Source organism: Streptomyces sp. NPDC014891 (assembly GCF_043081085.1).
Classification (GTDB): Bacteria; Actinomycetota; Actinomycetes; order Streptomycetales; family Streptomycetaceae; genus Streptomyces.
Genome location: NZ_JBIBWF010000003.1, coordinates 728,348 through 783,444, shown reverse-complemented (window position 1 = coordinate 783,444; position 55,097 = coordinate 728,348). Strand labels below are relative to the sequence as shown.

Here is a 55,097-nt window from a genome sequence, read left to right as displayed (position 1 = left end):
AGACGCTCCGCCGCGCCGAGGAGCCGTTCTTTCGCGTTGGTGGCCATACCAGACGGTACCACTCGGTGCCGTATTGACGATCCCGAGGGGAAGGGGAGTGGCCGCCTCCCGTTGCGCCAGACGGAACCGATCGGTACCGTCTCGATGGTACCGATCAGTTCCGTCTTGGTCCGGCTCAAGGAGAGCTCCATGCCCCGCCTGCCCCAACTGACCGTAGAGACCGCCGACGAGGAGCAGCGCGAGCTGCTCGAAGGCACCCTCAAGCAGCTCGGCAAGCTGCCCAACCTGTACGCCGCCCTGGCCAACGGCCCCGCCGCCCTGCGCGGTTACCTCGCCATGCGTGAGGCCCTCGTCGGCGGCAGCTTCAGCGCCCGCCAGCGCGAGCAGCTCGCGCTCTTCATCGCCCAGCACAACGACTGCACCTACTGCGTCTCCGCGCACACCCTGCGCGGCGGCAAGGTCGGGCTGAGCGAGCAGGAACTGCTCGACACCCGCCACGGCACCGACGCCGGCGACCCGCACATGGACCAGGTGCTCCGCTTCGCCGGGGCCGTCATGGCCACCGGCGGCCGCGTCACCGACGCCGCGCTGGTCGACGCCCGCGCCGCCGGCGTGACCGACGCCGAGATCGCGGAGATCGTCGGCCACGTCGCGCTCAACGTGCTGTCGAACTTCTTCAATCACGTTGCGCAGCCGGACTTGGACTTTCCGTTGGTCCCGGCCCAGCTCGCCGAGTAGAGTCTTCGCGGCCGAGCAGGGGTGCCGGGCGCGAAGGGGCGTCCGGCACCCCTGCGGCTTGTGCGACAACCGACTGGGGCGATCGAAGCGGGTGGACGACCAACCACCTGGTGCGAGGAACTGCCGCCTGCGCGGCAGGGGGGAATTTCACGTGGACATCGACGCAAGAACCCTTCGGACCTTCCGCGAGGTGACCCTGACCGGGTCCTTCACCCAGGCGGCACGACGCCTCGGGTACTCGCAGTCCAGCGTCACGGCACAGATGCGTGCCCTGGAGCGGCAGGTCGGCGAGCCCGTCTTCGAGCGGCTCCCCAACGGCGTCCGGCTCACCCGCGCCGGCACCGTCCTGTGCGAATACGCCCGTCAGATCCTCACCCTCGTCGGTGAGATGGAGACGGCCCTGCGCCGTCCCGCGGCCAATCCGCCGCGGCTGACCGTGGGCATCGTCCCCGCCCTCGCGTACGGACAGCAGCTCGCCCGGGTCACCCACATCGGGCGGCGGCTCCTCTCCGGAGTCCAGCTCGCCCTGCGCGTCATGGGAACCGCCGAGGTCCACGACGCCTTCCGGGCCGGCGCCATCGACGGCGCACTGGTCCTGACCGTCGTCGACGCGGAGGATCCGACTGCCCAGCTCGCCGACCCGGCGCACGCCGAGCGCTCCGACGAGCTGACCGAAGTACGGCTCCAGGAGGTCGAGTTCATCCCCGTCACCAGCGTCGGCCACCGCCGCGCCGGCCTCGGCCGCCAGGTCGTCATCGCCGACCCCGACTGTCCGTCCCAGCGCTGGCTCCCCGAGTTCCTCCGGCTGCGCTGCGACAGCCCGCCCGAGATCCATGAACTCGGCTCCATGGCCGGGGTCCGGGCCGCCACCCAGTCCGGCCTCGGCTGCGCCATGCTCCCGATGGCTCTCGCAGCCTCCCACCAGGAGGCCGGGGGGCTGCGTCCGCTCCCCGGCGTGCCCCGGATGCGCTGGAACGCCTCCCTGGTCCTCGGCCGCTCCGAAGCCCGGCCGGCCCTCGACTGGCAGAACCTCACGGAGACGCTCCGCCAGGCCACCGCCCTCTCCTGCGCGGTCCACCCCGGCGAGCCCGGCCCGGCGAGCCCGGTCGACGTGCTCGGCGACGCGGCCCCGGCCCTCGACCCGGACCCCAGCATCGCGTCCTGACACCCCGCCCGAAGACCGGTGCCACGGCGCACCGCCGCCTCCCCCCGGCCCCACCCCCGACCGGGTCCTCAAGGGAGCGACGGCGCGCCGTGGCACCTTTCCCCTCCCTCCTCGTCCGAACGCGAGGAGGGAACGAGGCCGCTACAGGCCGGGCCCGTTGTAGGCGCCCCGGTGCGGCTTGGCGGTCGTGGACACCGGGTTGCCCCAGTAGTCGAGGCCCCCGCTGCCGCTGATCACGGAGCCGTTGCCCAGCGCCGGCGAGGTCGCGCGGAGCCGGTAGCCGTCGGCGGACGCGAGCGAGTCGCCGCCCGTCCCCGGGTTCACGAAGCGCGGGTCGCCCACGATGCCGTTGGCGGTCGGCCGGGGCACGCCCTGGAAGACGTTCCAGAGCCAGGAGATCCCCGCGGCGGTCGGCAGGCGCGAATCGGCGGTGCCGACCCAGATGTTGTTCTCGACGACGCTCTCGTCGGGCAGGGTGATGCTGAATTTCCGGTCCGTGCAGTAGAGGACGTTGTTGTACAGGTGCAGGGCCGACCGGCCCGCGCTGACGCTGCTCATCCGGCAGTCGTTCTCGGAGACGTTGTAGCGGACGACCTGCCGGGCGCCGCCGATGGTGCCGCAGCCGTCGCAGTCGAGGAAGAAGCCGCCGATGTTGTCGCGGCTGAAGTTGTACTGGATCAGGCAGGTGCCCGTGTTGCCCCAGTCGCAGTCGAAGGCCTGGCTGTCGGCCACGGACATCCGGGTGATGCCGTACACGGCGTTCTTCTGGATGGTCGGGTTGTGGTCGCCGAGCACCCAGATCCCGGCGAAGTTGCCGCCGGAGAAGGGGTAGACGCCGTTCCCCACGCCGGAGGCGGTGTTGTACTGGATCATCGGGGAGTCGGCGTAGCTGGCGATGATGCCGTCGCCCCCGACGTCCTTGACGACGTTGTGCTCGATCAGGACCCCCGAACCCTTGACCGCCATGGCGCCGACCCGGATCTTGAGGCCGCCCCCGCCGGTGTCGGTGATCCGGTTGTCGTGGACGTGCACGTCGTGGAGGGTCGAGCCGCCGCCGCTCGCCCCCGTGACGATGCCGGCGGACTGGACGTAGTCCTCGGTCGTCGGACTGTTCTTGTTCGTCTGCCCGGCGACGCGGTCGACGAGCACGTGGCCGATGTCGAAGCCGCGGTGCGCCCGGCCGTCGGTCGCGGAGATCCGGATCCCCGTGCGGCGCGCGAGGGAGGCGGCCGGGTTGGTGATGTGGAGGTCGCTGATCCGCCAGTGGTCCTGGTCGGTCAGGGAGACGGCGTCCGGAGCGCCGCCGCCGTCGATGACGGGGAGGGCGCCGGTGCCGTACCGCGTGAGCGTGATGGGAGCGCCCGCGGTGCCGCTGCCCTTGGGCGCGAGGGACCCGGTGCAGGTGGTGCCGGACGCGAAGGCGAGGGTGTCGCCGGCCGTGTACGTCCTCCCGTTGGCCTGGGCGATGCTGTTCAGCGGCGCGGCCTGGCTGCCGTCGCCCGCTGCCGTGCGCGAGCAGTCCACGTACGTGGTGCCCCCGGCGGCCGAGGCGGGCGCGGTGGGGAGGGCGACGCTGCCGGTGAGGGCGAGGACGACGGCGAGCAGCGCGCCGACGGCCGCACGCCGCCCCGGAATTGCCTCCATGGTCATGACGCGACACCTTTCTCGAGGTCTGGTGCCGCCAGAAGCTAGGTGCGGCCGATGACCGAGTCAATGAAGAAGTGTCGAATGATCGAATATCGATCGGGGAGCGGTTGATTGGTCGACTTCTGTCGACGACCTCCCCGCGATCGGCCTGGAACCGGCCCTCGGTGCAGCAACGGCAACGGCAACGGCAACGGTGATGGTGGCGGGGGCCGTCTGCCCGGGCGGCGGGGCCTGGCGGGGGACGGAGTGAGGCCCGGTGCCGGACACGGGGGATCGCCGGCACCGGGCCTCTGTTGAATATTCTACGAGACGTGGAGGAGTGGTCTGCACCACCTGTCCTCTGCCCGGGCCGGCGTCCGGACCCGCCACCGACCGGCCCGCCACCACGGGCGAACGTCGGGCGTACGGGGTAGAAGTCGTCTGAGGCGCGGATGCGGCCGGGCGGGGCCCCCGCCCCTCGCCCGCCTCCGCCGTGGCGACGAGGAGGTGGCCGTGGAAGGCAGGAGCAAAGGGTTCGTGCATTCCTTCAACCGTGCCGGCGGGTACGGTTTCGTCGTCCCGCTGAACTCCGAGGAGCAGGTCTGGTTCAGTGCCGAGGACATCGAGGGCGAGGTCCGCACCCTCTCCGAGGGCCAGCAGGTCTCCTTCGTCCTGGTCCTCGGAGACGGCCGCTTCGAGGCGAAGGAGCTGCGGATCTGACGGCGGCGCCCTTGACGTCGGTCCGGACGGCTGCCCACGACGACGGCGCTCGCGGGGGCCGCGCGCACATCGCCGCGCACGCCCCCGTCCGGCCCCCGCGCGCCGCTACTCGCCCGGAGCCGGAGGCAGCGCGTCCATGAACGAGCTCACCGAGAACACCGCGCGCCCCGGCCCGGCCGGGCCGTACCCGGGCGGAGCGGTCAGGCCGTACTCCTCCAGCGTCGCCGTGTACGCCTCCAGGAGCCGCAGGTGGTACTCCAGCGGCGCCCCGTCCGGGTTCTCGCGGCCCAGCGGGGTCGTGGGCTCCGGGCACCAGGTGGTGAACCGGGGGGTGATCCCGCGCGACATGAAGAACCGCAGGCCCTCCCGGGTGGAGGCGATCGCCTCGTCCACCGTGAGGAAACCGGAGGGGCGGGCCATCTCGACGCCGGCGACGAAGTTGGGGATGACGTTGCGCGGCCCGAAGACCTCGGCGGAGTCCAGGATCCGGCGGTGCCACTCGTCCCGGCCGATGTAGCGCTCCTTGCCGGGGCAGTACAGCTCGAACAGCCGGCGGTCCCACACCTCGTAGTTCGGGTGGTAGATCCGGATGCCGTAGTCGTGGAAGCGCTGCACGTCCTCCTTCGGCAGGGCCTGCGCGACGACCTTGCCGATCCAGCGACCGGGGAAGCGCTCCTCGATCGCCCGCGCGTACTGCCCGTAGAAGTCCGCCTCGTCCTTCCCGCCCACCTGGGACGTGACGGCGCCGCCGGTGAGGGTGTAGGCGGTCGAGGTGCGGGCCGTGTCGTGGCGGTCGATGATCTCCAGGGCCTCCAGGACCTCGTCGACCGGCTTCACCCCGGTGTACGGGCGGCCCGCCGCCTTGTGCTGCCGCCAGTTGTGGTTGATGTCGCAGTACTGGCACTCCTCCTTGGCGCCGAAGTACTGGCAGACGCGGAAGACCGTCAGGTAGATCAGGTAGCCCCACTGGATGGTGGGCGCGACCTCCATCACCGACTTCCCGTTCGTCAGCGGGTGCCGGTAGTACTCCGGCATCGGCGGCAGCCCGACGTCGGCGATCCTGACCCCGTCGAGGAACAGCGCGAGCGCCCCGTCGGCGTCCGGCGCCACCCGGTAGGGCGACGACGGGTTGACCCGTACGGACACGACCGTGCGGCGGAGCCCGTACGGTCCGCCCGTGAGCACGATCTCCTCCGGCGGCCGGTTCAGCGCCGCCTCCCCGAGCTCCGGCAGCGTCCGGTGGTCGAAGGAGAAGATGAAGTACGACTTCGGCTTCACCTCGCCCCCTTCGTTCCCGGACAGCGCGGACGGGTCGAAGGCGAGCCCGCCGCGCAGCAGGTCCTCCTTGAACACGGCCTCCGCCGGAACTCCGGGGAAGCGCTCCATCAGGGACTCGACGACGGCGGTACGGGTCGGGGCGGCGCTGGACAAGGCGGATCTCCAGGTGAGAGACGACGGAGCCGACACACCTCACGCTACGCGCGCCCGCCCCGGCCGTGTCGACCGGGACCCGCCGGGCCCCCGGTTCCCTTCCGGAAGGCGTCGCGCCCGTCCCGGTGCGGGAGGAGGGTCGACGACCCGGTCGGGGGAACGCCGACGGGCGGCGTCCTCCGGCCGGACCGGAGGACGCCGCCCGCGGGGCGGACCGCATCAGAGGCTTCGGGCGGTGATGTCGCCGTACGAGGTGGTGGCGTGGACGGTCAGTCCGGCCGGACCGGCGTTCTGGAGCGCGTTGTGCACGCGGCCGTAGCTCGTACCGGCGTCCAGGACGGCGGAGACGCCGCGGGCGGCGCCGACCGTGATGTCACCGGCGGCCGTGCGCAGGACGACCGTGCCGCCCTTCGCCTCGGCGATCCGGAGGTCGCCCTTCTGGGTGCTGATCTCGGCCGAGCCGCCGAGACGGCCGACCGTGATGTCGCCGGCGAGCAGGCTGAGCCGGGCGCTCGCGGCCTCGTCGAGCTTGACCGGGCCCTGCGCACCCTCGAAGACCACGTCGCCGAGTCGCCCGACGCCCCGGAGCTCGGCGGCGGCCGTCCTGGCCTCGACGCGGGAGCCGGCCGGGAGCTGGACGGTGACCTCGACGGAGCCGGAGTCGCCCAGGATCCGGTTCCTGGCGGGGGCGGCGGCGATCCGCAGGACGCCGTCGGCGAACTCGACCGAGACCTGGTCGACCGCCTTCACGTCGGCGCCCTTGGCGGGGTTCGCGGGGCGGACGTCGACGGTGGCGTCGGCGCGGTCGGCGGCGATCAGCTGGATGCGGCCTGCGGGGATGTCGAGGACGGCGGTGACGGCGGCGGTGGTGGCGAACGTCTGCATGGTGCTTCTCCTTCGGTCCGGTGCGCCGCCCTGGTGGCGACTCGTTGTTTCCGATGAGTGAAAAGCTACGTTGCGTTCACGATGCTGGCAACAGGCTCGTTGCGTATGAGTAGGAAAGAGGCAGGTCATGGTGAGTATTTCATTGCAATGGAGCCGTGCTTAACGCAACATGGGTGGCTCTGCTCGTTGCAATGGACTGCGAGTGAACGCTAGGGTGGGGCTCCCAGATCCATCGAAGGAGGCCCGATGCCGGGAGGCAGGCTCACCCAGCAGGAACGTCAGCAGATCGCGCTGGGACTGGCCGACGGCCTCGCCTACGCCGAGATCGCCCGGCGCCTCGACCGCCCCACGTCGACGGTCACCCGAGAGGTCATGCGGAACGGCGGCCCCACCGGCTACCGCTCCGACCTCGCCCACCGGGCCACCGGGCACCGGGCGCGGCGCAAGCAGGCCGTCCCGCGCGATCCGCGGGCACCCGTCACGGCGCACGGCCGCGACGCCGAGGCCGTGCACGCGTACGAGGAGGTCTTCACGACCGTCCTCATACAGTCGGGGACGCCCAGGATGATGGCCCGGGTGATGGCCTGCCTCTGCCTCACCGACTCCGGCAGCCTCACCGCCGCCGAGCTCGCTCAGCACCTCCAGGTCAGCCCGGCGTCCGTTTCCAAGGCGATCGCCTTCCTCGACGGCCAGGGGCTCGTCCGCCGTGAGCGCGACGAGCGGCGCCGCGAGCGCTACGTCGTCGACGACGACGTCTGGTACCGGTCGATGATGGCGAGCGCCCGCGCCACCCTCCACATCGTCGAGACCGCACGTCAGGGCGTCGGCGTCCTCGGCTCCGGCACACCGGCCGGCGACCGCCTCGAAGGGATCGCCCGCTTCCTCGAGTTCGTCTCCGAGAGCACCGCACGCGCCGCGGAGCAGGCCCGCGCGATCCTCTCGACGAGATCCGAGGGCGCGACCACCGCGGACGCGAGCGCCGAGGGCGCGACCGTCCCTGAGGCGACCACCTCGGGTGCGGCCACCTCGGGTACGGCCGTCCCGGAGGCGGCCGCCCCGGGCGTGACCGATTCGGATGCGACCGCCCCGGATGCCGACCCGCCCGCGGCGACGGGCGCCGGGGCGGTCTGAGCACGGCGGAAGCGGCGACGGCGGAAGCGGCGGACGGCGGCCCGCGCCGTCCGCCGCTCCCGGCCGGAGGCCGCCCGGGGTGCCGCGGGTCCCCTCCGGCGGCCGCCCGACGTGCCGCGGGCCCCCGGTCTGGCTACGCTGCGCAAGGAGGGCGCGAAGCGGTTCCGCCCGGGCGACCGGGGGAGCCCCGCCCGCTCGCCGCAGAGGCCGCACGAAGCGAGGAGCCCGATGACGATCCCCGCGACCCCCATGGACACCGTCACCCTGGAGCGGCACATCGCCGCCGGCCCCGAGACCGTCTTCGGCCTCTTCGTCGACCGGGCGAAGTGGCTGTCGTGGATGGGGGTCGACGGGACGTTCGACTTCGGGCCGGGAGGGTCCTACCGCACCCGGGTCACCGGGGAGGACGTCGCCGCCGGCCGCTTCATCACCGTCGACCCGCCCCGGCGGATCGTGTTCAGCTGGGGCTGGGAGACGGGTGCCATGCCTGCCCCGCCGAGCTCCGAACCCGTCCCGCCGGGCACCAGCACCGTCGAGATCACCCTCGAACCCGCCCCGGAGGGCACCCTCCTCCACCTCATCCACAGCGGCCTGCCCTCCTCGGAGGCCTGCGAGGCCCACGCGGAGGGCTGGCAGCACTACGTCGACCGGCTCGCGATCCGGGCCGAGGGCGGTGACCCGGGCCCGGACGCCTGGGCGCGGGGTGAGCCGGGGAACGGCCCCCGCGCCCCACAGGACTGCTGAACCTCCGCCCCCCGGCGAGACCACCGCCGGTCCGGCGCGTGCCGTGCCGGTCAGGCGCTCACCGGCAGCGCGGCCCGGCCCTGGGCCGCGGCGCCGAGCTCGCGGACCTCGTGGAGACCGAGTCGCAGATACGCGGCGAGGTCCGCCCGCGGCGCCTTGCGGACGAGCTGGCGGATCGCCTGCATGGCCTCCCAGGCCGAGGTGTGCGCCAGGGAAGCGCCCCAGGCGTCGCCGAGAGCGTCCGACAGATATGCGCTGAAACCGAGCTGAAGGGCCCCGGCCCTGCGCCGCTCCTCCTCGTCCGCGTCCAGAGCCCGTACGAAGAATCGTTCCGCCTCCTCATGGGGAAGAGCGGCGCGGATGATGCGCAGATACGGCGCCACCAGCGACGCGACCTCGGGGCACTCCCCGCCGGGAACGACCTGGTCGTCGGGAACGGGAGCGGCGACGTGTGAACGAGTCTCAGTCATGCACCTATCGATACGTCATCTCATCTCAGGAACGTCCGTGGCGCGCCCACGCGCGACACCGGTTCGCCCCACGGAGGCAGGCCCGCCACGGAGGCAGACCCGCCACGGCGCGGCGCCTGCCGGGGTCCGGCATCCGCCCCGGCACGGCGCCTTCCCGCCCCGGCACCAGCCCCGCCCCGGTGCCCGACCGGGCCGGGCCGGGCAGGACCGGGCCCGGCCGACCGTCGGCGCGCCCGCCGTCAGGCGCTCGTCAGCACCACGAGCTGCCGGGTCGCGCGGGTCATCGCCACATAGCGGTCGACCGCCCCCGCGATCCCCGTGCCGTACGCCTCCGGGTCGACGAGGACCACCAGGTCGAACTCCAGGCCCTTCGACAGGCTCGGCGTGAGCGACCGGACGCGCGGCCTCGGCCGGAACCGGGGAGCGCCGATGACGCACGCGGTCCCGTCATCGTGGGCGTCGAGCCACTCGTCGACGACCGACTCCAGCTCCGCCACCGTGCCGTGGACGACGGGGACGCCGCTGCTGCGGACCGAGGTCGGCACGTTCGCGTCCGGCAGGGCCGCCCTGATCGCCGGCTCGGCCTCCGCCATGACCTCCTCCGGCGTCCGGTAGTTGATGCTCAGCGACGCCACGGTGATCCGGTCGAGCCCGACCCGCTCGAGACGCTCCTGCCACGACTCCGTGAAGCCCTCCCGCGCCTGGGCGCGGTCCCCGACGACGGTGAAGCTGCGGGACGGGCAGCGGAGCAGCAGCATCTGCCACTCGGCGTCCGTCAGTTCCTGCGCCTCGTCCACCACGATGTGCGCGAACGGACCGGCGAGCAGGTCCGGTTCCGTGCCGGGCAGCGCGGCCTCGTCGACCAGGCTGTCCTTCAGGTCCTGCCCGCGCAGCATCGTCACCGCGCCCTCCCCGTCGACGTCCGCCGCGAGGACGTCGGCGATGACGTCGGCCATCCGCGCGCGCTCCGCCTCCACGGTGGCCCGGCGGCGCCGCTCGCGCCGTGCCGCCTGCGGGTCGCCGAGCCGGTGCCGCGCCGCGTCCAGGAGGGGCAGGTCGGACACCGTCCAGGCCTGCGCGTCCGCCCGGCGCAGCGCCCGGACCTCCTCGGCGTCGAGCCACGGCGCGCACTTCCGCAGATAGGCGGGGACCGACCACAGGTCGCCGACCAGATCGGCCGCCTCGATCAGCGGCCACGCGCCGTGCAGCGCCCCGGCCACCTCCTCGTCCTGCCGCAGAGCCCGCCGGAACGCGTCCTCCGGCACGTCGTCGCCGAGCTTGCCCAGGAGGATCGAGCCGAGCTCCTCCCAGATCTGCTCGCGCGCCTCGTTGTGCGGGGTCCCCGCCTCCGGCGCGTCGAACGCCTCGGCCCAGTCGCCCGCGGTCAGCCGGACGTCGGCCCAGTCGGTCGAGACCGTCATCCCGTGGGCGGGCGGCTCCTCGTAGAAGCGCACGGCCGCCTCGATCGCCCGCACCATGCCGACGGACGACTTCAGCCGGGCCGCCTCGGGATCGCGCTCGGCCGCGGCCGTGGCGCCCTCGGCGACGAGGTCCCGCACGGTGCAGGTCTGCACGCCCTCCTCGCCGAGGCTGGGGAGCACATCGGAGACGTACGCCAGGTACGGCTGGTGGGGGCCCACGAAGAGAACGCCGCCGCGGCGGTGCCCGAGGCGCGGGTCGGCGTACAGCAGGTGCGCGGAACGGTGCAGCGCGACGACGGTCTTCCCCGTGCCCGGGCCGCCGTCGACGACCAGGGTGCCGCGCGACCCCGCGCGGATGACGGCGTCCTGGTCGGCCTGGATGGTGGAGAGCACGTCGCGCATGCGGGGCGAACGGCTGCCGCCCAGACCGGCGATGAACGCCGACTGGTCGTCGAGCGCCGCGTGCCCCTCCAGACCGTCGGCGGTGAACACCTCGTCCCAGTAGTCGCCGATCCGGCCGTCGTGCCAGCGGTACCTGCGGCGGCTCGCCAGCCCCATCGGTGCGGCGTGGGTGGCCGCGAAGAACGGCTCGGCCGCGGGCGAGCGCCAGTCGACGAGGAGACGCCGGCCGGAGCCGTCGGTGAGGCCGAGACGCCCGATGTACACGGGCTCCGCCGCACCGGCGCCGTCCGCGCCCGAGGGGCCGGCGGGGTCCGCCGCGCCGACGATCCGCCCGAGGCACAGGTCGAGACCGAAGCGGCGCAGGGTGCGCAGGCGGCCCGTCAGCCGGTGGACCTCCGCGTCGCGGTCCATCGCCTCCCGGCCCACCCCGCCCGGCGCCCTGCGTACGGCGTCGAGCCGGTCGGAGAGTTCGGCGACGGTCTCGTCGAGGCACCGCGCCACGGCAGCGAAGTGCGCCTCGTCGCCGGCGATGAGCGCCGGGTCGGTCTTGGCGGAGAGGCGGTCGGGAAGGCCGAAGGCACTGGCGCCGCGGGACTGGTCCACCGACGAAAGCACACGCACGAGGTGAGTCTCATTTCTGCAGGTCCGTGACTGAGGAGTGCGATTGTGCGGTACGGCGGGGGCCTTGCCGCAAGCCCCCCTCTGCGCTATAAGTTGTAAGTGGCGAGAGGTGGGTTCCCCCTCTTGCCCTTCTTCTTTCGCCCCTCCGCCGGTGGAATGGGGCCATGGCAGACACGGTTTCCCGCACCCGCCCCGCCGCGCGTCCCCGTCCTCCCGGCGCCGAGGAGGCCGCGACCGACCTGATCGTCGTCGGCGGCGGTCCGGCCGGCTGCGCCGCCGTCCGCACGGCGGCGGGCGTGGGCCTGCGCACGATCCTGATCGAGCCCGACGCGCTCTGCGGCACCCTGCACCGGATCCCCGCCCTGGACAACGTCCTCGGCGGCTGGACCGGCGGACCGGAGTTCGCCGCCTCCGTCGCCGCGGAGATCGCGGGGACGCGGCTCTGCCGCCTCGAACTGGGCAGCCGCGTCACGGAGGTCGACGCCGACGACGACCGCGTCACCGTGACCGTCGCTCCCGCGTCCGCGGCACCCGAACCGCCCGGAGCGCCGGCCCCGCGCCGGGAGCCCGGCGGGCGGACGTTCACGGCTCCGTACGCCGTCATCGCGACCGGTGTCGTCCCTCTCGGGCCCGGTGACGTCCCCTGGATCACCACCTCGGCCGGCCCGCCGCCGCCCCCGCTGCGGGGGGCCGACGCGACGGCCCGCACGATCCTCGTCCTGGGCGGCGACCGGCCCGTCGGCACCTTCCTCCGCGCCCACCCGGCCACCCGGACCCGCCTCCTCGTCGCGTACCCGCCGCCGGACGCGTACAAGACCGACGAGGTCCGCGACGATCCGCGCGTCACGCTCCTCCCCGTCGAGCACGTCACGCTGACCCGGAACGGCCCGGACGGGGTGACGGCGGAGCTGACGTGCCGCGGCGGGGAACGCCGCACGGTCACGGCGGACGCCGTCCGCACCAGCATCGGGAGCGCGCCCCGGCCCCCCGCCGGAGCGCTCCTCCGGGCCGCGGACGGATACTGCCCGCCGGCCGACCAGCACCCCCGCGTGCTCGTGGCCGGAGACCTGCGCGCCGCCCGCTACCAGCGGATCATGACCGCCATGGGATCCGGCGGCGAGGCGGCGCTGCAGGCGTACTACGCCTCGCTCGCCCCGCCCTCCCGGTGACGCCCCGCTCGCCCCGCCTCACCCGCGGCGCGGGGCGGGCGGGCCGTTCCTAGCGCGGGGAGACCGAGCCGTCGTAGACGTGGTCCGGCGTGATCACCGAGGTGATCGCGCGGGCGAGCAGGGTGGACGGCTCCTGGCCCCCCACCTGGGAGTCGGTGGTGAGCATCAGCACCATGGTCGCCTTCTCCGAGGGCAGGTACACCGTCACGGTCTCGTAGCCGGGAATGGATCCGTTGTGCCCGATCCAGCCGTTGGCGTCGAAGATCCCGAGGCCGTAGCTCAGGCCGGGGAAGCCGGTGGGCCGCATCGTGAGGCGCTGCGCCTGCGTGCCGGGGCTCAGCAGTTCGCCGGTGGCCAGGACCGGGGCCCAGCGCCGCAGGTCGTGCAGGTCGGAGATCATCGCGCCGGCCGCCCACGCCCAGCTGGGGTTCCAGTCGGTGGCGTCCGCGGTCTCGCCGTCGAGCGTCTGGTCGGTGTAGCCGCGGGCGTGCGGCTCGGGGAACTCGGCGCCCTCGGGGAGGAGCGTGTGCCGCAGGCGCGCCGGGCGGAGCACCCGCCGCTCGATGACGTCGGCGAGCCGCTGACCGGTCACCTTCTCGATCACGAGGCCGAGGAGGACCAGGTTGGTGTTGGAGTACTGGAACTGCGCGCCGGGCTCGAAGGTGTTCTTGTGCTTGAAGCCGTACGCGAGCGACTCCTGCGGAGTGAACGAGCGCTGCGGGTCGCTCAGCAGGTCGTGGGCGAAGTCCGCGTCCGCGGTGTACGGGAAGAGACCGCTGCGCATCCCCGCCAGCTGGCGCAGCGTGATCCGGCGGCCGTCGGGAACGCCCCGGACGTACCGGGCGATGGGGTCGTCGAGACCGACGCGGCCCTCGTCGACGAGCTGGAGCAGCGCGGTGACCGTGAAGGTCTTCGTCTCGCTGCCGATCCGCACGAAGGAGTCGGCGAACATCGGCCGGCCGGTGGCCTTGTCGGCGACCCCCGCGGCGTGGACGTAACTCCCCTTGCCCGGCATCCAGACGCCGACCACGACACCGGGGATGCCGGCCTGCTCGCGGACCTCCGCGATCGTCCGGTCCAGCCGGGCGGTCAGCTCGGGCCCCAGCCCGCCGGGCGGGCAGTCCTCGCCGTGCCGGTCGGCGACGGCCGCGGCGGCGACGGTCGTGGCGGGAGCCGCCGCCACCGGGGCGAGCACGGAGGCCACGAGGACCGTCGCGGCGAACAATCGGCGAAAGGGGGGACGGGCCATCTCGGCGGACCTCTTCCAGGGGCGTGGTCAGGGACGGCCACATCACCACCGCCGCCCCGGCACGGCGGGCGCCCGCCCGCCCGCCGCCCGCCGAGTCCACTCGTTCGGCGCCACAGGGGTCACCGGGGCGGCCCTGGGGCGCCCGGGACCACGCCGACCGGGCACCGGCCCGGGCGCCCCGCGCACCCGTCCGCGCCCGCGCGCCCCGGGGGATCCGCGCCCGTGTCACCCCGCCCGCACCGCCCCGGGGAGACGCGGGTGCGGCCCGGCGCGGACGCCCCGGCCCGCCCGGCACCGGGCGAACTCCCCGACAGGCCCGGATTCTCGGGGAATTCCGCCCCGGGGACGGGCCCGGGCCTGGCACGCTTGCCGACGTGAGTTACGTCGTAACAGTGGAAGCGCGCCTGCCCGACGACGCCGACGAGTTGGACGCGCTGCAGCAGGTCGGCGCTTCCGCGCTCCTGGAACAGGGCTTCGACGCGGTGGAGGGGATCGAGGGCCCCGACGGGATCGAGGTCGACGTCCTGGAGGCCCTCGTCGCCGTCCACCCGCGAGGGGCGGTCGTCAAGGTGTTCGTCCACGCCCCGACGCTGGAGACCGCGGAGGACGCGGTGGGCTCCGTCGCCGCGGAGGTCCTCGAACGCTCCGAACTCCTCGCCGACTGGCTGGTGGAGAGCAGCGAGGTGCGGCTCCCTCTCGACCTGACCCGGGAGAGCCTGGAGGCCGCCGACGGCCCGGACGCACCGCCCAGCGACCTGCGGGTCCGCCGCGCCCGGCACACGGCCGGGGCGGACCCCGCCGGCTCCGCCCCCTCCCTCGACCTCACGGGCCCGGGCACCGACCCCGCCACGGGGGCGGACGGCGACGACGACGACCGGGACCGGGCCGATCTGGACGCCCAGCTCCGCGCCCTGGCGCCGCGCCTGGCGTCCTTCGGGGCCCGCTCCTTCGGCGAACCCGGCTCCGCGGAACGGGAGATCCCGGCACCCGGTTCCGGTGAGCGGGAGGTCCCGGCCCCCGGCTCCGCGGATCGGGCCGGGCTCCCGGCCGGCGGGCGGAGGGCCGGATTCGGCTCGCCGGCCGCCGAACTGGCGGCCGGAGCACTGGTGTACGCCTCCGAGGTCCTCATAGACGAGCTCTACGACGACGTCCGGACCCTCGCCGACGAGGAGACCACCGTCGCGGAGTGCCGGGCCGAACTGTGGCACCTCGCCCGCCTGCCGTCGCGCTTCGGCCTGGCGTACGACGAACTCTTCGCGCGCCGCTTCCTCGTCACCGCCATAGCCCTCACCACCCGCTTCACCGACGGGAGTTTCCGCCGGCTCGGCTGCCTCGCGGAGGAGCTCGCCCTGAACCTCCTCCTCCAGCAGGCGCGTTCCACCCTCGACCTCTACGGGCTCCTCGGAGAGGAGGTGGCGGAGTCCCTGGACCGCTTCGCCCACGAGGTCTCCGAGGACATGGACCTCGCGTCCCTCTACGACGAGGAGGAGGACGGTGCCGACGGGTACCCCGCCGCCACCGCGTCGGTGATCGGCACGTGGTTCACCCCGTTCGACGCCGAGCGGTACGTACACCCGTACGCCGTCGACGAGGAGGCCGGCCGGGCGGACTCCCACGACTGACACCCTCCTCGGCGCCTGGCTCCGGATCCAGCTCCTGTTCGTCGCGTCCGTCGCCGCCCTCGTGGGTTTCAGCCTGCTCCTGGTCTTCGTCCTGGACCGCCCCTTCGCCGGGGAGCTCAGCGTGAGCCCGGCGTCGTACAAGGAGGGGGCCCTGGAGCGCTACTGGTAGCCGCCGGCGTGGCCGCCAGCGGCTCCACCGGTCTCCTCGGCTCCGTCGGTTCCTCCGGTGTGCAGGACGCGGAAGCGTCCGGGCGCCGCCGGGTCCCGGTCGACGACCTGGACGGGCGGCCACGCCCACTGCCGGACGCCGATGCCCGGGACGCGGGAGAAGCGGATCCGTCCGCGGGTGCCCTCGGTGTCGACGGACGGCCAGGAGCGTGCGACGGCGTCCCGGTCCGTGCCGTGCGCGCGCAGCACGTCGGCGAGGACGGCGACGCTGTCGTAGCCCTCGAAGGAGACGAAGGAGGGATCCTCGCCCAGCCGTTCGCGCAGGTCCGCCGCAACGCGGGTGCCGAGTGGGCCGAGTCGCCCGGGCAGGTAGCGGAGGAAGGGGACGGCGGCGCCGTCGTCCCCGAGGAGAGCCGCCCAGCCCGCGAACTCCGGCTGGCCGGCGGGCGCGCCGACCAGCACTCCGGCGAGGCGCCGGTCGCGGCGGACGGCCCGGACGAGCGGCACGGCCGGCTCCGGGTGCCCGACCAGCAGGAGCAGCGCGGTGGCGCCGTCGTCCGCGAGGGCGTCGCAGACCGCCGCGGGCGGGAGCGCCCCCGCGTCGAGCCGGACGACGGTGCCGCCGCGCGCGGCGAGGTGGTCCCGCAGGATGCCCGTCCCGGCCGCCCAGTAGACGCTGTCCTGGGCGGCGACGGCGACCCGGCGGTGCCCGGCGGCCAGCAGGAAGTCCCCGTAGATCCGCCAGCCGTGGGACTGCGCCGGGGCGAGACGGGCGACCGCGTCCGTCGGCCCGTCGGTCAGCGCGTCGAGGACGGCCGACGAGCAGAGGAACGGCAGGCCGAGCGCGTCGGCCCGCGCGGCGGCGGAGCGGGCGACGACGCTGTGGTACTCCCCGGTCAGGGCGGCCACCCCGAGGGCGGACAGCTCCTCCACGGCGGCCTCGGCCCGCCGCGGATCGGCGGCCGTGTCCCGGACGACGAGTTCGAGCGGCCGGCCGACGCCCGACCCGGACGTGTCTGTCCCTCCGGGCCCGTCGGTGCGGATCCCGCCGGTGTCGTTGACGTCGCGTACCGCCAGTTCGAGACCGGCGAGCAGGTGCCGCCCCGCCTCGACCCAGCCGGGCAGGGACAGCGGGACGAGAGCGCCGATCCGTACGGGCGGGGGGCCGTTCTGCGCCGCACCGGGCGCCGGGGATGCCGTCATGGCGGCCATTGCACCCAGCCGCGCGGCGGGGGAGCAAGCGAATATGCGAGCCGGGGCGGATCAGGGCGCGAGGCCTGCGGGTGTCGCCCGTCGGCGTCGAGAGGGGCCCGCGGGGGTCGCCGGTAGGGTGACCGATCATGACCGTCGCTCGTTCCCTCGCCCTGTTCGTGGTCGCCGCCCTCTTCGAGATCGGCGGTGCGTGGCTCGTCTGGCAGGGCATCCGCGAGCACAAGGGGTGGATCTGGATCGGCGCCGGTGTCGTGGCCCTCGGCCTGTACGGCGTGGTGGCGACGCTCCAGTCCGACGCCGACTTCGGGCGGGTGCTCGCCGCGTACGGCGGGATCTTCGTGGCCGGGTCGATCGCCTGGGCGATGGTCGCGGACGGCTACCGACCGGACCGCTACGACGTCGTCGGCGCCCTGGTCTGCCTCGCCGGGATGGCCGTCATCATGTACGCGCCGCGCGGCAACTGACCGCCCACCGGCGCCCGTAGGACGAGAGGCGGGCCGCCCCGGTCGCGGCGGCGGGCGGAGGGTCGCCCCCGGTCGCCGCCGCCCCGGTCACAGCGGCACGATCGTCGCCTCGGTCGCCTTCACGCTCGTCCAGACGGACACTCCCTCGGCGAGGCCGAGTTCGGCGGCCGCCTGCGGCGTGATCTCGGCGACGAGGTCGGGGGCCCGGTCGGACGCCACCAGGACCCGGAGCCGGCTGCCGCTCGCGACGATCTCGCGCACGGAGCCCGGCCAGACGTTGCGGGGGCTGCCCGCCGGCTTCTCGCGGTGCACGGACACCGCCTCGGGCGCGACGATCGCCAGCGCGGGGGTGCCCGGCGGCGGCGGGTCGGTCGCGACCAGGGCGCCGCCGCCCTCCAGCGCGAGTCCCTCCGGGGTGGCCGTGCCGGGCCACGCGTTGCGGCCGAGCATGCGGGCGACCCACGGGGACCGGGGATGCCGGGTGACCTCGGCGGGCGCCGCGTCCTGGAGGGCCCTGCCCTCGTCCAGGACCAGGACGCGGTCGGCGAGCGAGACCGCCTCGACCGGGTCGTGGGTGACGATCAGGCAGACGCCGCCGAACTCGCCGAGATGGGTGCGCAGGGTGTGCCGTACATGGGCGCGGGTGGTCTGGTCGAGCGCGGCGAGCGGCTCGTCGAGCACGAGCAGCCGGGGCCTGGCGGCTAGCGCCCGGGCCAGGGCGACGCGCTGGGCCTGCCCGCCGGAGAGCTGGGTGGGGCGGCGGTGGGCGAGGGGACCGACCCCGAGCCGATCGAGCCAGATCCGGGCCGAGCGCCGGGCCTCGGCCCGCGGGACGCCCTGGGCGCGGAGCCCGTACGCCGTGTTGGCGAGGGCGCTCAGGTGCGGGAACAGCGCGCCGTCCTGCGGGACCCAGGCCACGTGCCGGCGGTGCGGGGGCAGGGCGGTGACGTCCTCGTCGCCGAGCCGCAGGTCGGCGTGGGCCCGGGGGGTGAGGCCGAGGAGGGCGCGGAGCAGGGTGGTCTTGCCGGCGCCGTTCGGGCCGACGACCGCGATGGTGGTGCCCGGGTCGGCGTCCAGCGTGAGCCGGGTGAAGCCGGTGACCTCGGCGTGCAGCGCCCAGCGTTCGGCCTCCGCGGCGGCGGGCGCCGGCGGGTCCTGCGGTACCGGCACCGCGGCCGGTTCCTCGGGGCCGGCCTCCGGGGCGGGGCGGGGGCGGCGGTCCGAGGGGGTCCCGGTCCAGCGGCCGCGGAGCGCGATCAGCACCCCCATGGCGATGGCGAGGAGCAGGAGCGAGACGGAGGTGGCCGCCTCGGGCTCCTCCTGGAGCAGGAGGTAGACCTGGAGCGGCAGCGTCTGCGTCGTCCCGGGCAGGTTCCCGGCGAAGGTGATCGTGGCGCCGAACTCGCCCAGCGCCCGCGCCCAGGTGAGGGCAGCGCCGGCGACCAGGCCGGGCGCGACCATCGGCAGCGTCACGGTGAAGAAGACCCGTACGGGGGAGGCGCCGAGGGAGGCCGCGGTCTCCTCGTACCGCGGCCGCAGTCCGCCGAGGGCGCCCTCCAGGCTGATGACGAGGAACGGCATCGCGACGAAGGTGGCCGCGACGACGGCCCCCGAGGTGTGGAACGGGAGGGTGATCCCGAAGGTGCGGTCGAGCCACGGCCCGAGGAGCCCGCGCCGGCCGAAGGCGAGCAGCAGGGCCACACCGCCGACCGTCGGCGGCAGGACCATCGGCAGCAGGACGAGGGAGCGCACGAGGGCCTTGCCGGGGAACGGCACGCGGGCCAGCAGCCAGGCGAGCGGCACCCCGAGGAGCAGGGAGAGCCCCAGCGCCCAGAACGACACGAGCAGGGAGAGCTTGAGCGCCTGCACGGTGCCGGGGGAGCGCAGGTGGTCGACGAGCTCGCTCCACTCCGTCCGGACGAGGATGCCGAGCAGCGGCAGGGTCAGGAACGCCACGGCCAGGAGCGCGGGCACCGCCAGCGCGAGGGGCGGCCGGGTGCCGGACGCTCGTGCGGCTCGTTTCATCGATGACACCCCGCGGAGAAGAGGAAGAAGGGGCCGCCCGTCCCCCCGGATCGGGCGGCCCCGGTGATCTGTGGGACCGGCAGCGGTGGTCTGGGCGGGGCCGGCCGTGGTCTGGGCGGGGCCGGCCGTGGTGAGGCGGTACGGCGCCGCAGGGCGCCGGCCGGTGCGCTCGGCCGCGGGTCGGCCCGGGATCAGGTGCGGTCGATGTGCACGCTGGTCGACTTCACGCGGGCGGTGGCCTGCATGCCGACCTCGAGTCCCAGCTCCTCCACGGCCTCACGGGTGAGGAGGGAGACCAGGCGGTGCGGCCCGGCCTGGATGGTGACCTGGGCCGCGATGTCGCCGAGCTTGATGCCGGTGACGATCCCCGGGAACGCGTTGCGCGCCGAGGTGTACGACGGGTCGTCGTCGTCATCGCCCTGCGCGATCTCCACGGAGAACTCCGCGAGCGACTTCCCGTCGATCACGCGGCGGCCGCTCTCGTCGCGGTGGGTCGCCACCCTGCCCGCGTCCGCCCAGCGTCGCGCGGTGTCCGGGCTGACGCCCAGCAGACGGGCGGCCTGCCCGATGGTGTAGGACTGCATGTGCGACACCGTAGGTCGTGCCTCTTCTCATCTGCAACAACGTCGTCGGTCCCTCCATCGTGAATGCGAGGCGCCTTGGAGGATGCGACGACGGCGCGTGAGCGCGCACCGGGCCCGGCGCCCGTCCCCTAGGCGCCGGGGAGCCGGGCGCAGGTGCGGCAGGCGCGGGCCGAGGCGGCCACCCTGGCGTGGAGGGCGATGACGGTCGCGCCCGCGGCGACGCACAGCGGCCAGCTCGCGGCGAGGGCCGAGGCGAAGGCCAGGGTGAGGGCGCTGACGGCGAGGGCCGCCGCGGTGGCGGTGCCGGTCCAGGCCACCACCAGGGGGAGCCGGTCCGGGGCGGGGAGCCGGCGGGCGAGCGCGCCGGTCGCGAGGAGCGCCGCCGCGCCCACCAGCGCGGCCGCCGCCGCGAGGCCGCTGAGATGGGCGACCAGCACCTCGACGGCGCCCGGGGGCCGGTGACCGGACGAGCCGTTCCAGGCGCTCACCAGGTACCAGCAGCCGAGCAGCAGCGGGGCGACCAGCAGCACCGTGCGGGCGGTGTGACGGGCCTGCGCGACGGTCAGCTCCTGCTGGAAGCCCGGAGCGAGCTCGGCCACGCTGCCGAACTCGCGCACCGCCTGGCGCGCGGCGCGCTCACCGGCCTCCCGCGGCCCCTCCGCCCGACCGTGAGGGCGCTCCTCCGACAGGTCCCGCGCGGCGTCGACGAGGCCCTCGCGCAACTCGTGCAGCAGACGCGACTTGACCCGGGCGGGCCCGTGCAGCGCCGCCGCGAGCGCGGCGACGTGGGCCTCGATGGGATCGGCCGCGAGGGTGGTCGGCGGCGTCATCAGGCGTGCTGCGGGCCGGTGCCGGGGGCCGGATCCAGGACGGCGCCGATGGCGGTCGTGAACTCCTGCCACACCGAGCGCTCCTCGGCGAGACTGCGGCGACCGGCGTCGGTCAGCTCGTAACAACGACGCCGCCGCTCACCGTCGGCCTCCCAGACACTCCGCAGCAGCCCGAGCCGTTCCAACTTGTTGAGGGCGGGATAGATGGTGCCCTTGCGCAGTTCGAGAACCCCGTTGCTGCGCTCCTGAACCGCGGTGATCACCGCGTACCCGTGCAGCGGCCCGGATTCGAGCACGGACAACAGAAGCCCGTCGAGGTGTCCGCGTACCGCACTCGCCTTCATGGTCAGGCAGCCTACCCAAGCGCGACCCTGCCGTGCTACTTATAGGTCGACAGCCAACCTATTGGCTGGCGATCCATGCCGGGACGGCCTTCGACATCGTCCGGGTGCGGGGTGCCGGCCGGTCGAGAAGGGCACCCCGGTGACCAAGTTCCTGCTCTCCGTGCACGTCCTGGCCGCGATCCTGGCGATCGGGCCGATCACGGTCGCGGCCTCGATGTTCCCCCGCTTCGTCCGGACGCCCGACGCCGACGGCGACGGTCCGCCGGGGCAGAACCTCCGTACCGCCGGACTCCTGCACCGGGTCTGCCGCGGGTACACCGTCCTCGGCGTCGCCGTTCCGGTCTTCGGCGTCGCCACCGGCGCCCGGCTCGGGGTCCTCACCGACGCGTGGCTGCTCGTCTCGATCGCCCTCACCGCCGCCGCCGCGGCCCTGCTCCTCCTCGTGATCCTGCCGGGCCAGCAGCGCCTGCTCCCCGCGGCCGCGGGGGAGGCCGACAGCGTGGCCGGCGGTCCCGGTGCCGCGGAGGCCCGGCGGGCCGGCGCCGCGCGGCTCGCGATGGTCACCGGGATCTTCAACCTGCTGTGGGCGGTCGTCGTCGTGCTGATGATCGTGCGCCCCGGCTCCACGACGGGAGCCTGAGCGCCGTGCCGACCCTGCCGACGCTCCGCCTGGCCGCCGCCGTCGAGGCGTTCTCCCTGGCGCTGCTCCTGGGCAACCTCCTCACCGTGCACGCCGGGTGGGTCACCTCGCTGGGCGGCCCGACGCACGGCACGGCCTACCTGGTCACCGTCCTCGCCGTTCGGCTCACCCCGGGCCCCGCCGCCCGGCGGGCCCGACCGCTCGCCCTCGTCCCCGGCATCGGCGGGCTGCTCGCCCTGCGCCGCCTCCGCGCGGGACGGCCCCCGGTGCCGACCGGGTGAGCCCCGGTCCGCGACCGCCCGAACGGGGCCGTGACACCCTCATCGGCGCGGTGACGCACTAGTTCAGCGGGCCCACCGCGAGACCGCCGACCCCTGGTTCGGATTCGGCAACGAAGCTGATACCAGGCAACAGTGACGACCCGTCAAGGCCTGGCTCATCGTCTCGGCGTGGTGAGCGGCATGACGGCCGGCCACGGCGCCAGGTCGCGATCAGTCGCGCGGGCCGGGGTGCCCCTCCCGTACGAGGAAGGGGGCGTGCCCCGGGGCCGTGACGGCGCCTCCCGGCCCCCCGAGCGCGTCCCGGGCGCGGGTGCGGAAGGTGCGGCGGTAGGTGTCCGGCGGGACGCCGACCGTCCGGGCGAAGTGGCGGCGCAGGGTGGTGGCGGTGCCCATGCCCGTCGCCGTCGCGATCGTGTCGACGGTGTCGTCGGTGGTCTCCAGCAACTCCTGCGCGTACCTGATGCGTTGGGTCAGCAGCCACTGCAACGGCGTGGTGCCGGTGACCGCCCTGAAATGGCGCCCCAGATGCCGCGAGCTCATCCCGGCCCGACGGGCGAGGTCCTCCACGGTGAGCGGCCGGTCCAGCCGCTCCAGCACCCACGGGAACAGCGCGGCCAGCGGATGGTTGCCCGGAGCGGGTACGGGCGTGGTCACGAACTGGGCCTGGCCGCCGTCCCGGTGCGGAGGCACGACCAGGCGCCGGGCGACGGTGTTGGCGACCGCCGCACCGTGGTCGAGGCGCACCAGGTGCAGACAGAGGTCCATGGCGGCCGCCTTGCCCGCGGAGGTGAGGATGCTGCCGCCGTCCACGTAGAGGACGTCGGGATCCACCGTGATCCGGGGATGGCGCCCGGTCAGCACGTCGGTGTGTGCCCAGTGCGTGGTCGCGCGCCGTCCGTCCAGGAGGCCGGCGGCGGCGAGTACGAAGGCGCCCGTGCACAGGGAGGCCACCCGCGCCCCGGCCTCGTGGGCCGCCCGCACGGCGTCGACCAGCTCGGCCGGCGGGTCCCGGTCGACGTCGGCCCAGCCGGGGACGATCACCGTGTCGGCCCGTACGAGGTGGTCGAGTCCCCGGTCGGGCTCCAGCAGGAAGCGGCCGACCCGGACGGGACCCGGACCGCACAGGGCGAAGTCGTACCAGGGGTCGACGAGATGGGTCAGGTCCGAGCCGAAGACCTCGACCGCCAGGGACAGTTCGAAGTGCAGCATGCCGTCGGTGAGGGCCAGCGCCACGGTGGTCACGTCCGGAAGTGTACGGGTCGCGTCGTTCCGGACACTCGTGCGGGCGGATCCGGCGCGCCAGGATCGTTCCGACGGAGCGCGGCACCCCACCCGGGGCCGCGGCGGAGCACTCGGCGTGGAGGAGCGGTCTCATGGGATCGGGTCGGCAGGTGGCGGTCTTCGGTGCGTACGGACACACCGGCAGGTTCGTGGTGGCGGAGCTGGTGGAGCGGGGCTTCGTCCCCGTGCTGTCCGGCCGCGACGCCGGCAGGCTCGCGGACCTGGCGGACGGGACCGGTCTGGAGGTCCGGCCGGCGACGGTGGACGACCCGGACGCGCTGGACCGCGCGCTGGCCGGCACGGCGGCCGTCGTCAACTGCGCCGGGCCCTTCGCCTCGACGACCGCCCCCGTGATCGAGGCCGCCCTGCGGGCCGGGATCCCGTACCTCGACGTGGCCGCCGAACTGGAGGCCAACATCGACACCTTCGCCCACTTCGCCGACCGGGCGCGGGAGGCGGGCGCCGTCGTCGTCCCCGCGATGGCCTTCTTCGGCGGCCTCGGCGACCTGCTCGCCACCGCCGCCATGGGCGACTGGAAGGAGGCCGACGAGGTGCACATCGCGTACGGCCTGAGCAGCTGGCACCCCACCGCGGGGACGCGGCTGTCGGGGGCCGTCTCCCGGGAGCGGCGCGGCGAGGGGCGTCTGCGCTACACCGGCGGTCGGTGGGAGCACCGCATCGACGCCCCGCCCACCCTGACCTGGGACTTCCCGCAGCCGCTGGGTCCCCGGCCGGTGATCGGGGAGTTCACGATGGCCGACGTGGTGACCGTCCCCCGTCATCTGTCCGTCCCGGAGGTCACGACCTACATGACGGCCGAAGCCGTCCGGGACATCGCGGACCCCGGCACCCCCGCGCCGACCGCCGCCGACGGCAGCGGACGGTCCGACCAGACCTTCCTCGTCGACGCGGTGGTGCGGCGCGGCGGTGTCGAACGGCGGGCGGTGGCCCACGGCCAGGACATCTACGCCGTCACCGCCCCCCTGGTCGTCGAAGCCCTCGTCCGCGTCCTCGCCGGCCGCACCCGTACCACCGGTGTCGCCGCCGCGGGCGAGATCTTCGACGCCCCCGACTTCCTCCGAGCCCTCGCGCCGCACGTCACCCTCCTGTCGCACGTCACCCTCGCGCCCCACCCGTAGCTCCGGGCTCCGGGCCTTCGTGGGGCGGCCGGCCCCGGGCACGCGCGTCACCGTCCTGATCCCCGGGGCCGAGCCCGGGCACCGGTGGCTGCGGCTGCCGCAGAGCCAGTGGGGCGCGGTCCTCGCCCACGCCGTCCGCCGCGACACCGACGCGGTCGTCCGCAGGCCGAGGTGCCGGCTCGGAACCCCTCAGGCCGTCGCGGCCAGCCGGGCCTCGAATCCGTCCAGGATCGTGTCGAGGCCGAACTCGAAGGTGCGGTCGGGGGCCGCGGTGTACTCGGCGGCGGCGCTGCCGTCGATGCGCTCGCGCAGGCGGGGGAAGGCCATGGCCACCTCGGTCGCGGCCGCCATGGTGTCCGCCAGCTCCTTCTCCGGGTCGCCGCTGCGGCTCAGCCGCCGGGTCAGCGAGACCCGGGCGGCGGCGCCGAGGGCGCTGCCGAGGACGTACACGAAGACGGTGGCGGCGGCCCGGTCGGCGTCCGCGGGGGCGAAGCCGGCCCGCTCGTACAGGGCGAGCGTGTGGTCGTCGAGGCGGGACTTCCCGTGCCCGTACAGCAGGTGGCTGCCGAAGGCCTGGCCGAGCCACGGGTGCCGCGTCAGCACGGTGTGCATGCTGCCGGCCAGGGCGGCGGCGGCCGGCCGCCACTCCGTCGCGTCGAGGTCGGGCAGCGCCACCTCGCCCCACACCGTGTCCCCGGCCAGCCGGACCAGCTCGTCCTTGGTCTTGATGTGCCAGTAGACGGCGGTGGCGGCCGTCCCGAGGCGCGCACCCAGGCTGCGCATGTTGAGACCGTCGAGCCCCTCGTCGTCGAGGAGCTCGATCGCCGCGCGGACGATCTGGTCGGGGGTGAGGGTGTTCCTGGCCATGCCGGGGACCCTACGTGAACTCCGTACGGGAACGGAGCGCAGGTGACGGGGAGCCCGGGGTCACGCGGCCTCCCGGGCGGAGCCGGAGGCGGCGAGCGTGCGGGCGACGTCCGACGGCGTGCCGCCGAGTCCGTCGCGGACGTGGCTGACGGTGTTGACGACGACGGTCGAACCTGGCGGCAGGCGCCTCAGTGGTGCGCGTGGTGCCCGTGGTGTTCGCCGTGCGGGGCCGCGGTCTCGGTGGTGTGCACGGTGAACGCGGCGGTGCGGACGACGCCGTCGTGCTGGAAGTCCAGGAAGAGCCGGTAGGCGCCGGCCGTGGGCGCGACCGCGAGGAAGCGGATCGCGGGTCCGGGGGCGGTGGTGCCGTCGCCGGGGTGGCCCTCCGGGTGCACGTGGAGGTAGCCGAGGTCGCCGACGCGCAGGGCCACGAGGTGACCGTAGGCGGCCAGGTACGGCTCCAGATCGGTGACGGGCTCGCCGTTCCGGCTGACGGTGAGGGTCAGCGGGCTCGCCTCGCCGGGCACGAGCGCACCGTCGAGGGCGACGTCGTACGCGCCGATCCGCGCGGTGCGGGCGGCCTCGGGGAGCGGTATCGGGGCGTAGGCTCCGGCGACCGCGACGTCGATGCCCAGGGTCAGGGTCCCGTCGTGGCCGGCCGGGTGGATGTCGGCGAAGAACCGCCAGTCCCCGGGCTCCAGGTCGAGCGCGGTGCTCCAGTCGCCCTTCTCGTCCCGCACCGGATGCACGTGCTGGAACCCCGCGGTGTCGCGTCGGACGGCGATGAAGTGCAGATCCTTCTCGTGCTCGGCGACGAACTCGGTGACCGGCCGCCCGCCGGGACCGAGCACCCGGAACCCGACGCGCTGCCGCGGACCGGCGGCGAGGATCGCGGAGTCGACGTCGAGGGTGTACCCCTCGGCCGACACGGCCAGCCCGCCCGCCTGCCCTCCGCCGTGACCTCGGTGAGCGACGTGGGCGACGTGGGCGCTGTCAGCGCCGTGACCGCCGTGACCGCCGTGGTGGGTGGTGGGGTCGGTGTGGGCGCTCATGACATGTCTCCCCGCTGTGATCTGCCGCGGCGCCGCTCGCTGCGGACGATGATCATAACCTTATACCCCCTGGGGGTATCTGTGACAGGGGGAGATCCCTGGGCGGGGCGTCGCCTTCGCGGGAATGTCGAACTACCGGCGCTGTGCGGTGACGAGGTAGTAGTCGAGGATCTGCTGCTCATAGGCCTTCAGGAAGTTGCGTGCCCAGGAGTCAGGGGCGGTCAGTCGGGACAGCCATGCGTCCCACCCCGCCCATACCTGAGGACCCAGCGACTCGACCCGCACATCGGAGAGTCCGGAAGCCGTGAGTGCGTCCGTGAGGGCTCCTACGGGACGTGCGATGTCCAGGCCGTTCTCGAAGGTGTCCAACAATCGCGAAAGGGCTGCGCCCTGACTGGCCGCGTCGACCCCGGCCGTGAAGAAGCTGGCGACGGCGACCCGTCCACGCGGACGCAACACGCGAGCCGTCTCGGCTGCGAAGGCCCCCAGGTCGGGGAAGTGCTGGGCGGCCTCCACGCTCACGACCACGTCGAACTCGGAGTCTGCGAAGGGCATGAGCTCCGCCGCACCCTGGACGAAGCTCAGGCGTGCCGGAACCTGCTCCAAGAGGGCGGCGTGCGCCTCCTGGGCCCGGCTCAGCTGAGCTGAGTGGATGTCCATACCCGTGACGTCTGCGGGACCCCGCTCGTCCAGGGCCAGTGCGCAGCCCATGCCGAGCCCGCACCCCACTTCCAGGAGACGCATCTGGTCCATCGGTGCCGCGGCGTCCCATACGCGCCGGTAGAGGTCCTGCTGGCTGCGGATCCGATCCGCCACGCTGAGCGGGGCGTTCAGGTCGATGCCGCGCCAGTATCCGAAGTTGATGAACCCACCGGCGAAGATCGGCTCCCCGCTCAGATTCGCAGGGCCGTACGTCTCCTGCACCGCGGGACGCATCACGGGGAAGGAGTCCTGGCTGGCCGCGGAGTTGGACCCGGCGGATTGACACGGATTGCCCGGGACTCTCGTTCCGGACGCGATGGAGGCAGGGGGATCGGTTCCGGTTCGCGGTCTACATCTACAGCCAGTCCCTCTTCTTGAAGACGAGGTACAGGCTGGTGCACACGACGGCCATCAGCAGCGTCCCTCTTCTGCACCTCCTGGCTCACCGGGCAGGACAGGGGGTTCGTTCCGGGTGGATCGGGAGGGAAACGGGCCGGCGCCCTCCCGCGTCACCCGGTTGCGGACCGTATCTGTCCGCAAGCCCGAGTAGCGTGCCGGTCATGGCCCTCAAGACGACCCACCCCGTGCTCGGTGCCCGCGCCCTGAACCGTGCCACCCTCGACCGCCAACTGCTTCTCCGCCCCGCCTCCCTGGGTGTCCCGGAGGCCGTCGAGCACCTTCTCGGGCTGCAGGCCCAGAACACCAAGCCCCCGTACTACGCGCTCGCCGCCCGCCTCGAAGGCTTCCGGCCCGAGCAGCTCTCCGCACTCATGGAGTCCCGCGCCGTCGCGCGCATCGTCACGATGCGCTCCACCGTGCACACCCACACGGCGCGCGACGCGGTGGCCCTGCGCGGGCTCGCGCAGCCCGGGGCGATCGACCGCGAGCTCGCCCTCTTCGTCTCCCGCGGCGGCCTCGACGGCGTCGACCTCGACCGGCTGGCCGAGCTCGCCCGCGGCCTCGTCGAGGAGCGGCCCCGCACCCCCAAGGAGCTGCGCGAGGAGCTCCTCCCGCACTGGCCCGACGCCGATCCGCAGTCGCTGTCCGTCGCCGCCCGCTGCCTCCTTCCCCTGGTCCAGGTCACCCCGCGCGGGCTCTGGGAGCGCGGCGGCCAGGTCGCGCTGACCACCGCCGACCGGTGGTTCGCCGACTCCGACGGGCCGGCGGCCGGCGGGCCCGCCGATCTCGACGAGACCGTCCTCCGCTATCTCGGCGCCTTCGGGCCCGCCTCCGTCAAGGACATGCAGTCCTGGTGCGGCCTCACCCGGCTCGGGCCCGCGTTCGAGCGACTGCGGCCCCGGCTGCTCGCCTTCCGGGACGAGCGGGGCACCGAGCTCTTCGACCTCCCCGACGCGCCCCGCCCGGACGAGGACGCCCCCGCACCGCCCCGTCTCCTCCCCGAGTTCGACAACCTGCTCCTCTCGCACGCAGACCGCACCCGCGTCGTGCCCGCCGACCTGCGCGGGCGCACCTGGAGCGGCAACCAGGCCCACCGGGTCTTCCTCCTCGACGGCTTCCTCGCCGGCATCTGGCGCCTCGACGAAGGCAAGGAGCGCACCACGCTCACCCTCGAACCCTTCGCACGAGTGACGCGTGCGGATCGTGCCGCCCTCCTCTCGGAGGCGGAGCGGACGCTTCTTCTCATGGCCTCGCCCGGTACTGCCTACGACGTTGTGATCGACGGGAGTTGACAGGGCATTGAGTCGATCCCGGCGGCCGGCGGGAAGCCCGTTGAGGGAAGTCCCGTGATGTGACAGGCTGTTCGCTCTTGCGTTCTGTGAACGTCTTTGGGCACGGGGGGGATACGTTCATGGCGGTGACGGTGCCGGACTGGGCGGACACGCTGCTCGACCTGGTGGGGGTGAACTGGCCGAACGTCGACGAGGACGTGTACCGCGACATGGCGGACGCGCTGCGGGAGTTCGCGGACGACCTCGCCGACGACGGGCAGCTCGCCAACAACCACATGGAGCGTCTGCTGTCGTCGGGGCACGGCGAGGCGATGGACGCTCTGAACGAGCACTGGTCCAAGGTCAAGGGCAAGCACCTCAAGGACATGGTCTCCGCGGCCCGTACGATCGCGGACGCGCTGGACCTCGCGGCGGGCGCGATCGAGGGCATGAAGTGGAAGGCCGTCGCGGAGCTCGGGGTGCTGGCCGGGCAGACCGGTCTCGCCATGGCGCTGATCCCGGTGACCGGTGGTCTGTCGGCGCTGCTCGGCGCGGGAGCGATCGCGTTCACGAAGAAGCAGTTGTTGAAGCTGATCACGCAGGCGATGGAGGAGGCCGTCGGCCACATCGTCTCGGTCATGACCGAGCCGGTCGTCGCCGCGCTGGAGAACATGGCGGCGGACCTGGTCGTCCAGGTGAGCATGGACGCGCTGGGCGTGCAGAACGGTGTGAACCTCGACCAGACGCAGCAGGCCGGCAAGGACGGCTTCGACCAGGGCGTGCAGGGCGCCAAGGAGGGCATGAACCTCGCCTCCGCCGGAAGCGGTGCCGGTGGTGGCGGCAAGGGCTTCCACATCGAGCACGACGAGCACGACCAGGCCGGCACGAAGCTGAACGGGGTGAGCGTCGGCCTCCACGGCAAGACCGCGGGCAAGCTGACCAAGGCCAAGGGGCACCAGGGCCGTAACAAGGGCCGGGACGACATCGCCGACGCCCTCGACCCCGTCATCGAGAAGGCCATGGGCGCCCTCGTGAAGTCCGCGAAGACTATGGGCGACCACATCGGCGAGACCCTCCCCAAGGCCGTCAAGCAGATCTCCAAGGACCACAGGAACAACGATGACGACACCGCCGCCCGCCTCGCCCGCCAGCGGAAGAGCCAGGAGGACGCGAAGGACGGCGCCGGCGGCCCGGGCGGCGGGAACCCCGGAGGCACGGGCGGCGGCAAGCCCCCGACCGGAGGTGGGGGCCGGGGCGGCGGCGGTGGCGGAGGCACCTCGGACGGCACCCCCCTCAACCCCCAGCCGGGCTGGCACGGCCAGTCCGCCCAGGGCATGAAGCACCACCGGCGGGACGCCCTCGACGTCAGCCACCTCAGCGAGGAGGACCAGCGCAGGGCCCTCGTCGGCGAGGCCGACCGGCTCGCGAACGACGCCAGGAACCAGCCGCAGAGCAACCCGTACCCGGAGGGCAAGCACCGGCTCAAGACGGCCTGCGCGGGAACCCTCCTCCACGACGGCACCCTCACCGCGCACACCAGCAGCACCACCACCGGGGACTCCGCGATGTCCACCCACCCGGCGCTGCAACAGATCCTGGACCGCGTGAAGAACGACATCACGTCGGAGAACGAGAGGCTGGGCAGCGGCCACGGGAAATGCGCGGAAGTCTCCCTCATCTCGGACCGGTTGCACCATATGGATCCGAACGGCACCGGGATCGTCACGGCCGAGGACGTACGGAAGGCCATGGAAGGGTCCCGCGTCTATTCCGTCCAGATCGGCGACATGCGCCCCGGGGACGACCAGTTGCTGCACGGCGCGTACAAACCGCCCTGCCGGTCCTGTGAGAGAATGCTGCCCCTCGCCGGCGTCATCGCGCACCACTGAGAGAGAGCCTGGACATGCCGAGAATGACAACGGAGGAAGTCGAGGCGGCGCTCACCGAGGCCGGCTGGACACGCGGGCGGGACATCGGCGGGCAACTGCCCGAACTCCTCGGTGTCGTCACCGAACGCTTCGCGGAGGAAGGCCATCCCGTCGAGGCGTTCACGGCCGCGCGGGACTTCGTCCGGGAATTCGGCGGAATCCGCCTCGTCATTCCGGGAACACCGCCCGACGCCGTCGGATTCACCCCGCACTGGATCTACGAGGAGAGCGCCGAGGACGTCGCCGAACTCGCCGCGAACGTGGGGAAGAAGCTCTTTCCCGTCGGATACGAGTCCTTCGACGGCTCCATGGTCCTCATCGACGAGACGGGGCGTTTCTTTCTCATGCACCACACCGGTCCCTATTTCCTGGGAGCGAACACGTACGAGGCCATCAGCTGTCTGCTGCGCGGCCCCCAGCAGGAAGCGCGGGACTACTTTGTCTGACACCGTTCCGGGAACCGCCGCCTCCCTCCTCGTCCAGGGGACCGTCACCAGCCAGACCGATCTGACCGGTGACGGCGAACCCCGACTGCACCCCGCCGTCGCGGAGTTCTTCGACGGGCTCGCCCCCGGGCGGCGCGAACCGTTCCTCGGGTACTGCGCCGAGTCCGCGCTCGTCTCGGACCGGCTGTACGCCGTGGACGCCCGGCGCGCGGACGGCAGGGTCACGACCCTCGCCGAGGCGCCCGCCCACTTCGCCGGCGCGGCCCTCGTCGCCCGCAAGGTGCGCCCCCACGGGGACCCCGAGCACGGCACGCCCGCGCCCCTCTGCCGGTCCTGTGCGGCCCTGGCCGAGACGCTGGGCATCACGGTCCTCCAGGGCGCCTGACGGGGGCGCCGACGATGACGACCGAGCAGCGGCAGAGCCCGGCGGACGGCCCGTCGTCCGGGCGGACCATCTCCGTTCAGGGCGGGCCCTCGTCCGGGCGGACCATCTCCGTTCAGGGCGGCCCGTCGTCCGGGCGCGCCGCCGACGACCCCCTCGTCCTGGCCGGCTGGTACCCTGGGCGGGACGCCGGGGAGGCCGCCATGCTCGCGGTCCTCAGGACGGCGGGCATGGGCCCCTGGGTCCTCTTCCCCGCCGCCGAGCGCGCCGTCCGGGAGTTCCACGGGCTCCGGCCGGGGCCGGCGGCGCACGGGGGCCGCGAGGTCGCGGCGACCGGCTGCGTCGTCGACCCCGAGGAGGCCCGGTACGACGGTCCGTCCCTGCGCGGGCTCGCCGACCGGCTCGGTTCCCGCCTCTTCCCGCTCGGCCGCACGGCCGCGGCCGCGCCGCTGGCCGTCGACGAGGAGGGCCGGCTGTTCTCCCTCGGGGCCGGAGGCGCCTGGCTGCACGGCGGGACCGTGCGCGAGGGGCTCCTCGCCCTCGCCGAGGGCGTGCGGCCCGTACGGCTCCGGGTCCGGGAGTGGCAGTGGCCCCTGCGGGCCGAGCCGGCCGACCTGGCGGCCGGCGTCCGGGCCGCGCTCGTCGCCGTCTACGTGCTGCACACCCACGGGGTGTTCGGCGCCCGGACCCTCCGCCTGCGGGCCACCACGCTCCGAGGGATCGGCGTGACCGTCCTGGAGCAGGACTTCCGGCTGCGCGGCGGCCCCCTGGAAGCCAACGCGCCTTCCCTGGCCGAGGCGATGGAGACCGCGCTGTCCGGTCTGGCGCAGACGTCCGGCTCGTGCGAGCTGGTCCTGTCCGTACCGGCACCGCCGGGCACGGCCGGGCCGCCGGCGGACGTCGGCTGCGCCGTCGCGCTCGGCGGCCCCGACGGCTTCGCCCTGACCCTGACCGCCGGTGCGGGAGCCTCGGTCGGCCCGCCGGCGACCGCCCTCGAGAACTGCGTGACGGCCTTCGACGCCTGGTCCGCCGCACTCTGAACACCCCGCGGATGCGCGGGACGCGGACGGCGGCCCCGCTCGCCCCCCTACGGCAACACCCCCACCCGGCGGGCCGCCACCACCGCCTCCAGGCGGGTGTGCGCGCCCAGTTTGCGCATCGCCGAGCGCAGGTAGCCCTTGACCGTCTCCGGGCGCAGGCCGAGGCGGGTCGCCGCCGTCGCGTTCGTCGCGCCCGAGGCCACCGCCGCGAGGACGTCCGTCTCCCGCGGGGTCAGCGTCACCCCCGGTACCCCGCGCGGTGCCCCCGAGGCCGTCTCCAGGCGGCCGCAGACCGCGAGCAGCCGCTGCCGCAGCTCCGGGTCCGGCACCCGCGGCGCCAGCTCGCGCAGTTCCCCGTACGCCTGGCGGACCTCCTCCCAGGACGGCCCCGCGGCCGGCGGGGCCGCCAGGCGCTCCACCTCGTCCCGGACGGCGAGCGCCTGCTCCACGTCGCGGGCCGCCGCGACCGCCGCGTCCACGACCCGCTCGCCGATCGGAAGGGCGTCGCGCAGCGCCCCGTACAGGACCCCGCGGACCTTCCGGCGTACGACGACGGGCACCGCGATCACCGAGCGCAGGCCCTCGGCGGCGACCGGCCCGTCGTACTCGTGGGTGATGTGCCGGGCCGACGGGTAGTCCGTCACCGCGCACGGCCGCGACAGGGCCAGGCACTTCCCGCCCAGACCCGAACCGGTCGAGATCGCCAGTCCGTGCAGCGCCGGCGTCACCGCCCCGCAGGTCTCGCCGATCCGCATGGCCCGCCCGTCCTGGAACAGCCCGCCGAAGACCACCGGCAGTCCGCTGCCCCGGCGCAGCCGCAGCAGCGCGGCCCGCAGCTCCGCCGTTTCCCTCTGCTCGGACACGGAACCACTCCTTCACCCCCGAACGGGGGTAGTGAGACCTGGGTCACCGATTACACGATGTCCTGGACCGGTCCCGCAACGAGGAGGACGAATGACGGCGCAGAGCGCGACCCGTGCGACGGAGGTGTTCCGGGCCGCCCGGGACTTCCTGCTCCAGCACCGCGAGGACTACGAGACGGCCTACCAGGGCTTCGCGTGGCCCCGGCCGGAACGGTTCAACTGGGCGCTCGAATGGTTCGACGTCATCGCCGAGGGCAACGACCGGACCGCCCTCCACATCGTCGAGGAGGACGGCTCCGAGGCGAAGGTGTCCTTCGCCGCGATGTCCGCCCGCTCCGACCGCGTCGCGAACTGGCTGCGCGCCCGGGGCGTCCGCGCCGGCGACCGGATCATCGTGATGCTGGGCAACCAGGTCGAGCTGTGGGAGACCGTGCTCGCCGCCATGAAGCTGCGCGCCGTCGTCATCCCCGCCACCCCGCTCCTCGGCCCCGCCGACCTGCGCGACCGCGTGGAGCGGGGCCGCGCCCGGCACGTGATCGTGCGCGCCGAGGACACGGCCAAGTTCGACGACGTGCCCGGCGACTACACGCGGATCGCGGTCGGCAGGGCCGGGGCGGACTGGCTGGACTACGCGGACGCCGCCGGGGAGTCCGCCGGCTTCGAGCCCGACGGCGTCACCCTCGCCGACGACACCCTCATGCTGTACTTCACGTCGGGCACGACCGCCCGCCCCAAACTGGTCGAGCACACCCACACCTCGTACCCGGTCGGGCACCTCTCGACGATGTACTGGATCGGCCTCCGGCCCGGTGACGTCCACCTGAACATCTCCTCGCCGGGCTGGGCCAAGCACGCCTGGTCCAACCTCTTCGCCCCGTGGAACGCCGAGGCGACCGTCTTCGTCCACAACTACACGCGCTTCGACCCGGCCCGGCTGATGGACGAGATGGACCGCCACGGGGTGACGAGCTTCTGCGCCCCTCCGACGGTCTGGCGGATGCTCGTCCAGGCGGACCTCGGCCGGCTGGCGACCCCGCCGCGCGAGGTGGTGGCCGCGGGGGAGCCGCTGAACCCCGAGGTCATCGAGTCGGTGCGGCGTGCCTGGGGCGTCACCGTAAGGGACGGCTTCGGCCAGACCGAGACCGCCGTCCAGGTCTCCAACAGCCCCGGCCAGCGGCTCAAGGAGGGCTCCATGGGACGCCCGACCCCCGGCTTCCGGGTCACTCTGGTCGACCCGGTGAGCGGACGGGCGGACGTGCCGGAGGGCGAGATCTGCCTCGACCTGTCCGGCCGGCCGGTGGGCCTGATGACCGGCTACCACGGAGACCCGGAGCGGACGGCCGAGGCGATGGCCGACGGCTACTACCGCACCGGCGACATCGGCTCCCGGGACGCCGAGGGCTACCTCACCTACGTCGGGCGCGCCGACGACGTCTTCAAGGCCTCCGACTACAAGATCAGCCCCTTCGAGCTGGAGAGCGCGCTCCTGGAGCACGAGGCCGTCGCCGAGGCGGCGGTCGTCCCCGCCCCCGACCCGCTGCGGCTCGCCGTCCCCAAGGCGTACGTCGTCCTCGCGGCGGGCTGGGAGCCGGACGAGGAGACCGCGAAGACGCTGTTCGCGCACTCCCGCGCGGTCCTCGCCCCGTACAAGCGCGTCCGCCGCATCGAGTTCGCCGACCTGCCCAAGACCGTCTCCGGCAAGATCCGCCGCGTCGAACTGCGGCGGCTCACCGCCGAGGGCGGCGGCAAGGAGTACACCGAGGGGGACCTCGCATGAGCACACCCGGCACCGCCGCGCCCACCGAACCCTCCTACGCCCACGGGGTGTCGGAGACCCCGCTCCTCGGCGACACCATCGGCGCCAACCTGGACCGGGCCGTCGCCGCCTGGCCGGAGCGGGAGGCGCTCGTCGACGTCGCCACCGGACGCCGCTGGACGTACGCCCGGTTCGGCGCCGACGTCGACCGGCTGGCCGGCTCCCTGCTCGGCAGCGGGGTCCGCAAGGGCGACCGGGTCGGCATCTGGGCGGTGAACTGCGCCGAGTGGGTGCTCGTGCAGTACGCGACCGCCCGGATCGGCGCGGTCATGGTGAACATCAACCCCGCCTACCGGCCGCACGAGTTGGCGTACGTCCTCGACCAGGCCGGCATCACCCTGCTGTTCGCCTCACTCGCGCACAAGACCAGCGACTACCGGGCGATGGTCGAGCAGGTCCGCTCCGCATGCCCGGGGTTGCGCGAGGCGGTCTACTTCGGCGACCCGGGCTGGGACGCCTTCCTCGCCCGCACCCCGGGCGAGCTCCGCCCCGAGCCGCTGTCCTGCGACGAGCCCGTCAACATCCAGTACACCTCGGGGACCACGGGCTTCCCCAAGGGGGCCACCCTCTCCCACCACAACATCCTCAACAACGGCTACTTCGTCGGCGAGATGATCGCCTACTCGGAGCAGGACCGGATCTGCGTGCCGGTGCCCTTCTACCACTGCTTCGGCATGGTGATGGGCAACCTGGCGGCCACCTCGCACGGCGCCTGCATGGTGATCCCCGCGCCCTCCTTCGACCCGGCCGCCACCCTCCGGGCCGTGCAGGAGGAGCGGTGCACCGCGCTCTACGGCGTGCCGACGATGTTCATCGCCGAGCTGAACCTCCCCGACTTCGCCGACTACGACCTGTCGACCCTGCGCACCGGCATCATGGCCGGCTCGCCGTGCCCGGTCGAGGTGATGAAGCGGGTCGTCGCCGCGATGAACATGGCGGAGGTGTCGATCTGCTACGGCATGACCGAGACCTCGCCGGTCTCCACCCAGACCCGCCGCGACGACGACCTGGAGCGCCGGACGGGCACGGTCGGCCGGGTCATGCCGCACGTCGAGGTGAAGGTCGTCGACCCGGCGACCGGCCTCACCGTCGGACGCGGCACGGCGGGGGAGCTGTGCACCCGCGGGTACAGCGTGATGCTCGGCTACTGGGACGAGCCGGAGAAGACCGCCGAGGCGATCGACGCCGGCCGCTGGATGCACACCGGCGACCTGGCGGTGATGCGCGACGACGGCTACGTCCAGATCGTCGGCCGCATCAAGGACATGATCATCCGGGGCGGAGAGAACGTGTACCCGCGCGAGATCGAGGAGTTCCTCTACGGGTACGCGAAGATCGCCGACGTCCAGGTGGTGGGCGTGCCCGACGAGCGCTACGGCGAGGAGATCCTCGCCTGCGTGATCCCCCGCGACCCGGCCGACCCGCCCACCCTGGAGGATGTCACCGCCTACTGCCGCGACCGCCTCGCCCACTACAAGATCCCGCGCCGGGTGGAGATCCTCACCGCGTTCCCGATGACGGTGAGCGGAAAGGTGCGGAAGGTGGAACTGCGGCAGCGGTACGGCGACGGGGGCGGCGGACCCGCGTGAACCCGGGCCCGGCCGGGCCGCCAGGCTGCCGCCCACCGCCCACCGCCCACCGCCCGGCGGTCCGCCCGTCTAGCCGCCCTGCCGGGCCTCCAGGGACTCCGGAGCGCCCGCGCCCGCCGGAGCGGGGTCCACCTCGCGGCGCATGCACACCCGGGGCCAGACCGAGAGGCCGTGGGCCGCCTCCGCGCGGCTGATGGCACGCAGCCCCTCCGTGAGGGCCGGGTCGGATGCGGCGAGCGGGCGGAAGCCGAGCCGCGCGTAGTACGGCGCGTTCCACGGCACGTCGGTGAACGTCGTCAGGGTCAGGGCCGCCAGGCCCTGTTCCCCGGCGGTCGCCGCCAGATGCTCGATCAGCGCCCGGCCGACGCCGCGGCGGGCGGCGTCCGGATGCACGGACACCTGCTCGATGTGGGCGGAGCCGTCGACCGTGTCGGTCAGCAGGTACGCGACCGGGCGGTCCGCGGCGTCCACCGCGACCCACGCCCGGCCCGCACGGCGGTAGGAGTCCAGGACGTCGAGGGGCAGCGGGTCGTCGTCGGCGATCGCCGCCATGCCGAGGGTGCGGAACGGCTCGCCCGCCGCCCTCTCGATGTCCTGGAGCAGCGGGAGTTCGGCCGGAGCGGCCGCTCTGATGCGCATAGGACAGTATGGCGCGGCCTCACCCCGAGCGGTCGTCCGGAACCGGACCGCGTTCCTGCGGCGGCCGGTTCCGGTCCACCTCGCCCGGCCGGTCCAGCAGCCCGCCGTCCCGGGAGAAGTGGGGCAGGAACAGCGCGAGCGCCGGGTCGCCGTACAGCGCCACGTACAGCTGGACCAGCCGCCCGTCCGTCACCTCGCGCCGGTGCTCCGGCAGCGGATACCGCTCCCGCAGGCCGGTGAGCAGCCGCCGCGCCGCCCGGGTCGCCGGCGGCAGCCGCAGCAGCAGGGCCGCCGCGAGGAGGACGGGCAGGGCACCGGCCGCGAGCGCACCGGCCAGACCGGTGCCGGACGCCTTCGTCGCGTACGCCCCCACCGCCACCGTCAGCGGGACGCAGCCGAGGAGGGCCCGGCCCGCCCAGAGCCGGGCGGGCGGCCGCAGCAGGCCCGCACCGCGCAGCTCGCGGCCGAGCGCGTCCACCGCCCGGCGCGCCTCGGGGCGCACCGTGAGGTCACGCAGCGCGAAGGCCCGGTGGAGCGCCCCGTGCACCCCGAGCTGGACGGGATCCCGGGTGCGGCCGGGGCCGCCGTTGGCCCGAATCGTATGTTTGCGGCCGGCGGCGACCGCCCCGCGCTGGTGCAGGGCCACGAGCGCCACGGTGACCGCCGCCCGCCGGCCGCCGCGCAGCAGCGCGAGGGCCTGCGGCGGCGGTACGTCGTCCGGACGCGGCGCGTCGCCATCCTTGCTGCGGGTTCGCAACAGCGCGGCGGCGAGCAGCAGTTGCACGCAGGCCGCTCCTATGAACCACCACATCCCCGTCGGCATGAGGCCCACCCCCCGAGGGTGTTGTGCCCGGGGGAGCGTGATCGTCACGCGTGAATGGCCGGTTTCGGATGCCGAGATGCTGTGGTGGTACGTCCCCGGCGGGCCCCGGCTTCCTCAGGCGGCGCCCGACGTCAGCCCTTCGGCGGCGGCGTTCACCGGCTGGGGGGTGCCGGTGAGGTCGAGCACGAACAGCGGAAGGCCGAGCTCGGCGGCGCGCGAGCGGGCCTCGGGGGTGTAGCCCGCGAGCGAGAAGAACACGCTCACGGCGGAGGCGCTCAGTCCGTTGAGCCAGAGGCACTCGACGGCCCGGAGCCCGGTGGGCCGGGTGCTCGGGTCGACCTGGGCGACGAGCCCGGGCGCCCGCAGGTCCACCCCGGCGGCGGGGCGCTCCTCGGGCTGGACCACGTCCCGGAAGCCCAGCCAGCGCAGGTAGCCGGCGGCCGCGGCGACGGCGTCCCGCGCGGTCCGGATCGTCAGCGGCCGGAAGTCCCCGCGGGCGGGGGCCGGGCGCGGGGAGGCGAGAGGCGGCGGCAGGTGGGAGGGGTGGCGCTCGGCGAAACCGCGGGCCGCTCCGGGACGGGGCGGGCCCGTGGGGCGGTCGGGTGCGGGGTCGGACCGGCCGGGTCGCGGGTCCGCGGCGGGACCCGGCGTGAGGGCTCCGGGGCCGGTGCCGAACCAGTCGGAGCCGGTCTCGACCGGCCGGGGGTCGTCCGTACCGGGGGAGGCGTCCGGCAGGCGCGGGTGAGGCATGCCCGCGACGAACGGCCCGGGTGCGCCGAACGGGCGGGGCGCGTCGAACGGGCCGGGTGCCTCGGCCCCCTCGGACGCCTCCGTGGTGCCGAAACCGTCGGAGGGATCGGCGAGGCCGTCGGCGCCGGGCGGATCGTTCCGGCGGAAGCCGCCGGGCGGCGGCACCGCGGGTGAGGACGGTGAGGAAGAAGGGGAGGAGGTGGCGGCCGCCGCCGGCCTGGCAGCGGGCGGTGGACCCGGCGGTGGGAAGGGGGCCCGGTCGACGTCGCCCGTCCCGGGCCGGACGGGGCCCGCCGCGGCACCCGCGCCGCCCGCCTGCGTACGCGCGCCGCCGTCCGCGCCCGGCTCCGTACGTCCACCGGCACCCGCGCCCGCCTGCGTACGCGCGCGGTCGTCCGCACCCGCGACCGGCTCCGATATCGCGCCCGCGCCGGCGCCCTTACCCGCGCCCGATCCCGCGCCCGTACGAGCGCCCGTGCCCGGAACCCCCGCCCCCGGTTCCGTACGTGCCCCCGAACCCGCGTCCAAGCCCGCGCCCGCGCCCGCGCCCGCTCCCGTACGCGCGCCCGGTCCGCCGGTCGGTGGGACGGCGTGGCGGCCGCGGCCCGCCTCCGGCCAGGGGCCCGGGCCGGCGACGGCGCCCTCCGGGGGCCCGCCGGCCGTCGAGGGCTCCGGGGCCACCGGCTGCACCGGCACCCGGAGCACCGTCCCGCACGTGCAGCCCAGCTCCGGGTGCGGCCAGTCGTTCGTGCGGCCGCATGCTCCGCAGCGGACCGCGACCCACTCGTCCGCCCAGTTCCGGCGGGTGATGGGTTCCGCCGTCGCGCCCGCGGTGAGGGGAGGCGCCACCGGGCTCCCGCACACGCAGGGGAACACGGGTGCCGCGTACGCCTGCGTGCGCAGGCACTCCGGGCAGTGCACCGGTACCGACTCGCCCACAACCGACCCCCTGTCGTTCCGTCCCATCGTCCACCCGACGGACGCCCCGGGGGGAGGTGTTCGGCCACTTCCCCGTATCCCGACGGTCGGACTTCTCTTGACGGCTCTCCGGACCCCGACCTACATTGCTTCCGTATAGCAGAACAGCATTTCCGCATTACGGAAACAAGCCGCTCCGGGCTCTCGAGCCGACCGGTGGGCTTGGATCCGCCCGGCCGAAGCAGGAGCACTCCCATGCCTCGTATGACCGCCGCCGCAGCGGCCGTTGAGATCCTCAAGCGCGAAGGCGTCACCACCGCGTTCGGCGTGCCCGGCGCGGCGATCAACCCCTTCTACCGCGAGCTCAAGAACGTGGGCGGCATCGGCCACACGCTGGCCCGCCACGTCGAGGGCGCGTCCCACATGGCCGAGGGCTACACCCGGGCCAAGGCCGGCAACATCGGTGTCTGCATCGGCACCTCCGGCCCGGCCGGCACCGACATGATCACCGGCCTGTACTCGGCGATCGCCGACTCGATCCCGATCCTGTGCATCACCGGCCAGGCCCCGGTCTCGAAGCTCCACAAGGAGGACTTCCAGGCCGTCGACATCGCCTCGATCGCCAAGCCCGTCACCAAGGCCGCGACCACCGTCCTGGAGGCCGCGCAGGTCCCCGGCGTCTTCCAGCAGGCCTTCCACCTGATGCGCTCCGGCCGTCCCGGCCCGGTCCTCATCGACCTGCCGATCGACGTCCAGCTGACCGAGATCGAGTTCGACCCGGAGACCTACGAGCCGCTGCCGGTCTACAAGCCGCGCGCCACCCGCGCCCAGGCCGAGAAGGCCCTGAGCTTCCTCCTGGAGGCCGAGCGCCCGCTGATCGTCGCCGGCGGCGGCATCATCAACGCCGACGCCACCGACCTGCTCGTCGAGTTCGCCGAGCTCACCGGCATCCCGGTCATCTCCACCCTGATGGGCTGGGGCACCATCCCGGACGACCACGAGCTGGCCGCCGGCATGGTCGGCGTCCAGACGGCGCACCGCTACGGCAACGCGACCTTCCTGGAGTCCGACACCGTCATCGGCATCGGCAACCGCTGGGCCAACCGCCACACCGGTTACAACCTGGACGCCTACACCAAGGGCCGGAAGTTCGTCCACGTCGACATCGAGCCCACGCAGCTCGGCAAGATCTTCGCCCCGGACTACGGCATCGCCTCCGACGCCAAGGCCGCGCTGGAGCTCTTCATCGAGATCGCCAAGGAGTGGAAGGCCGCCGGCCGGCTCCCCGACTTCTCCGCCTGGGCCGCCTCCGCGCAGGAGCGCAAGGCGACCCTGCAGCGCCGTACGCACTTCGACAACATCCCCCTGAAGCCGCAGCGCGTCTACGAGGAGATGAACAAGGCCTTCGGCCCGGAGACCCGCTACGTCACCACCATCGGCCTCTCGCAGATCGCCGCGGCCCAGTTCCTGCACGTCTACAAGCCGCGCCACTGGATCAACTGCGGCCAGGCCGGCCCGCTCGGCTGGACCATCCCGGCCGCCATCGGCGCCGCCACCGCGCAGCCGGACACCCCGGTCGTCGCCCTCTCCGGCGACTACGACTTCCAGTTCATGATCGAGGAGCTGGCGGTCGCCGCCCAGCACAAGGTCCCCTACGTCCACGTCCTCGTGAACAACGCCTACCTCGGTCTGATCCGTCAGGCGCAGGGCGGCCTGGGCATCAACTTCGAGGTCAACCTCGAGTTCGAGAACATCAACACCCCGGAGATCGGCGTCTACGGCGTCGACCACGTCAAGGTCGCCGAGGGCCTGGGCGTCAAGGCGATCCGCGTCACCGACCCCGACAAGCTGGGCGAGGCGTTCGAGCAGGCCAAGAAGCTGGCCGTCGAGCACCAGGTCCCGGTCGTCGTCGAGGCCATCCTGGAGCGCATCACCAACATCGCGATGAGCAAGACGGTCGACATGAGCGACGTCACCGAGTTCGAGGACCTGGCCACCGAGCCCGGTCACGCGCCGACCGCGATCAAGGCCCTCCAGGTCTGATCGTCCCCCTCTCCGGAGGGACCGACCCCCGCCCCGAGGAGCACCGGGGCGGGGGTCTCCGCGCGTCCGGCCGCCGGGGCCGTACGGCGCGGCGGGCCCCGCCGCTCAGCGCGGGCCCCGCCGCTCAGCGCTGGGCCCGCACCAGCACCGCGCCCGCCTCCGTCCACTCGTACAGCACGGACCGGCCCGCCCGGCCCCGGCGCACGAGCCCGGCGTCGAGCAGCACCCTCAGATGCCGGCCCACCGAGCCGAGGCCCTGTCCGGTGAGGGCCACCAACTGGCTCGGGGACAACGGCGATCCGAGCCGTACGAGCACCCCGGCCCGCGCCGTGCCGAGCAGCGTCCCCAGCGCCTCGGGCACCACCGTTCCCGCCGCGTCGGACAGAACTCCCGCGCAGGGATAGACGATCGCGCTCCGCTCCGCACCCTCCCAGGACACCCAGCCGGTCATCGGCGTCACCGGGACGAGGAGCAGCCGCCCCCGGACGAGCGTCCGCGCGGGATAGTCGCGGTCGTTGACCTGGAGCCGCCCGTCGCCCAGCCAGCGCATCTTGCCCGGGCACAGCTCGTCCAGCGCCGCGGCCCAGCCGTCCCGGCTCAACCGCGCCGTGCGCGCCGTCACGTCGGCCTCCAGGATCCGCCGCCGGCGCGCCCAGTCCGGCAGCACCGTCTCCCGCCACACCCAGCCGAGCACGGCCGCGAGCCGCTCCGGCAGATCGCGTGCCGAGCGCAGCGGCTCCGGCACCGGCCCGCCGATCGCCACCGCCAACTGGTCGACCGCGGCCGCCGGTTCGGTCGCGAGGACGGCCGCGACCTCCTCCTCGAAGGACCGCTCGCGGTCCCCCGGAGGCGTGGGCGTGAGGAAGTCGGCGTTCCAGGTGGGCCCGACGGCCGCCCGCACCAGCAGCGCGTCGAGCGGCTCGGCAGCCAACCGCTCCCGGTACGCGGGCAGATGGCGCCGGAACCAGGACCGCTCGCCCGGGTGCGTGGACGCCCCGGCGTGCAGCGTCTTGAGCGACGCGACCGTCTCGGCGAGCGGGGACAGCAGGAACGCGCTGCCCGCCAGGGTGTCCGTGCCGATCCGCCACCAGCCCATGTTTCGCCTCCCCGCGAAACAGTACCGAGCACCGGGGGTCCCGCGGAGACTCCCCGCATGCCCCGCTACCGCGTCCTCTTCGGCACGCCCGAGTTCACCCCGCTCTTCCTCACCGGCGCCGCGCACACCGCCGCCCAAACGATCGCCGGACTCGGGCTCGCCACCCTCGTGTACCGCGCGACCGGCTCCCCGCTCCTCTCCGCCCTGGCGCTCTTCGGGCCCTCGCTCGCCCAGCTGGTCGGCGCGACCACCCTGCTCTCGGCCGCCGACCGGCTGCCGCCGCGCGCGGCGATCGCCGGGATCGCGCTCTTCTTCGCCCTGGGCACCGCCGTCCTCGCCGTCCCCGGGCTGCCGGCCTGGGCGCTCTTCGCCGTCCTGTCCGCCGAGGGGCTCGCGGCCTCGCTCGGCGGCGGCGTGCGGTACGGCCTCCTGCACGAGATCCTCGCCCGGGAGCACTTCCTGCTCGGCCGCTCGGTCGTGAACATGGCCGCCGGCGTCTGCCAGATCGGCGGGTTCGCGACCGGCGGCGCCCTGATCGCCCTGCTGTCCCCGCGCGGCGCGGTCCTCGCCAGCGCGGGCCTCTATCTCGCGGCCGCGGTCCTCGCCCGCACGGGCCTCGGGGAGCGCCCGCCCCGGGCGGCGGGCCGGCCCTCGGTCGGCGAGACCTGGCGCACCAACCGTCTGCTGCTGGCCCCGCCCGCGCGGCGCCGGGCCTACCTGGCCCTGTGGGTGCCCAACGGTCTTGTCGTGGGCTGCGAGTCCCTCTTCGTGCCGTACGACCCCGAGCGCGCCGGTCTCCTCTTCGCCTGCGCGGCCTTCGGGATGCTGGCGGGGGACACGGTCGTCGGCCGCTTCCTGCCGGCCCGGCTGCGCGAGCGGATCCGCTTCCCGCTGCAGGCCCTGCTGGCGGCCCCGTTCCTGCTGTTCCTGCTGGATCCGGCACTCCCGCTCGCGCTCCTGGCGGTGACGGTCTCGGCGACCGGGTACGCGGCGAGCCTCCTGCACCAGGAGCGGCTGACGTCCCTGGTGCCGGAGGAACTGGGCGGTCACGCCCTCGGGCTCCACGCCTCGGGGATGCTCGCGCTGCAGGGGGTGAGTGCGGCGCTCGCCGGCACGCTCGCCCAGTTCACGTCGCCGCGCACCGGGATGGTGCTGCTCGCCCTCGCCTCGCTCGCCGTCACCTGCGCGCTGGCGCGGGCCGAGCGTCCGGCGGTCAGCGGGACGCCGACGAGCGGATCACGACCGTCTCCTCGCAGGGACCGTCGGCGAACAGCTTGAGCGTCTCCACCTCGTCCTTGTCGGCGGACAGGCCCCAGCGCAGCTTCGTCGCCACCCAGTCCCCTAGGTAGCGGCAGTACCGCGCGGTGTCCGCGGGGACCCAGTCGGCCGGGTCCCGGCCCGCCCTGTCCCGGAGGCTGCGGGCGGTGACGGCGACGAGGGTCGCGGGGGCGCCCTGGTCGTTGGCGAAGCGCTCGCGCCGGGCCACGGTCCAGCCGGCGGCCCCCGACTCCCAGGCCTCCGCGAGCGGCACCAGGTGGTCGACGCTGAGCGCCGCCGGGTCGGAGACGCTCTGGCCGTCGTACGGCGAGGTCCAGCGTCCGCCGGTCAGCGCGCAGCCGGGCCCCGTCGCGGGGGCGTCGACGGCCTCGGCGAGCAGGACCTCGGAGCGCGTGTCGCAGCCGTCCGCCGGGTCGAGGCCGGCGTTCCAGTGGGGGAAGGCGCCCGCCGTGAAGCCGTCCGGGGCCTCGGTGGCCTCGGTGAGCCCGGCCAGCGCGTCGGGCAGCATCACGACGTTCGCGGAGAGGGCGGGGGAGGGGACGGCGAGCGGGGAGAGGACGAGGGCGAGCGGGGTGAGCCCGCGCAGCGCGTTCTTGATCATGTACGAGTGGATAGCGCCGGCGGCGGGTGCGGTGGGGCCGCATCGCGAGGCGCTCCTCCGAGCGGGTGAGGATGTTCACCGCAGAAACGATGCCCTGGACGAGGGTCCCAAGGGTGCGGAGGGGCCGCCCGACCGGATGACGTGCCTGGCTGCCCGACCGGACGACGTGGACGGCTTCCGGACCGGACGACGCGCCCGGCTTCCGGGCCGGGCGGTGTGCTGCGCCGCGGAGACGAAGAAGAGCGCGGAACCAGGGACCGTAAACCTGGTTCCGCGCTCTCCGGCTTGTGACCGCCCGACGGCACGAGGCTGGCGCGACAGGACGTTCGCGCCGCCGGGCGGAGTCTGGAGGGTTCCTCCGGAGGGATCCGTTCGGGGACCCCTCGGGAGGGCGTTGGGACCGCGGCGGTGCCGACGGGCGGCCGGTGGTCCCCTTCTTTCAGGTCAAGAAGGGGGACCGGTGCCCTTACCACCGCACTGGCTCGGCGCCGCCGCGGTCCTCACGCTTGTCCGGATCACCGGCCACCCCTCATCCGGGTCGGCGATCCGGACCACGTACGGCACTGACCTCCCGTCAGGTGCCGTACGCAGTCTGGGTGCTGTCGGCCGTCAGTCCTGTCGCAGGGCTTCGACGGCCTCGGCCACGCGCTTGCCGTAGTCCGCGTCGGCGGCGGCGAAGTGCGCGAGGTTCTTCTCGATGACGTCCTCGCGGGACACCTGGGACAGACCGCCGGCGATGTTGGCGATCAGGCGCTTCTTCTCGTCCTCGGACATCAGGCGGTAGAGCTCGCCGGCCTGGAAGAAGTCGTCGTCCTTGGTGTGCTGGGGCGCCTCGTGGGTGCCGGTCCAGCCGTGGATCGCGAGCGGGGCGGAGAGCGCCGCGTCGGTCTGGGCCGGGCCCTGGTACGAGTTGGGCTCGTAGTTCTTGTCGTAGCGCGAGCCCTGGCGGGTGGCCATGGCGCCGTCCCGGCCGTAGTTCTCGGCGACGGTCGCCTTCGGGGCGTTCACCGCGAGCTGGGTGTGGTTGACACCGAGGCGGTAGCGGTGGGCGTCGGCGTAGGCGAAGAGGCGGCCCTGGAGCATCTTGTCCGGCGAGGGGCCGATGCCCGGGACGAAGTTGTTCGGGGAGAACGCGGCCTGCTCGACCTCGGCGAAGACGTTGTCCGGGTTGCGGTCGAGGACCAGGCGGCCCACGCGCTGCAGCGGGTAGTCGCTGTGCGGCCACACCTTGGTGAGGTCGAACGGGTTGAAGCGGTAGTCGGCGGCCTCGGCGGCCGGCATCACCTGGACGTACAGGGTCCAGGAGGGGTTCACGCCCCGCTCGATGGCCTGCAGCAGGTCCGTCTGGTGCGAGTTGGCGTCCTGGCCGACGAGCTCGGCGGCCTGGTCGGCGGAGAGGCTGCGGATGCCCTGGTTCGTCTTGAAGTGGTACTTGACGAAGAAGGCCTCGCCCGCCTCGTTGGTCCACTGGTAGGTGTGCGAGCCGTAGCCGTTCATGTGGCGGTACGAGGCGGGGATGCCGCGGTCGCCCATGAGCCAGGTGATCTGGTGGGTGGCCTCGGGGGCGTGCGCCCAGAAGTCCCAGACGTTGTCCGGCTCCTGCTTGCCCGTGAAGGGGTCGCGCTTCTGGGAGTGGATGAAGTCGGGGAACTTGATCGGGTCCTTGATGAAGAACACCGGGGTGTTGTTGCCGACGAGGTCGTAGTTGCCCTCTTCGGTGTAGAACTTCAGGGCGAAGCCGCGGGGGTCGCGGACGGCGTCCGCGCCGCCGAGGGAGTCGGCCACGGTGGAGAACCGGATGAACGTCTCGGTCTTCCTGCCGACCTCGCCGAGGAAGTTCGCCTTGGTGAAGCCCGTGACGTCGTCGGTCACCTCGAAGTACCCGTACGCGCCGGAGCCGCGGGCGTGCACCACGCGCTCCGGGATCCGCTCACGGTTGAAGCGCGCGAGCTTCTCCAGCAGGTGCTGGTCCTGGAGGAGGAGAGGGCCACCGACGCCGGCGGTGGCGGAGTTCTGGTTGTCGGCGACGGGGGCGCCGGACTCGGTCGTAAGCACGCGCTTCGACATCGTGACCTTCCGTACGGGAGCTCTGGTGACGGTGCGAGGAGCGTAAATTCGGCTCGAACGTGACGTCAACAGTTTGTTGAAAATGAAGTGTGGTGTTCCGGTCGGCGGCGGCGCCTGGGCGCGACAGGACAGTTGTCAGCGCCGCCGCCGACCGGAAATCTGGGGCCCCCGTGGGCGGGGGCGCGGGGTCAGACCTGCTGGCCGGAGAGGCGCTCGACGGCGCGCAGCAGGGCCGAGTGGTCCAGGCCGCCGTCACCCTGGGCGCGCAGCGAGGCCACGAGCTGGGCGACGACCGCGCCGACCGGGAGGGCCGCACCGACGTTGCGGGCGGCGTCGGTGACGATGCCCATGTCCTTGTGGTGCAGGTCGATGCGGAAGCCGGGCTTGAAGTCCCGGTTCAGGAAGTTGTCCTTCTTGCGGGTCAGCACGGTCGAGCCGGCCAGACCGCCGTTGAGGACGTCGAGCGCGGCCTGGAGGTCCACACCGGACTTCTCCAGGAAGACCACGGCCTCGGCGCAGGCCTGGATGTTGACCGCGACGATCAGCTGGTTGGCGGCCTTCACCGTCTGGCCGGAGCCGTGCGGGCCGCAGAGCACGATGGTCTTGCCGAGGGCCTCGAGGACCGGGAGGGCCTCGTCGAAGTCGGCCTGCTCGCCGCCGACCATGATCGAGAGCACGGCCTCGATGGCGCCGGCCTCGCCGCCGGAGACGGGCGCGTCGATGACGCGGATGCCCTTCTCCTTGGCGTTCTTCGCCAGGTCCACGGAGGTCTGCGGGGTGATCGACGACATGTCGACGATGAGCGCGCCCTGCTTGGCGTTCTCCAGGATGCCGTCCGGGCCGTAGGCGATGGCCTCGACCTGGGGGGAGGCGGGCACCATCGTGACGATCACGTCGGCGTCCTTGACGGCCTCGGCGATCGAGGCGGCGGAGGTGCCGCCGGCCTTGGCGAGCCGGTCCAGCTTGTCCTGCTCCAGGGTGAAGCCGGTGACCGAGTAGCCGGCCTTGATCAGGTTCTCGGACATGGGGGAGCCCATGATGCCGAGGCCGATCCAGGCGATCTTGGGAAGGTTGCTCATGAGGGTGCCTCTCGAAAACTGGTCGTACGGGGGAGGGTCGCGGAGCGGGAGGGCCGCCGGCCCGGGGGCCGGCGCTCGGGGGTGTCCGCTCAGCGGGCCGGGCGGGCCTCGGCCGGGAGCCACTCGAAGGACGCGGCGGCGTCGGCGGCCTTGTACTCCAGGCCGATCCAGCCCTCGTACCCGGCCTTCTTCAGCTCGTCGAGGAGCTGCTCCAGCGGCAGGTCGCCGGTGCCCGGCGCGCCGCGGCCCGGGTTGTCCGCGATCTGGACGTGGCCGGTCTTGGCCGCGTACTCCGCGATGACCCGGCCGACGTCCTCGCCGTTCATCGACAGGTGGTAGATGTCGAGGAGGAACTTGGCGTTGCCGAGCCCGGTCGCCTCGTTGACCTTGTCGATGACCTCGATCGCGGAGGGGGCGCTCACCAGCGGGTAGAGCGGCGACTCCGGCTTGTTGAGGGTCTCGACGAGGAGGATCGCGCCGATCCGGTCGGCCGCGCGGGCCGCCAGGACCAGGTTCTCCAGGGCGAGGGCGTCCTGGACCTGGGGGTCGACGCCCTCGACGCGGTTGCCGTAGAGCGCGTTGAGCGCCTTGCAGCCGACCGAGGCGGCGAAGTCGGCGGCGACCTCGATGTTGGCGCGGAAGCGGTCCGACTCCTCGCCGGGCACGGAGAGGGCTCCGCGGTCGGGGCCGGGCAGCTGCCCGGCGTAGAAGTTCAGGCCCACCAGCTGGGTGCCGGCGTCCTCAAGAGCCTTCTTGAGGGCGTCGAGCTCGCTCTGCTCGGGGGTGGCGGTGTCGATCCAGGGCCACCACAGCTCGACCGCGGTGAAGCCCGCCGCGGCGGCGGCCGCGGGACGCTCCAGGAGCGGGAGTTCCGTGAAGAGGATCGACAGGTTCACATCGAAGCGCTGGTCCGTGTATCCCATGAGGGGCGGCGCTCCTTCCGTATCGCGGAAGTAAGTTTCTGTCTGACGGAATGTTGCAAGGCGTGGGAGGTGCTTGTCAAGAGGTCCCCGCAGGTCCGGGGCTCCCGTAGGCCCCCGTGGGGCCGTAGCGTGGGGCCATGGTGCGTTTGAGAGTGGAGTTCACGACCGAGCCGTTCGACCTCGACGAGGCCCCGGCGCACGCGGTCGTGGCCCGTGAGGTCATCCAGTCGGCGGAGCTCGACGCGGTGGACGTCGGCCCCTTCGGCAACACGGCGGAGGGGGGTGCCGACGCGGTGCTCACCGCCGTCGACGCCCTGCTGCGCCAGTCGCTCGCGGCCGGTGCCACCCGTGTCTCGCTCCAGGTCAATGTGCTCGGGGAGGGCGAGAAGTGAACGATCACCCGCTGGTCGCTGCCGTGAAGCCGCTGGTCGACGCCATGGGCGCCGAGCTGCTCGTCCCCGCCCAGGCGGGGGCGGACGACGTCGTCCTGTCCTGGGAGGGGGAGGACGTGCTCGCCGTGCGACTGCCCCAGCTCTCCGACTCCCTCGACCACATCCTCGCGGCGATGGAGCGGAGGCACGGGATGCCGCTGGCCGATCTGGACCGCAAGGCCAAGCAGGAGGCCGTCCGCCTGCTGGAGGCCCGCGGGGCCTTCGCGGTGCGCCACGGGGTGGAGACGGTGGCGGGGGCACTGGGTGTCAGCCGCTTCACCGTGTACAACTACCTCAACAGGGAGACCGCCCTGAGCAGGGAAAAGCCCGCCAAGGCCGAGTAGTTGATCATGCGTGATCCAAGGCCGTCGTCCGGATGTCGGGACGACGGCTTTTGCGTGGCCGAGTTTTCAACAAAGTGTTGACGTTGTGTTGCGGAGGGCGTTAGCTATCCGCAGCCCGTCCGACGCACAGCGAAATACAGCCACGGAGGCTTCCCGTGACTTCAGGTACGACACCGGGCCTCACCCGGTTCAACACCTCCGCGGACAGCGAGGCCCTCGCCGCGCTCCACGAGGTGTGTTCCAGTTCGGCGTGGGGGAGCAAGATCCTCGCCCAGCGCCCGTACTCCACCGCCGAGGCTCTCTTCCTCGCCAGCGACGCCGCCATGGCCGAGCTGACCGCCGAGGACCTTGCCGAGGCGATGACGGGGCACCCGCCGATCGGTCGTCCTAAGGCCGGGGACCCGACCTCCTCCCGCGAACAGAGCGGGATGGCCGGCGCCTCCGCGGAGCTCAAGGCCGAGATGCTCGAACTCAACCTGGCCTACCAGGACTCGTTCGGACACGTCTTCCTGATCTGCGCCACCGGCCAGACCGGTGAGCAGATGCGCGACGCGCTCCGGAAGCGGATCGAGAACTCGCCCGAGGAGGAGCGGGAGATCGTCCGCGCCGAACTGGGCAAGATCAACCGCATCCGGCTGACCCGACTCGCAGAGGAAGAGAGCTCCGCATGAGCACCGACACCACGGCCTCGGTGTCCACCCACATCCTGGACACCAGCATCGGCCGCCCCGCCGAGGGCGTCGCCATCACGCTCGCGGCCCGCAGCGGCTCCGACGCGGAGTGGGTCGCGCTCGGCGGCTCCGCCACCGACGCGGACGGGCGCTGCAAGGACCTGCCGGCACTGCCGGAGGGCACCACCCACGTCCGTCTCGACTTCGAGGTCGAGACGTACTTCTCCAAGAAGCAAGCCGAGGCGCAGCAGGACGCCCCCCGCGTAAGGGACAGCGGTGCGTTCTTCCCGGAGGTGGCGATCACGTTCGCCGTCACGCCGGGCGAGCACTACCACGTACCGCTGCTGCTCAACCCGTTCGGCTACTCCGTATACCGAGGGAGCTAGCAGACATGCCCACGATTCTCGGCCAGAACCAGTACGGCAAAGCAGAGAACCGCGTCGTCAAGATCACGCGGGACGGCGACACCCACCACATCAAGGACCTCAACGTCTCCGTCGCCCTCTCCGGCGACCTCGACGACGTCCACCTCACCGGCTCCAACGCCCACTGCCTCCCCACCGACACGACGAAGAACACCGTCTTCGCGTTCGCCAAGGAGTACGGCATCGAGTCCGCCGAGCAGTTCGGCATCCACCTCGCCCGCCACTTCGTGTCGAGCCAGGAGCCGATCAAGCAGGCGCGCATCCGGATCGAGGAGTACGCCTGGGAGCGCATCGCCTCCTCCGAGGCCAACTCCAAGTTCATCGGCGCCGACGAGGTCAACCACTCCTTCGCCCGCAAGGGCCAGGAGACCCGCGTCACCCAGATCACGTACGACGGCTCCCGCTGGGAGGTCATCTCCGGCCTCAAGGACCTCGTCGTCATGAACTCCACCAACTCGGAGTTCTGGGGCTACATCAAGGACCAGTACACGACGCTCCAGGAGGCGTACGACCGCATCCTGGCCACGCAGGTGTCCGCCCGCTGGCGGTTCAACTGGACCGACGACGAGCAGCGCATGCCCAACTGGGAGCGGTCCTACGAGCAGACCAAGAAGCACATGCTCGAGGCCTTCTCGGAGACGTACTCGTACTCCCTCCAGCAGACGCTGTACCAGATGGCCACGCGCATCATCAACCACCGCTCGGAGATCGACGAAGTCCGCTTCTCGCTCCCGAACAAGCACCACTTCCTGGTCGACCTCGAGCCCTTCGGCCTCAAGAACGACAACGAGGTCTACTACGCCGCCGACCGCATGTACGGCCTCATCGAGGCCACCGTCCTCCGTGACGGCGCCACGGCGCAGATCCCGGTCGACATGACCAACCTCTAAGCGGCGTCCGAGTGACCGGCCCCCGCCCGCCCGCAGTCGGGCGGGGGCCGGACCGGACCGGAGGGATTTCCATGGCACAGCCAGCAAAGGGGCCGGCATCCGCCGAAGGCCCGTGTTCCACCCCGCCGGACACGACCCACGGGGTCCACCCGGTGGACGAGAAGCTTCCTGCCTCGCGGCTCGTCCCCGCGGCGCTCCAGCACATCGCCGCCATGTACGCCGGCGTCGTCACCCCTCCGCTCATCATCGGCCAGGCCGTCGGCCTCGACGCCGCCGGGATGACCCGGCTCATCGCCGCCAGCCTGCTCATCGCCGGCTGTGCCACCATCCTGCAGACCCTCGGCGTCGCGGGCTTCGCCGGCAACCGGCTCCCGTTCGTCAACGCCGCCTCTTCCGCGGGCATCGCGCCGATGCTCGCCATCGCCGAGACCAGCGCCCCCGGCCACGAACTCCCCGCCATCTACGGCGCGGTGATGGTCGCCGGAGTGTTCTGCCTCGCCGTCGGCCCCTTCTTCGGCAGGCTCCTGCGCTTCTTCCCGCCGCTCGTCACCGGCGTCGTCATCACCCTCATCGGGGTCACCCTGATGCCCGTGCCCGTCGGCTGGGCGCAGGGCGGCGACCGGACCGCCGCCGACTTCGGCGCCATGAAGTACCTGGCCCTCGCCGCGTTCACCCTCGTCGTCATCCTGCTCTTCCAGCGCTTCGGCAAGGGCTTCGTCAAGCAGATCGCCCTGCTGCTCGGCCTCTTCATCGGCACCCTCGCCGCGATCCCCTTCGGGATGGCCGACTTCACCGCCCTGCGCGAGGCCCCCGTCGCGGCCCTGCCCGCCCCCTTCGCCTTCGGCACCCCCGAGTTCCAGCCCGCCGCGATCCTCTCCCTGTGCATCGTGATGCTGGTCCTGATGACCGAGTCCAGCGCCGGCATGCTCGCCCTCGGCGAGATCTGCGACCGGCGCAGCGACGGCCGGACCATCACCCGCGGACTGCGCACCGACGGCATCGCCACCCTGATCGGCCCCGTCTTCGGCGGCTTCCCGACCTCCGCCTTCGCCCAGAACGTCGGCGTCGTCTCGCTGACCCGGGTGCGCTCCCGGTACGTCGTCGCCGTCGCCGGCGGCGCCCTGCTGGTCCTCGGCGCCTTCCCGGTCCTCGGCGCGGTCGTCTCCATGGTCCCGATGCCCGTCCTCGGCGGTGCCGGCATCGTCCTCTTCGGCTCGATCGCGGTCAGCGGCATCCGTACCCTGTCGGAAGCCGGCCTCGACGACAGCTCCAACATCATCCTGGTGGCGGTCGCGCTCGGAGCGGGCATCATCCCGCTCGCCGCGCCCACCTTCTACGCCGACTTCCCCGCCTGGGCGCAGACCGTGCTCGGCTCCGGCATCAGCGCCGGCGCACTCGTCGCCGTCCTGCTGAACCTGTTCTTCCACCATCTCGGCACCCGGAGCCGTCACGCGGCCCCGGCACTCAAATCCTCCTAGGGTCCTGCCGTGCCCACACCATCCCCGAGGAATGAAGGAAGCACCGCCATGGCAGCACCTTCGGCAGCCCAGCGCATCGTCATCGAGAACGCGGCGATCGCGACCGTCGACGCGAACGACACCGAGTACGCCTCCGGCTACCTCGTCGTCGCGGACAACAAGATCGAGTCCATCGGCGCCGGCAAGGCTCCCGAGGGCCTGGAGAACGTGGTCCGGCGCATCGACGCCACCGGCCATCTCGTCACGCCCGGTCTCGTCAACACCCACCACCACTTCTACCAGTGGATCACCCGGGGCCTGGCGACCGACCACAACCTCTTCAACTGGCTCGTCGCCCTCTACCCGACCTGGGCGCGGATCGACGAGCAGATGGTGCGCGCCGCGGCGCAGGGCTCGCTGGCCATGATGGCCCGCGGCGGTGTCACCACCGCCATGGACCACCACTACGTGTACCCGGTGAACTCCGGCGACCTGTCCGGTGCCATCATCGGCGCCGCCTCCGAGATGGGCGTCCGCTTCACCCTCGCCCGCGGTTCCATGGACCGCAGCGAGAAGGACGGCGGCCTGCCGCCGGACTTCGCCGTCGAGACGACCGAGGGCGCGCTCGCCGCGACCGAGGAGACGGTGAAGAAGTACCACGACGCCTCCTTCGACGCGATGACCCAGGTCGCCGTCGCCCCCTGCTCCCCCTTCTCGATCTCCACCGAACTCCTCCGCGAGGGCGCCGCGCTCGGCCGCCGCCTCGGCGTGCGCATGCACACGCACGGCTCGGAGACCGTGGAGGAGGAGAAGTTCTGCCACGAGCTCTTCGGCATGGGCCCGACGGACTACTTCGAGTCCACCGGCTTCCTCGGCGAGGACGTGTGGATGGCGCACTGCGTCCACATGAACGACTCCGACATCGCCGCCTTCGCCCGCACCAAGACCGGTGTGGCCCACTGCCCCTCCTCCAACGCGCGCCTCGCCGCCGGCATCGCCCGCGTCCCCGACATGCTGAAGGCGGGCGTACCCGTCGGCCTCGGCGTCGACGGCACCGCCTCCAACGAGTCCGGTGAGCTCCACACCGAGCTGCGCAACGCGCTCCTCATCAACCGGCTCGGCGCCCACCGCGAGGCCGCGCTCAACGCCCGCCAGGCCCTGCGCCTCGGCACCTACGGCGGCGCGCAGGTCCTCGGCCGCGCCGACAACATCGGCTCCCTCGAAGCCGGCAAGCTCGCCGACTTCGTCCTGTGGAAGATCGACGGCCTCGGCCACTCGACCATCGCCGACCCGGTCACCGCCATCGTCTTCGGCGCGGCGGCACCGGTCACGGCCTCCTTCGTCAACGGCAAGCAGATCGTCGAGAACGACCGCCTGCTGACCGTCGACGAGGACGCCATCGCGCGTGACGCGCGCGCGGAGGCGCAGCGCCTGGCCCGCATCGCGGCCCGGGGCTGACCCTCCCCACGGAGTCCTGCCGAGGGGGACGGCCCTCGGCAGGTCGCCGCGGACCCGAGCGGGGTCCGCGGCAGCCCGACCGGGAGGTGCCGTACGCAGAAGACGTACGGCACCTCCCGGGACGGTGACCCTCACCCGAACCCCCACCGGGCACCCGCTCCCGCGCCGCGTACTCCCCGCGTGCACCGCACCACCCGCAACGAGCCGCACCTCCTGCACCCCGCACCGCATCGCTCCACCTCCCTGAACCCCGCGTCACCGCCGACGCGTAACCGACCGGAGGAACCGCCGTGGCCGAAAAGCCCCAGGTTCGCAATGCACAAGCCGCAGGCTCCGCCCCCGCCGACCGCGAGACGCATCCGGTCGACGAGAGGCTGCCCCCACTCAAGATGCTCACCAGCGGCCTCCAGCACGTCGCCGCCATGTACGCCGGCGTGGTCGCCCCGCCCCTGATCGTCGGAGCGGCCGTCGGCCTCTCCGGTACCGA

Annotated in this window: 52 protein-coding genes and 1 pseudogene (2 of these 53 running past the window's edge); 28 read left to right on the top strand and 25 right to left on the bottom strand. The window is 73.4% G+C overall.

The features are described from left to right. On the bottom strand, positions 1 to 47 hold the beginning of the coding sequence (locus ACF09E_RS11770; RefSeq protein ID WP_392204983.1) for a TetR/AcrR family transcriptional regulator. 532 nt of this gene lie to the left of the window's left edge; only the first 47 of its 579 coding nucleotides appear in the window; its start codon is at positions 45 to 47; the stop codon falls past the left edge of the window. Between the two features lie 142 nt (positions 48 to 189). Here ACF09E_RS11770 and ACF09E_RS11765 point away from each other — a divergent pair, with 142 nt between their 5' ends. Continuing rightward, the gene (locus ACF09E_RS11765; protein ID WP_388806990.1) at positions 190 to 738 is read left to right on the top strand and encodes a carboxymuconolactone decarboxylase family protein; all 549 of its coding nucleotides are present in this window, start codon (positions 190 to 192) and stop codon (positions 736 to 738) included. A gap of 151 nt (positions 739 to 889) precedes the next feature. Continuing rightward, positions 890 to 1,903, top strand: a complete 1,014-nt coding sequence (locus ACF09E_RS11760) for a LysR family transcriptional regulator (RefSeq protein WP_392204982.1) — start codon at positions 890 to 892, stop codon at positions 1,901 to 1,903. Between the two features lie 141 nt (positions 1,904 to 2,044). Here ACF09E_RS11760 and ACF09E_RS11755 read toward each other — a convergent pair whose 3' ends face one another. Further along, on the bottom strand, positions 2,045 to 3,553 hold the full coding sequence (locus ACF09E_RS11755) for a right-handed parallel beta-helix repeat-containing protein (protein WP_392204981.1): 1,509 nt from the start codon (positions 3,551 to 3,553) through the stop codon (positions 2,045 to 2,047). Between the two features lie 513 nt (positions 3,554 to 4,066). Between ACF09E_RS11755 and ACF09E_RS11750 the strand changes: the two genes are divergently transcribed. Next, positions 4,067 to 4,249 carry a cold-shock protein gene (locus tag ACF09E_RS11750; RefSeq protein WP_388806996.1) on the top strand — a complete coding sequence of 61 codons (183 nt, stop codon included), beginning with the start codon at positions 4,067 to 4,069 and terminating at the stop codon, positions 4,247 to 4,249. Positions 4,250 to 4,354: 105 nt separating this feature from the next. Here ACF09E_RS11750 and ACF09E_RS11745 read toward each other — a convergent pair whose 3' ends face one another. Then, positions 4,355 to 5,635 carry a radical SAM protein gene (locus ACF09E_RS11745; protein WP_388807141.1) on the bottom strand — a complete coding sequence of 427 codons (1,281 nt, stop codon included), beginning with the start codon at positions 5,633 to 5,635 and terminating at the stop codon, positions 4,355 to 4,357. Between the two features lie 264 nt (positions 5,636 to 5,899). Next, positions 5,900 to 6,694 carry a DUF4097 family beta strand repeat-containing protein gene (locus tag ACF09E_RS11740; protein ID WP_392204980.1) on the bottom strand — a complete coding sequence of 265 codons (795 nt, stop codon included), beginning with the start codon at positions 6,692 to 6,694 and terminating at the stop codon, positions 5,900 to 5,902. 117 nt (positions 6,695 to 6,811) lie between these two features. Between ACF09E_RS11740 and ACF09E_RS11735 the strand changes: the two genes are divergently transcribed. Both ACF09E_RS11735 and ACF09E_RS11730 read left to right on the top strand, forming a co-directional pair. After that, positions 6,812 to 7,696 (top strand): helix-turn-helix domain-containing protein, encoded by an 885-nt coding sequence (locus tag ACF09E_RS11735; RefSeq protein ID WP_392204979.1) that lies wholly within the window; start codon positions 6,812 to 6,814, stop codon positions 7,694 to 7,696. A gap of 228 nt (positions 7,697 to 7,924) precedes the next feature. Continuing rightward, positions 7,925 to 8,440: an SRPBCC domain-containing protein gene (locus ACF09E_RS11730; RefSeq protein WP_392204978.1), complete on the top strand. Its 516-nt coding sequence runs from the start codon at positions 7,925 to 7,927 to the stop codon at positions 8,438 to 8,440. Between the two features lie 50 nt (positions 8,441 to 8,490). Here the strand turns inward: ACF09E_RS11730 and ACF09E_RS11725 are convergent, their stop codons facing one another. Next, the gene (locus tag ACF09E_RS11725) at positions 8,491 to 8,910 is read right to left on the bottom strand and encodes a hypothetical protein (RefSeq protein WP_392204977.1); all 420 of its coding nucleotides are present in this window, start codon (positions 8,908 to 8,910) and stop codon (positions 8,491 to 8,493) included. 239 nt (positions 8,911 to 9,149) lie between these two features. After that, a complete protein-coding gene (gene helR / locus ACF09E_RS11720; protein WP_392204976.1) occupies positions 9,150 to 11,354 on the bottom strand; it encodes an RNA polymerase recycling motor ATPase HelR in 2,205 nt (734 codons plus the stop codon). Positions 11,355 to 11,518: 164 nt separating this feature from the next. Here helR and ACF09E_RS11715 point away from each other — a divergent pair, with 164 nt between their 5' ends. After that, positions 11,519 to 12,523 carry an NAD(P)/FAD-dependent oxidoreductase gene (locus ACF09E_RS11715; RefSeq protein WP_392204975.1) on the top strand — a complete coding sequence of 335 codons (1,005 nt, stop codon included), beginning with the start codon at positions 11,519 to 11,521 and terminating at the stop codon, positions 12,521 to 12,523. Positions 12,524 to 12,572: 49 nt separating this feature from the next. Here ACF09E_RS11715 and ACF09E_RS11710 read toward each other — a convergent pair whose 3' ends face one another. After that, positions 12,573 to 13,772, bottom strand: coding sequence for a serine hydrolase domain-containing protein (locus ACF09E_RS11710; protein WP_392204974.1), 1,200 nt, complete (start codon positions 13,770 to 13,772; stop codon positions 12,573 to 12,575). 374 nt (positions 13,773 to 14,146) lie between these two features. On the opposite strand from ACF09E_RS11710, the gene ACF09E_RS11705 reads away from it, so the two are divergent. Continuing rightward, complete coding sequence (locus tag ACF09E_RS11705) at positions 14,147 to 15,394, top strand: hypothetical protein (RefSeq protein ID WP_392204973.1); 1,248 nt, start codon at positions 14,147 to 14,149, stop codon at positions 15,392 to 15,394. Between the two features lie 159 nt (positions 15,395 to 15,553). On the opposite strand, the gene ACF09E_RS11700 is transcribed toward ACF09E_RS11705, so the two are convergent. Beyond that, positions 15,554 to 16,765, bottom strand: a complete 1,212-nt coding sequence (locus ACF09E_RS11700; RefSeq protein WP_392204972.1) for an ABC transporter substrate-binding protein — start codon at positions 16,763 to 16,765, stop codon at positions 15,554 to 15,556. 137 nt (positions 16,766 to 16,902) lie between these two features. On the opposite strand from ACF09E_RS11700, the gene ACF09E_RS11695 reads away from it, so the two are divergent. Continuing rightward, a complete protein-coding gene (locus tag ACF09E_RS11695; protein WP_392204971.1) occupies positions 16,903 to 17,238 on the top strand; it encodes a YnfA family protein in 336 nt (111 codons plus the stop codon). Between the two features lie 87 nt (positions 17,239 to 17,325). Here the strand turns inward: ACF09E_RS11695 and ACF09E_RS11690 are convergent, their stop codons facing one another. The 4 genes from ACF09E_RS11690 to ACF09E_RS11675 all read right to left on the bottom strand — a co-directional run bounded on the left by ACF09E_RS11690 (position 17,326) and on the right by ACF09E_RS11675 (position 21,021). Beyond that, positions 17,326 to 19,263 carry an ABC transporter permease gene (locus ACF09E_RS11690; RefSeq protein WP_392204970.1) on the bottom strand — a complete coding sequence of 646 codons (1,938 nt, stop codon included), beginning with the start codon at positions 19,261 to 19,263 and terminating at the stop codon, positions 17,326 to 17,328. Positions 19,264 to 19,454: 191 nt separating this feature from the next. Further along, on the bottom strand, positions 19,455 to 19,847 hold the full coding sequence (locus ACF09E_RS11685; protein ID WP_341624929.1) for a helix-turn-helix transcriptional regulator: 393 nt from the start codon (positions 19,845 to 19,847) through the stop codon (positions 19,455 to 19,457). 128 nt (positions 19,848 to 19,975) lie between these two features. Next, on the bottom strand, positions 19,976 to 20,677 hold the full coding sequence (locus ACF09E_RS11680) for a hypothetical protein (protein WP_392204969.1): 702 nt from the start codon (positions 20,675 to 20,677) through the stop codon (positions 19,976 to 19,978). Next, positions 20,677 to 21,021 carry a PadR family transcriptional regulator gene (locus ACF09E_RS11675; RefSeq protein ID WP_392204968.1) on the bottom strand — a complete coding sequence of 115 codons (345 nt, stop codon included), beginning with the start codon at positions 21,019 to 21,021 and terminating at the stop codon, positions 20,677 to 20,679. Before ACF09E_RS11675 ends, ACF09E_RS11680 begins: the two co-directional genes overlap by 1 nt. A gap of 139 nt (positions 21,022 to 21,160) precedes the next feature. On the opposite strand from ACF09E_RS11675, the gene ACF09E_RS11670 reads away from it, so the two are divergent. Further along, positions 21,161 to 21,661, top strand: coding sequence for a hypothetical protein (locus ACF09E_RS11670; RefSeq protein WP_392204967.1), 501 nt, complete (start codon positions 21,161 to 21,163; stop codon positions 21,659 to 21,661). Between the two features lie 5 nt (positions 21,662 to 21,666). Beyond that, positions 21,667 to 21,942: a hypothetical protein gene (locus ACF09E_RS11665; RefSeq protein WP_392204966.1), complete on the top strand. Its 276-nt coding sequence runs from the start codon at positions 21,667 to 21,669 to the stop codon at positions 21,940 to 21,942. A 210-nt stretch (positions 21,943 to 22,152) separates the two neighbouring features. Here ACF09E_RS11665 and ACF09E_RS11660 read toward each other — a convergent pair whose 3' ends face one another. Next, positions 22,153 to 23,184: a helix-turn-helix domain-containing protein gene (locus ACF09E_RS11660; protein ID WP_392204965.1), complete on the bottom strand. Its 1,032-nt coding sequence runs from the start codon at positions 23,182 to 23,184 to the stop codon at positions 22,153 to 22,155. Between the two features lie 131 nt (positions 23,185 to 23,315). Between ACF09E_RS11660 and ACF09E_RS11655 the strand changes: the two genes are divergently transcribed. Next, positions 23,316 to 24,362: a saccharopine dehydrogenase family protein gene (locus tag ACF09E_RS11655; RefSeq protein WP_392204964.1), complete on the top strand. Its 1,047-nt coding sequence runs from the start codon at positions 23,316 to 23,318 to the stop codon at positions 24,360 to 24,362. Between the two features lie 189 nt (positions 24,363 to 24,551). Here ACF09E_RS11655 and ACF09E_RS11650 read toward each other — a convergent pair whose 3' ends face one another. The 3 genes from ACF09E_RS11650 to ACF09E_RS11640 form a co-directional block, all read right to left on the bottom strand. Then, positions 24,552 to 25,229: a TetR/AcrR family transcriptional regulator gene (locus ACF09E_RS11650; RefSeq protein WP_392204963.1), complete on the bottom strand. Its 678-nt coding sequence runs from the start codon at positions 25,227 to 25,229 to the stop codon at positions 24,552 to 24,554. Positions 25,230 to 25,417: 188 nt separating this feature from the next. After that, entirely contained in the window at positions 25,418 to 26,281 is an 864-nt protein-coding gene (locus ACF09E_RS11645; RefSeq protein ID WP_392204962.1) for a hypothetical protein, read from the bottom strand. A 132-nt stretch (positions 26,282 to 26,413) separates the two neighbouring features. Continuing rightward, complete coding sequence (locus ACF09E_RS11640) at positions 26,414 to 27,217, bottom strand: class I SAM-dependent methyltransferase (protein WP_392205027.1); 804 nt, start codon at positions 27,215 to 27,217, stop codon at positions 26,414 to 26,416. A 326-nt stretch (positions 27,218 to 27,543) separates the two neighbouring features. On the opposite strand from ACF09E_RS11640, the gene ACF09E_RS11635 reads away from it, so the two are divergent. From ACF09E_RS11635 to ACF09E_RS11615, 5 genes and pseudogenes are all read left to right on the top strand, one after another. Then, on the top strand, positions 27,544 to 28,674 hold the full coding sequence (locus ACF09E_RS11635; protein WP_392204961.1) for a winged helix DNA-binding domain-containing protein: 1,131 nt from the start codon (positions 27,544 to 27,546) through the stop codon (positions 28,672 to 28,674). Positions 28,675 to 28,793: 119 nt separating this feature from the next. Next, positions 28,794 to 30,503, top strand: a pseudogene (locus tag ACF09E_RS11630) (YwqJ-related putative deaminase); the annotation flags it as partial. Between the two features lie 62 nt (positions 30,504 to 30,565). After that, positions 30,566 to 31,027, top strand: coding sequence for an SUKH-3 domain-containing protein (locus ACF09E_RS11625; protein WP_392204960.1), 462 nt, complete (start codon positions 30,566 to 30,568; stop codon positions 31,025 to 31,027). Beyond that, entirely contained in the window at positions 31,020 to 31,412 is a 393-nt protein-coding gene (locus tag ACF09E_RS11620; RefSeq protein WP_392204959.1) for a YwqJ-related putative deaminase, read from the top strand. The genes ACF09E_RS11625 and ACF09E_RS11620 overlap by 8 nt, the downstream gene beginning before the upstream one ends. 14 nt (positions 31,413 to 31,426) lie before the next feature. Then, positions 31,427 to 32,449: an SUKH-3 domain-containing protein gene (locus ACF09E_RS11615; protein WP_392204958.1), complete on the top strand. Its 1,023-nt coding sequence runs from the start codon at positions 31,427 to 31,429 to the stop codon at positions 32,447 to 32,449. Positions 32,450 to 32,496: 47 nt separating this feature from the next. Here ACF09E_RS11615 and ACF09E_RS11610 read toward each other — a convergent pair whose 3' ends face one another. Beyond that, positions 32,497 to 33,312, bottom strand: a complete 816-nt coding sequence (locus tag ACF09E_RS11610; protein WP_392204957.1) for a response regulator transcription factor — start codon at positions 33,310 to 33,312, stop codon at positions 32,497 to 32,499. Between the two features lie 91 nt (positions 33,313 to 33,403). Between ACF09E_RS11610 and ACF09E_RS11605 the strand changes: the two genes are divergently transcribed. Both ACF09E_RS11605 and ACF09E_RS11600 read left to right on the top strand, forming a co-directional pair. Beyond that, complete coding sequence (locus ACF09E_RS11605) at positions 33,404 to 35,089, top strand: AMP-binding protein (RefSeq protein WP_392204956.1); 1,686 nt, start codon at positions 33,404 to 33,406, stop codon at positions 35,087 to 35,089. Next, positions 35,086 to 36,717, top strand: a complete 1,632-nt coding sequence (locus ACF09E_RS11600; protein WP_392204955.1) for an AMP-binding protein — start codon at positions 35,086 to 35,088, stop codon at positions 36,715 to 36,717. The genes ACF09E_RS11605 and ACF09E_RS11600 overlap by 4 nt, the downstream gene beginning before the upstream one ends. 69 nt (positions 36,718 to 36,786) lie before the next feature. Here the strand turns inward: ACF09E_RS11600 and ACF09E_RS11595 are convergent, their stop codons facing one another. From ACF09E_RS11595 to ACF09E_RS11585, 3 genes are all read right to left on the bottom strand, one after another. Next, the gene (locus ACF09E_RS11595; protein ID WP_392204954.1) at positions 36,787 to 37,356 is read right to left on the bottom strand and encodes a GNAT family N-acetyltransferase; all 570 of its coding nucleotides are present in this window, start codon (positions 37,354 to 37,356) and stop codon (positions 36,787 to 36,789) included. 19 nt (positions 37,357 to 37,375) lie between these two features. Then, positions 37,376 to 38,179, bottom strand: coding sequence for a TIGR04222 domain-containing membrane protein (locus ACF09E_RS11590; protein WP_392204953.1), 804 nt, complete (start codon positions 38,177 to 38,179; stop codon positions 37,376 to 37,378). Positions 38,180 to 38,293: 114 nt separating this feature from the next. Further along, positions 38,294 to 39,094 (bottom strand): hypothetical protein, encoded by an 801-nt coding sequence (locus tag ACF09E_RS11585; protein ID WP_392204952.1) that lies wholly within the window; start codon positions 39,092 to 39,094, stop codon positions 38,294 to 38,296. A 1,008-nt stretch (positions 39,095 to 40,102) separates the two neighbouring features. On the opposite strand from ACF09E_RS11585, the gene gcl reads away from it, so the two are divergent. Then, complete coding sequence (gene gcl, locus ACF09E_RS11580) at positions 40,103 to 41,890, top strand: glyoxylate carboligase (protein WP_392204951.1); 1,788 nt, start codon at positions 40,103 to 40,105, stop codon at positions 41,888 to 41,890. Between the two features lie 124 nt (positions 41,891 to 42,014). On the opposite strand, the gene ACF09E_RS11575 is transcribed toward gcl, so the two are convergent. After that, on the bottom strand, positions 42,015 to 42,986 hold the full coding sequence (locus tag ACF09E_RS11575; RefSeq protein ID WP_392204950.1) for an ArsR family transcriptional regulator: 972 nt from the start codon (positions 42,984 to 42,986) through the stop codon (positions 42,015 to 42,017). A 57-nt stretch (positions 42,987 to 43,043) separates the two neighbouring features. Here ACF09E_RS11575 and ACF09E_RS11570 point away from each other — a divergent pair, with 57 nt between their 5' ends. Then, on the top strand, positions 43,044 to 44,264 hold the full coding sequence (locus ACF09E_RS11570; RefSeq protein ID WP_392204949.1) for an MFS transporter: 1,221 nt from the start codon (positions 43,044 to 43,046) through the stop codon (positions 44,262 to 44,264). On the opposite strand, the gene ACF09E_RS11565 is transcribed toward ACF09E_RS11570, so the two are convergent. The 4 genes from ACF09E_RS11565 to ACF09E_RS11550 form a co-directional block, all read right to left on the bottom strand. Continuing rightward, positions 44,200 to 44,865 carry an HNH endonuclease gene (locus tag ACF09E_RS11565; RefSeq protein WP_392204948.1) on the bottom strand — a complete coding sequence of 222 codons (666 nt, stop codon included), beginning with the start codon at positions 44,863 to 44,865 and terminating at the stop codon, positions 44,200 to 44,202. The genes ACF09E_RS11570 and ACF09E_RS11565 overlap by 65 nt on opposite strands. 609 nt (positions 44,866 to 45,474) lie before the next feature. Next, a complete protein-coding gene (locus ACF09E_RS11560) occupies positions 45,475 to 46,932 on the bottom strand; it encodes a catalase (protein ID WP_392204947.1) in 1,458 nt (485 codons plus the stop codon). A 188-nt stretch (positions 46,933 to 47,120) separates the two neighbouring features. Beyond that, the gene (locus ACF09E_RS11555) at positions 47,121 to 48,011 is read right to left on the bottom strand and encodes a 2-hydroxy-3-oxopropionate reductase (RefSeq protein ID WP_361859507.1); all 891 of its coding nucleotides are present in this window, start codon (positions 48,009 to 48,011) and stop codon (positions 47,121 to 47,123) included. A gap of 89 nt (positions 48,012 to 48,100) precedes the next feature. Further along, positions 48,101 to 48,934 (bottom strand): TIM barrel protein, encoded by an 834-nt coding sequence (locus ACF09E_RS11550; protein ID WP_361859504.1) that lies wholly within the window; start codon positions 48,932 to 48,934, stop codon positions 48,101 to 48,103. 140 nt (positions 48,935 to 49,074) lie between these two features. Between ACF09E_RS11550 and ACF09E_RS11545 the strand changes: the two genes are divergently transcribed. The 8 genes from ACF09E_RS11545 to ACF09E_RS11510 all read left to right on the top strand — a co-directional run. After that, entirely contained in the window at positions 49,075 to 49,326 is a 252-nt protein-coding gene (locus ACF09E_RS11545; RefSeq protein ID WP_148003012.1) for a hypothetical protein, read from the top strand. Between the two features lie 44 nt (positions 49,327 to 49,370). Next, positions 49,371 to 49,709, top strand: coding sequence for a helix-turn-helix domain-containing protein (locus tag ACF09E_RS11540; RefSeq protein WP_392205026.1), 339 nt, complete (start codon positions 49,371 to 49,373; stop codon positions 49,707 to 49,709). 155 nt (positions 49,710 to 49,864) lie between these two features. Beyond that, entirely contained in the window at positions 49,865 to 50,380 is a 516-nt protein-coding gene (gene uraD, locus ACF09E_RS11535) for a 2-oxo-4-hydroxy-4-carboxy-5-ureidoimidazoline decarboxylase (RefSeq protein ID WP_392204946.1), read from the top strand. Continuing rightward, on the top strand, positions 50,377 to 50,766 hold the full coding sequence (gene uraH / locus ACF09E_RS11530) for a hydroxyisourate hydrolase (RefSeq protein ID WP_266898335.1): 390 nt from the start codon (positions 50,377 to 50,379) through the stop codon (positions 50,764 to 50,766). Before uraD ends, uraH begins: the two co-directional genes overlap by 4 nt. A gap of 5 nt (positions 50,767 to 50,771) precedes the next feature. Continuing rightward, positions 50,772 to 51,695 carry a factor-independent urate hydroxylase gene (gene pucL, locus ACF09E_RS11525; protein WP_388807074.1) on the top strand — a complete coding sequence of 308 codons (924 nt, stop codon included), beginning with the start codon at positions 50,772 to 50,774 and terminating at the stop codon, positions 51,693 to 51,695. 71 nt (positions 51,696 to 51,766) lie between these two features. Continuing rightward, positions 51,767 to 53,173 carry a nucleobase:cation symporter-2 family protein gene (locus tag ACF09E_RS11520; RefSeq protein WP_388807076.1) on the top strand — a complete coding sequence of 469 codons (1,407 nt, stop codon included), beginning with the start codon at positions 51,767 to 51,769 and terminating at the stop codon, positions 53,171 to 53,173. Between the two features lie 48 nt (positions 53,174 to 53,221). Continuing rightward, positions 53,222 to 54,610 (top strand): 8-oxoguanine deaminase, encoded by a 1,389-nt coding sequence (locus ACF09E_RS11515; RefSeq protein ID WP_392204945.1) that lies wholly within the window; start codon positions 53,222 to 53,224, stop codon positions 54,608 to 54,610. 389 nt (positions 54,611 to 54,999) lie between these two features. Continuing rightward, positions 55,000 to 55,097, top strand: the beginning of a protein-coding gene (locus ACF09E_RS11510; RefSeq protein WP_361863593.1) for a nucleobase:cation symporter-2 family protein. Its footprint extends 1,252 nt past the window's final position; 98 of the gene's 1,350 nt are visible here — the first part of the coding sequence; the start codon lies at positions 55,000 to 55,002; the stop codon falls past the right edge of the window.

Excerpts from the sequence above, each read along its gene's own strand:
- ACF09E_RS11715 (WP_392204975.1), top strand. The coding sequence starts at position 11,519 with ATGGCAGACACGGTTTCCCGCACCCGCCCCGCCGCGCGTCCCCGTCCT.
- ACF09E_RS11590 (WP_392204953.1), bottom strand. The coding sequence starts at position 38,179 with ATGCCGACGGGGATGTGGTGGTTCATAGGAGCGGCCTGCGTGCAACTG.
- ACF09E_RS11675 (WP_392204968.1), bottom strand. The coding sequence starts at position 21,021 with ATGAAGGCGAGTGCGGTACGCGGACACCTCGACGGGCTTCTGTTGTCC.
- pucL (WP_388807074.1), top strand. The coding sequence starts at position 50,772 with ATGCCCACGATTCTCGGCCAGAACCAGTACGGCAAAGCAGAGAACCGC.
- ACF09E_RS11600 (WP_392204955.1), top strand. The coding sequence starts at position 35,086 with ATGAGCACACCCGGCACCGCCGCGCCCACCGAACCCTCCTACGCCCAC.
- uraH (WP_266898335.1), top strand. The coding sequence starts at position 50,377 with ATGAGCACCGACACCACGGCCTCGGTGTCCACCCACATCCTGGACACC.
- ACF09E_RS11605 (WP_392204956.1), top strand. The coding sequence starts at position 33,404 with ATGACGGCGCAGAGCGCGACCCGTGCGACGGAGGTGTTCCGGGCCGCC.
- ACF09E_RS11700 (WP_392204972.1), bottom strand. The coding sequence starts at position 16,765 with ATGACGGCATCCCCGGCGCCCGGTGCGGCGCAGAACGGCCCCCCGCCC.
- ACF09E_RS11745 (WP_388807141.1), bottom strand. The coding sequence starts at position 5,635 with ATGGAGCGCTTCCCCGGAGTTCCGGCGGAGGCCGTGTTCAAGGAGGAC.
- ACF09E_RS11740 (WP_392204980.1), bottom strand. The coding sequence starts at position 6,694 with ATGACCTGCCTCTTTCCTACTCATACGCAACGAGCCTGTTGCCAGCAT.
- ACF09E_RS11710 (WP_392204974.1), bottom strand. The coding sequence starts at position 13,772 with ATGGCCCGTCCCCCCTTTCGCCGATTGTTCGCCGCGACGGTCCTCGTG.
- ACF09E_RS11560 (WP_392204947.1), bottom strand. The coding sequence starts at position 46,932 with ATGTCGAAGCGCGTGCTTACGACCGAGTCCGGCGCCCCCGTCGCCGAC.
- ACF09E_RS11685 (WP_341624929.1), bottom strand. The coding sequence starts at position 19,847 with ATGCAGTCCTACACCATCGGGCAGGCCGCCCGTCTGCTGGGCGTCAGC.
- ACF09E_RS11680 (WP_392204969.1), bottom strand. The coding sequence starts at position 20,677 with ATGACGCCGCCGACCACCCTCGCGGCCGATCCCATCGAGGCCCACGTC.
- ACF09E_RS11690 (WP_392204970.1), bottom strand. The coding sequence starts at position 19,263 with ATGAAACGAGCCGCACGAGCGTCCGGCACCCGGCCGCCCCTCGCGCTG.
- ACF09E_RS11730 (WP_392204978.1), top strand. The coding sequence starts at position 7,925 with ATGACGATCCCCGCGACCCCCATGGACACCGTCACCCTGGAGCGGCAC.
- ACF09E_RS11650 (WP_392204963.1), bottom strand. The coding sequence starts at position 25,229 with ATGGCCAGGAACACCCTCACCCCCGACCAGATCGTCCGCGCGGCGATC.
- ACF09E_RS11540 (WP_392205026.1), top strand. The coding sequence starts at position 49,371 with ATGGGCGCCGAGCTGCTCGTCCCCGCCCAGGCGGGGGCGGACGACGTC.
- ACF09E_RS11695 (WP_392204971.1), top strand. The coding sequence starts at position 16,903 with ATGACCGTCGCTCGTTCCCTCGCCCTGTTCGTGGTCGCCGCCCTCTTC.
- ACF09E_RS11575 (WP_392204950.1), bottom strand. The coding sequence starts at position 42,986 with ATGGGCTGGTGGCGGATCGGCACGGACACCCTGGCGGGCAGCGCGTTC.
- ACF09E_RS11595 (WP_392204954.1), bottom strand. The coding sequence starts at position 37,356 with ATGCGCATCAGAGCGGCCGCTCCGGCCGAACTCCCGCTGCTCCAGGAC.
- ACF09E_RS11565 (WP_392204948.1), bottom strand. The coding sequence starts at position 44,865 with ATGATCAAGAACGCGCTGCGCGGGCTCACCCCGCTCGCCCTCGTCCTC.
- ACF09E_RS11615 (WP_392204958.1), top strand. The coding sequence starts at position 31,427 with ATGACGACCGAGCAGCGGCAGAGCCCGGCGGACGGCCCGTCGTCCGGG.
- ACF09E_RS11755 (WP_392204981.1), bottom strand. The coding sequence starts at position 3,553 with ATGACCATGGAGGCAATTCCGGGGCGGCGTGCGGCCGTCGGCGCGCTG.
- ACF09E_RS11725 (WP_392204977.1), bottom strand. The coding sequence starts at position 8,910 with ATGACTGAGACTCGTTCACACGTCGCCGCTCCCGTTCCCGACGACCAG.
- ACF09E_RS11570 (WP_392204949.1), top strand. The coding sequence starts at position 43,044 with ATGCCCCGCTACCGCGTCCTCTTCGGCACGCCCGAGTTCACCCCGCTC.
- ACF09E_RS11645 (WP_392204962.1), bottom strand. The coding sequence starts at position 26,281 with ATGAGCGCCCACACCGACCCCACCACCCACCACGGCGGTCACGGCGGT.
- ACF09E_RS11625 (WP_392204960.1), top strand. The coding sequence starts at position 30,566 with ATGACAACGGAGGAAGTCGAGGCGGCGCTCACCGAGGCCGGCTGGACA.
- ACF09E_RS11515 (WP_392204945.1), top strand. The coding sequence starts at position 53,222 with ATGGCAGCACCTTCGGCAGCCCAGCGCATCGTCATCGAGAACGCGGCG.
- ACF09E_RS11765 (WP_388806990.1), top strand. The coding sequence starts at position 190 with ATGCCCCGCCTGCCCCAACTGACCGTAGAGACCGCCGACGAGGAGCAG.
- ACF09E_RS11655 (WP_392204964.1), top strand. The coding sequence starts at position 23,316 with ATGGGATCGGGTCGGCAGGTGGCGGTCTTCGGTGCGTACGGACACACC.
- gcl (WP_392204951.1), top strand. The coding sequence starts at position 40,103 with ATGCCTCGTATGACCGCCGCCGCAGCGGCCGTTGAGATCCTCAAGCGC.
- ACF09E_RS11550 (WP_361859504.1), bottom strand. The coding sequence starts at position 48,934 with ATGGGATACACGGACCAGCGCTTCGATGTGAACCTGTCGATCCTCTTC.
- ACF09E_RS11640 (WP_392205027.1), bottom strand. The coding sequence starts at position 27,217 with ATGCGTCCCGCGGTGCAGGAGACGTACGGCCCTGCGAATCTGAGCGGG.
- ACF09E_RS11520 (WP_388807076.1), top strand. The coding sequence starts at position 51,767 with ATGGCACAGCCAGCAAAGGGGCCGGCATCCGCCGAAGGCCCGTGTTCC.
- ACF09E_RS11635 (WP_392204961.1), top strand. The coding sequence starts at position 27,544 with ATGGCCCTCAAGACGACCCACCCCGTGCTCGGTGCCCGCGCCCTGAAC.
- ACF09E_RS11555 (WP_361859507.1), bottom strand. The coding sequence starts at position 48,011 with ATGAGCAACCTTCCCAAGATCGCCTGGATCGGCCTCGGCATCATGGGC.
- ACF09E_RS11735 (WP_392204979.1), top strand. The coding sequence starts at position 6,812 with ATGCCGGGAGGCAGGCTCACCCAGCAGGAACGTCAGCAGATCGCGCTG.